Annotated in this window: 52 protein-coding genes and 5 tRNA genes (2 of these 57 cut by a window edge); 23 read left to right on the top strand and 34 right to left on the bottom strand. The window is 29.4% G+C overall.

Annotated features, from left to right (window positions below; translation table 11 throughout):
• From rdgB to MARPI_RS03905, 4 genes are all read left to right on the top strand, one after another.
• Positions 1 to 327 carry the 3' portion of an RdgB/HAM1 family non-canonical purine NTP pyrophosphatase gene (rdgB, locus tag MARPI_RS03920; RefSeq protein WP_014296293.1) on the top strand. 279 nt of this gene lie to the left of the window's left edge, so only the last 327 of its 606 coding nucleotides appear in the window; the start codon falls outside the window, past its left edge; its stop codon occupies positions 325 to 327.
• Positions 328 to 399: 72 nt separating this feature from the next.
• Positions 400 to 475, top strand: a tRNA-Glu gene (locus tag MARPI_RS03915).
• Positions 476 to 489: 14 nt separating this feature from the next.
• A tRNA-Val gene (locus tag MARPI_RS03910) sits at positions 490 to 565 on the top strand.
• A 12-nt stretch (positions 566 to 577) separates the two neighbouring features.
• A tRNA-Phe gene (locus MARPI_RS03905) sits at positions 578 to 653 on the top strand.
• Between the two features lie 31 nt (positions 654 to 684).
• Here the strand turns inward: MARPI_RS03905 and MARPI_RS03900 are convergent.
• The 5 genes from MARPI_RS03900 to MARPI_RS03880 form a co-directional block, all read right to left on the bottom strand.
• On the bottom strand, positions 685 to 2,382 hold the full coding sequence (locus MARPI_RS03900) for an HD-GYP domain-containing protein (RefSeq protein ID WP_014296292.1): 1,698 nt from the start codon (positions 2,380 to 2,382) through the stop codon (positions 685 to 687).
• A gap of 25 nt (positions 2,383 to 2,407) precedes the next feature.
• Positions 2,408 to 3,238: a carbohydrate ABC transporter permease gene (locus MARPI_RS03895; RefSeq protein ID WP_014296291.1), complete on the bottom strand. Its 831-nt coding sequence runs from the start codon at positions 3,236 to 3,238 to the stop codon at positions 2,408 to 2,410.
• Entirely contained in the window at positions 3,235 to 4,116 is an 882-nt protein-coding gene (locus MARPI_RS03890) for a carbohydrate ABC transporter permease (RefSeq protein ID WP_014296290.1), read from the bottom strand. The genes MARPI_RS03895 and MARPI_RS03890 overlap by 4 nt, the downstream gene beginning before the upstream one ends.
• A 21-nt stretch (positions 4,117 to 4,137) precedes the next feature.
• Entirely contained in the window at positions 4,138 to 5,400 is a 1,263-nt protein-coding gene (locus MARPI_RS03885) for an ABC transporter substrate-binding protein (RefSeq protein ID WP_014296289.1), read from the bottom strand.
• A gap of 79 nt (positions 5,401 to 5,479) precedes the next feature.
• The gene (locus tag MARPI_RS03880; RefSeq protein WP_014296288.1) at positions 5,480 to 6,757 is read right to left on the bottom strand and encodes an ArsB/NhaD family transporter; all 1,278 of its coding nucleotides are present in this window, start codon (positions 6,755 to 6,757) and stop codon (positions 5,480 to 5,482) included.
• Positions 6,758 to 6,957: 200 nt separating this feature from the next.
• On the opposite strand from MARPI_RS03880, the gene MARPI_RS10680 reads away from it, so the two are divergent.
• Positions 6,958 to 8,916: a methyl-accepting chemotaxis protein gene (locus MARPI_RS10680; protein ID WP_014296287.1), complete on the top strand. Its 1,959-nt coding sequence runs from the start codon at positions 6,958 to 6,960 to the stop codon at positions 8,914 to 8,916.
• A 32-nt stretch (positions 8,917 to 8,948) separates the two neighbouring features.
• Here the strand turns inward: MARPI_RS10680 and MARPI_RS03870 are convergent, their stop codons facing one another.
• Positions 8,949 to 9,734, bottom strand: a complete 786-nt coding sequence (locus MARPI_RS03870; RefSeq protein WP_014296286.1) for a lipoate--protein ligase family protein — start codon at positions 9,732 to 9,734, stop codon at positions 8,949 to 8,951.
• Positions 9,731 to 10,438: a 16S rRNA (guanine(527)-N(7))-methyltransferase RsmG gene (gene rsmG, locus MARPI_RS03865; RefSeq protein WP_014296285.1), complete on the bottom strand. Its 708-nt coding sequence runs from the start codon at positions 10,436 to 10,438 to the stop codon at positions 9,731 to 9,733. The genes MARPI_RS03870 and rsmG overlap by 4 nt, the downstream gene beginning before the upstream one ends.
• Positions 10,439 to 10,473: 35 nt before the next feature.
• Between rsmG and MARPI_RS03860 the strand changes: the two genes are divergently transcribed.
• Positions 10,474 to 10,562: transfer RNA gene (locus MARPI_RS03860), tRNA-Ser, on the top strand.
• Between the two features lie 33 nt (positions 10,563 to 10,595).
• Here the strand turns inward: MARPI_RS03860 and lepB are convergent.
• From lepB to MARPI_RS03815, 9 genes are all read right to left on the bottom strand, one after another.
• The gene (gene lepB, locus MARPI_RS03855) at positions 10,596 to 11,531 is read right to left on the bottom strand and encodes a signal peptidase I (protein WP_014296284.1); all 936 of its coding nucleotides are present in this window, start codon (positions 11,529 to 11,531) and stop codon (positions 10,596 to 10,598) included.
• A 2-nt stretch (positions 11,532 to 11,533) separates the two neighbouring features.
• Positions 11,534 to 11,881 carry a 50S ribosomal protein L19 gene (gene rplS, locus MARPI_RS03850; protein ID WP_014296283.1) on the bottom strand — a complete coding sequence of 116 codons (348 nt, stop codon included), beginning with the start codon at positions 11,879 to 11,881 and terminating at the stop codon, positions 11,534 to 11,536.
• 30 nt (positions 11,882 to 11,911) lie between these two features.
• The gene (locus MARPI_RS03845; protein WP_014296282.1) at positions 11,912 to 12,475 is read right to left on the bottom strand and encodes an RNA methyltransferase; all 564 of its coding nucleotides are present in this window, start codon (positions 12,473 to 12,475) and stop codon (positions 11,912 to 11,914) included.
• Positions 12,465 to 13,229, bottom strand: a complete 765-nt coding sequence (trmD, locus tag MARPI_RS03840) for a tRNA (guanosine(37)-N1)-methyltransferase TrmD (RefSeq protein WP_014296281.1) — start codon at positions 13,227 to 13,229, stop codon at positions 12,465 to 12,467. Before trmD ends, MARPI_RS03845 begins: the two co-directional genes overlap by 11 nt.
• The gene (rimM, locus tag MARPI_RS03835) at positions 13,201 to 13,767 is read right to left on the bottom strand and encodes a ribosome maturation factor RimM (protein WP_014296280.1); all 567 of its coding nucleotides are present in this window, start codon (positions 13,765 to 13,767) and stop codon (positions 13,201 to 13,203) included. The genes trmD and rimM overlap by 29 nt, the downstream gene beginning before the upstream one ends.
• Positions 13,768 to 13,771: 4 nt before the next feature.
• Complete coding sequence (locus tag MARPI_RS03830) at positions 13,772 to 14,002, bottom strand: KH domain-containing protein (protein ID WP_014296279.1); 231 nt, start codon at positions 14,000 to 14,002, stop codon at positions 13,772 to 13,774.
• A gap of 19 nt (positions 14,003 to 14,021) precedes the next feature.
• Positions 14,022 to 14,297: a 30S ribosomal protein S16 gene (gene rpsP, locus MARPI_RS03825; protein WP_014296278.1), complete on the bottom strand. Its 276-nt coding sequence runs from the start codon at positions 14,295 to 14,297 to the stop codon at positions 14,022 to 14,024.
• Positions 14,298 to 14,347: 50 nt separating this feature from the next.
• The gene (gene ffh / locus MARPI_RS03820; RefSeq protein WP_014296277.1) at positions 14,348 to 15,676 is read right to left on the bottom strand and encodes a signal recognition particle protein; all 1,329 of its coding nucleotides are present in this window, start codon (positions 15,674 to 15,676) and stop codon (positions 14,348 to 14,350) included.
• Positions 15,677 to 16,125: 449 nt separating this feature from the next.
• Positions 16,126 to 17,274: a CD0519/CD1768 family membrane protein gene (locus tag MARPI_RS03815; protein ID WP_014296276.1), complete on the bottom strand. Its 1,149-nt coding sequence runs from the start codon at positions 17,272 to 17,274 to the stop codon at positions 16,126 to 16,128.
• 191 nt (positions 17,275 to 17,465) lie between these two features.
• Between MARPI_RS03815 and MARPI_RS03810 the strand changes: the two genes are divergently transcribed.
• The 4 genes from MARPI_RS03810 to MARPI_RS03795 all read left to right on the top strand — a co-directional run bounded on the left by MARPI_RS03810 (position 17,466) and on the right by MARPI_RS03795 (position 20,290).
• Positions 17,466 to 17,556 (top strand) — tRNA-Ser (locus tag MARPI_RS03810).
• 39 nt (positions 17,557 to 17,595) lie between these two features.
• A complete protein-coding gene (locus MARPI_RS03805) occupies positions 17,596 to 19,626 on the top strand; it encodes an alpha-amylase family glycosyl hydrolase (RefSeq protein ID WP_014296275.1) in 2,031 nt (676 codons plus the stop codon).
• Between the two features lie 129 nt (positions 19,627 to 19,755).
• Positions 19,756 to 20,028, top strand: a complete 273-nt coding sequence (locus MARPI_RS03800) for a ribbon-helix-helix domain-containing protein (protein WP_014296274.1) — start codon at positions 19,756 to 19,758, stop codon at positions 20,026 to 20,028.
• A complete protein-coding gene (locus MARPI_RS03795) occupies positions 20,012 to 20,290 on the top strand; it encodes a type II toxin-antitoxin system RelE family toxin (protein WP_014296273.1) in 279 nt (92 codons plus the stop codon). Before MARPI_RS03800 ends, MARPI_RS03795 begins: the two co-directional genes overlap by 17 nt.
• A 37-nt stretch (positions 20,291 to 20,327) precedes the next feature.
• On the opposite strand, the gene MARPI_RS03790 is transcribed toward MARPI_RS03795, so the two are convergent.
• From MARPI_RS03790 to MARPI_RS10675, 3 genes are read right to left on the bottom strand one after another with little or no spacing between them, the layout of a single operon-like run.
• On the bottom strand, positions 20,328 to 21,047 hold the full coding sequence (locus MARPI_RS03790) for a hypothetical protein (protein WP_014296272.1): 720 nt from the start codon (positions 21,045 to 21,047) through the stop codon (positions 20,328 to 20,330).
• A gap of 54 nt (positions 21,048 to 21,101) precedes the next feature.
• Positions 21,102 to 22,568, bottom strand: coding sequence for a C1 family peptidase (locus tag MARPI_RS03785; protein WP_014296271.1), 1,467 nt, complete (start codon positions 22,566 to 22,568; stop codon positions 21,102 to 21,104).
• Positions 22,565 to 23,941, bottom strand: a complete 1,377-nt coding sequence (locus MARPI_RS10675; protein ID WP_014296270.1) for a cohesin domain-containing protein — start codon at positions 23,939 to 23,941, stop codon at positions 22,565 to 22,567. The genes MARPI_RS03785 and MARPI_RS10675 overlap by 4 nt, the downstream gene beginning before the upstream one ends.
• Positions 23,942 to 24,239: 298 nt before the next feature.
• Between MARPI_RS10675 and MARPI_RS03775 the strand changes: the two genes are divergently transcribed.
• Together MARPI_RS03775 and MARPI_RS03770 are read left to right on the top strand one after the other, a co-directional pair.
• A complete protein-coding gene (locus MARPI_RS03775; protein WP_014296269.1) occupies positions 24,240 to 29,399 on the top strand; it encodes a fibronectin type III domain-containing protein in 5,160 nt (1,719 codons plus the stop codon).
• 23 nt (positions 29,400 to 29,422) lie between these two features.
• Positions 29,423 to 30,703 carry a hypothetical protein gene (locus tag MARPI_RS03770; RefSeq protein ID WP_014296268.1) on the top strand — a complete coding sequence of 427 codons (1,281 nt, stop codon included), beginning with the start codon at positions 29,423 to 29,425 and terminating at the stop codon, positions 30,701 to 30,703.
• Positions 30,704 to 30,721: 18 nt separating this feature from the next.
• Here the strand turns inward: MARPI_RS03770 and tsaB are convergent, their stop codons facing one another.
• Complete coding sequence (gene tsaB, locus MARPI_RS10670; protein WP_014296267.1) at positions 30,722 to 31,396, bottom strand: tRNA (adenosine(37)-N6)-threonylcarbamoyltransferase complex dimerization subunit type 1 TsaB; 675 nt, start codon at positions 31,394 to 31,396, stop codon at positions 30,722 to 30,724.
• 32 nt (positions 31,397 to 31,428) lie between these two features.
• Here tsaB and MARPI_RS03760 point away from each other — a divergent pair, with 32 nt between their 5' ends.
• Positions 31,429 to 31,971, top strand: a complete 543-nt coding sequence (locus tag MARPI_RS03760) for a metal-dependent hydrolase (RefSeq protein ID WP_014296266.1) — start codon at positions 31,429 to 31,431, stop codon at positions 31,969 to 31,971.
• On the opposite strand, the gene MARPI_RS03755 is transcribed toward MARPI_RS03760, so the two are convergent.
• From MARPI_RS03755 to miaB, 6 genes are all read right to left on the bottom strand, one after another.
• Complete coding sequence (locus tag MARPI_RS03755; RefSeq protein ID WP_014296265.1) at positions 31,953 to 33,377, bottom strand: tetratricopeptide repeat protein; 1,425 nt, start codon at positions 33,375 to 33,377, stop codon at positions 31,953 to 31,955. The genes MARPI_RS03760 and MARPI_RS03755 overlap by 19 nt on opposite strands.
• Position 33,378: 1 nt before the next feature.
• The gene (locus MARPI_RS03750) at positions 33,379 to 34,392 is read right to left on the bottom strand and encodes an AI-2E family transporter (RefSeq protein ID WP_014296264.1); all 1,014 of its coding nucleotides are present in this window, start codon (positions 34,390 to 34,392) and stop codon (positions 33,379 to 33,381) included.
• Between the two features lies 1 nt (position 34,393).
• Positions 34,394 to 35,380, bottom strand: a complete 987-nt coding sequence (locus tag MARPI_RS03745; RefSeq protein WP_014296263.1) for an asparaginase — start codon at positions 35,378 to 35,380, stop codon at positions 34,394 to 34,396.
• A 76-nt stretch (positions 35,381 to 35,456) separates the two neighbouring features.
• Entirely contained in the window at positions 35,457 to 36,740 is a 1,284-nt protein-coding gene (rsmB, locus tag MARPI_RS03740; protein WP_014296262.1) for a 16S rRNA (cytosine(967)-C(5))-methyltransferase RsmB, read from the bottom strand.
• A 31-nt stretch (positions 36,741 to 36,771) separates the two neighbouring features.
• Positions 36,772 to 37,911 carry a type III PLP-dependent enzyme gene (locus MARPI_RS03735; RefSeq protein WP_014296261.1) on the bottom strand — a complete coding sequence of 380 codons (1,140 nt, stop codon included), beginning with the start codon at positions 37,909 to 37,911 and terminating at the stop codon, positions 36,772 to 36,774.
• A gap of 121 nt (positions 37,912 to 38,032) precedes the next feature.
• Positions 38,033 to 39,385, bottom strand: a complete 1,353-nt coding sequence (gene miaB / locus MARPI_RS03730) for a tRNA (N6-isopentenyl adenosine(37)-C2)-methylthiotransferase MiaB (protein WP_014296260.1) — start codon at positions 39,383 to 39,385, stop codon at positions 38,033 to 38,035.
• Positions 39,386 to 39,531: 146 nt separating this feature from the next.
• On the opposite strand from miaB, the gene MARPI_RS03725 reads away from it, so the two are divergent.
• The 4 genes from MARPI_RS03725 to MARPI_RS03710 are packed head-to-tail and all read left to right on the top strand — an operon-like array spanning position 39,532 to position 41,518.
• Positions 39,532 to 39,840, top strand: a complete 309-nt coding sequence (locus MARPI_RS03725) for an STAS domain-containing protein (RefSeq protein WP_014296259.1) — start codon at positions 39,532 to 39,534, stop codon at positions 39,838 to 39,840.
• An 11-nt stretch (positions 39,841 to 39,851) separates the two neighbouring features.
• On the top strand, positions 39,852 to 40,079 hold the full coding sequence (locus MARPI_RS03720; protein ID WP_014296258.1) for a hypothetical protein: 228 nt from the start codon (positions 39,852 to 39,854) through the stop codon (positions 40,077 to 40,079).
• A gap of 10 nt (positions 40,080 to 40,089) precedes the next feature.
• Entirely contained in the window at positions 40,090 to 40,716 is a 627-nt protein-coding gene (locus MARPI_RS03715) for a hypothetical protein (RefSeq protein WP_014296257.1), read from the top strand.
• Between the two features lie 13 nt (positions 40,717 to 40,729).
• Positions 40,730 to 41,518, top strand: coding sequence for an ATP-binding cassette domain-containing protein (locus MARPI_RS03710; RefSeq protein ID WP_014296256.1), 789 nt, complete (start codon positions 40,730 to 40,732; stop codon positions 41,516 to 41,518).
• 55 nt (positions 41,519 to 41,573) lie between these two features.
• Here the strand turns inward: MARPI_RS03710 and MARPI_RS03705 are convergent, their stop codons facing one another.
• The 3 genes from MARPI_RS03705 to MARPI_RS03695 are packed head-to-tail and all read right to left on the bottom strand — an operon-like array spanning position 41,574 to position 43,585.
• Positions 41,574 to 41,816, bottom strand: a complete 243-nt coding sequence (locus MARPI_RS03705) for an acyl carrier protein (protein ID WP_014296255.1) — start codon at positions 41,814 to 41,816, stop codon at positions 41,574 to 41,576.
• Between the two features lie 19 nt (positions 41,817 to 41,835).
• Entirely contained in the window at positions 41,836 to 42,924 is a 1,089-nt protein-coding gene (locus MARPI_RS03700; RefSeq protein ID WP_014296254.1) for an NAD(P)H-dependent flavin oxidoreductase, read from the bottom strand.
• A gap of 19 nt (positions 42,925 to 42,943) precedes the next feature.
• On the bottom strand, positions 42,944 to 43,585 hold the full coding sequence (locus MARPI_RS03695) for a TetR/AcrR family transcriptional regulator (RefSeq protein WP_014296253.1): 642 nt from the start codon (positions 43,583 to 43,585) through the stop codon (positions 42,944 to 42,946).
• A 147-nt stretch (positions 43,586 to 43,732) separates the two neighbouring features.
• On the opposite strand from MARPI_RS03695, the gene MARPI_RS03690 reads away from it, so the two are divergent.
• Together MARPI_RS03690 and MARPI_RS03685 are read left to right on the top strand one after the other, a co-directional pair.
• Positions 43,733 to 44,170, top strand: coding sequence for a GatB/YqeY domain-containing protein (locus tag MARPI_RS03690; RefSeq protein ID WP_014296252.1), 438 nt, complete (start codon positions 43,733 to 43,735; stop codon positions 44,168 to 44,170).
• Between the two features lie 3 nt (positions 44,171 to 44,173).
• Positions 44,174 to 45,355, top strand: a complete 1,182-nt coding sequence (locus MARPI_RS03685; protein ID WP_014296251.1) for a TolB-like translocation protein — start codon at positions 44,174 to 44,176, stop codon at positions 45,353 to 45,355.
• Here the strand turns inward: MARPI_RS03685 and MARPI_RS03680 are convergent, their stop codons facing one another.
• On the bottom strand, positions 45,356 to 45,811 hold the full coding sequence (locus MARPI_RS03680) for a chemotaxis protein CheW (RefSeq protein ID WP_014296250.1): 456 nt from the start codon (positions 45,809 to 45,811) through the stop codon (positions 45,356 to 45,358). It lies immediately after the preceding gene.
• A 266-nt stretch (positions 45,812 to 46,077) separates the two neighbouring features.
• Here MARPI_RS03680 and MARPI_RS03675 point away from each other — a divergent pair, with 266 nt between their 5' ends.
• The gene (locus MARPI_RS03675) at positions 46,078 to 48,246 is read left to right on the top strand and encodes a methyl-accepting chemotaxis protein (protein WP_041638481.1); all 2,169 of its coding nucleotides are present in this window, start codon (positions 46,078 to 46,080) and stop codon (positions 48,244 to 48,246) included.
• Between the two features lie 139 nt (positions 48,247 to 48,385).
• Positions 48,386 to 49,198, top strand: coding sequence for a flagellin (locus MARPI_RS03670; protein ID WP_014296248.1), 813 nt, complete (start codon positions 48,386 to 48,388; stop codon positions 49,196 to 49,198).
• A gap of 47 nt (positions 49,199 to 49,245) precedes the next feature.
• Here MARPI_RS03670 and priA read toward each other — a convergent pair whose 3' ends face one another.
• Genes priA through panD form a run of 4 tightly spaced genes read right to left on the bottom strand, consistent with a single transcriptional unit; the run spans position 49,246 to position 55,222 of the window.
• Positions 49,246 to 51,534, bottom strand: a complete 2,289-nt coding sequence (priA, locus tag MARPI_RS03665) for a replication restart helicase PriA (RefSeq protein ID WP_014296247.1) — start codon at positions 51,532 to 51,534, stop codon at positions 49,246 to 49,248.
• Positions 51,535 to 51,538: 4 nt separating this feature from the next.
• Positions 51,539 to 53,530, bottom strand: coding sequence for an alpha-amylase family glycosyl hydrolase (locus MARPI_RS03660; RefSeq protein WP_014296246.1), 1,992 nt, complete (start codon positions 53,528 to 53,530; stop codon positions 51,539 to 51,541).
• A complete protein-coding gene (locus tag MARPI_RS03655) occupies positions 53,527 to 54,837 on the bottom strand; it encodes a nucleotidyltransferase (protein ID WP_014296245.1) in 1,311 nt (436 codons plus the stop codon). The genes MARPI_RS03660 and MARPI_RS03655 overlap by 4 nt, the downstream gene beginning before the upstream one ends.
• Before the next feature lie 7 nt (positions 54,838 to 54,844).
• Complete coding sequence (gene panD, locus MARPI_RS03650; RefSeq protein WP_014296244.1) at positions 54,845 to 55,222, bottom strand: aspartate 1-decarboxylase; 378 nt, start codon at positions 55,220 to 55,222, stop codon at positions 54,845 to 54,847.
• 134 nt (positions 55,223 to 55,356) lie between these two features.
• Here panD and MARPI_RS03645 point away from each other — a divergent pair, with 134 nt between their 5' ends.
• Both MARPI_RS03645 and MARPI_RS03640 read left to right on the top strand, forming a co-directional pair.
• Complete coding sequence (locus MARPI_RS03645) at positions 55,357 to 57,123, top strand: phosphoenolpyruvate carboxykinase (ATP) (RefSeq protein WP_014296243.1); 1,767 nt, start codon at positions 55,357 to 55,359, stop codon at positions 57,121 to 57,123.
• Positions 57,124 to 57,161: 38 nt separating this feature from the next.
• Positions 57,162 to 57,671, top strand: partial view of an NUDIX domain-containing protein gene (locus MARPI_RS03640; protein ID WP_014296242.1) — the 5' portion only. The gene runs 27 nt beyond the window's last position; only the first 510 of its 537 coding nucleotides appear in the window; the start codon lies at positions 57,162 to 57,164; its stop codon lies off the right edge, out of view.

Raw genomic sequence — 57,671 nt, 5'->3', positions numbered from 1 at the left:
AATGAAAAAATGAAATATATACTAAAAAAATTAAATAACGTTCCATACGAAAGAAGAACAGCACGATTTGTTTGTGTTGCTACATATTATGATCCAAAAAAGAACCTGTTATTCTCTGTTGAAGGAGAGGTAAAAGGTAAGATTGGTTATTCTATTTCAGGAAAGGAAGGATTTGGATACGATCCAATATTTATTCCAGATGGTTATACAATATCCTTTGGAGAATTGGGACAGGAAGTAAAGAATAAAATAAGTCATAGAAAAAGAGCATTTGAAAAGTTATTTAGGATATTGAATAATATTACAACAATAGAAAAGAACTCTTAAACTTTTTAACTTATTGTTTTCTTGACTTTTTTTGATATTTCTGGTATTATATACTCGGTTGTGAAAGAGATTGCCCCCATCGTCTAGCGGCCTAGGACATTGGCCTTTCACGCCAAAGACACGGGTTCAAATCCCGTTGGGGGCGCCAGATAAAACATGAGTGGGTGCTTAGCTCAGCTGGGAGAGCGTCTGCCTTACAAGCAGAAGGTCGTAGGTTCGATCCCTGCAGCACCCACCATTTTTAAATAGTGGCCAGGTAGCTCAGTTGGTAGAGCACTGGACTGAAAATCCAGGTGTCGACAGTTCGATTCTGTCCCTGGCCACCAAAAAATCCCCGAACTTAGTTCGGGGATTTTTTTATTCTTCATGAAACCCGCCAATTGAACGTATAGAAGCTTGTCTCCTGAATATAAGTCTATAAATTGCAGCCTGCATTCTTTCAGGTAATTCAAAAAATTTCGAAGTATATTCATTGCAATGTAACCCGGTCTTTTTTTCTATTAAAGTTGCCGGAATATATAAACTTTCGCCAAATTCTGTTATGTGAAATATCACAACATCTCCAACCTTGAATACATCATTTTCACTATTAATAGTGAAAATAATCCCTTCTGCTCCAAAAATCTTGCATTTTGCTCTTTTAAATTTTGATTTTAAAATATTTTTCATAACAGGAGTTAACTTTTCCTTTAAAAGAGGAGTTATATCGTTTTTAAATCCTATATAAAAATCAAATCCCCAGAAAACCTTTAATTTTGATTTTTTACTTATTTTTGTTTCTATAATTTTTAAAACATAACCATATGGAGTTTTTAAAATTACTCGTGCTTTTGCATATTCCGGGAAATCCTTTGTGGTAATCTTTAATTTTAATATACTATCTTTTGATATTTCGTCAAATGTTTTTGAATTAATATGAATAATATCTCCAAATTTTTTTTCTATTATTCCGGAAAATTCTATAACTTCTCCACCGGGTGCCTCATAAAAGAGGTTAAGAGTTTTTGATTTTAAGATTAGATCACTAAATGATTCAGTATGAAATTCCGTATAATAAATCTTTATTGCTTCTGCAGCAACATTTACAACATCTTTATTAAAAATTTTTCCAGCTTTTTTCTCTATATCTTTAATAACAAAAGTTATGTCTTCATTTTCTGTTAAAACAATCTGTTCGTCTATATAATTTGAAATAATAAGAATGTTATCTTCTATTGAAAGGTTACTCTTTCCAAAATATCCTTTTCCATCAAGTCTCTCATGATGATTTATAGCAATATTTACATATGGTGTCATTAATACATTGCCTAAAAACATTTCTTCTAATCTATTTAAATGTATTCCAATTAAATTGTTATCAAATTCAGGATTTTTAATGTATTCAGAAATAGCTTTTTGTGAAACCCAGATATATCCAATGTCGTGAATTAATGATGCAATTTGAAGTTTAAAAATACTTTCTTCATCAAGATTAAGTAATGAAGCTATTATACTTGAAAGATCAGAAACTCTTAAAGAATGTTCATAAATTATTCTGGAATGGTTTCTTAAAATTGTGAGATAATTCTTTACAAAAGCATTTATAGAATATTTGCTGTATTTATCAAAATAAATTGTATCCACATTATTTTCAAAAACAGAAATAAACTTTCTAAAAATATTCTTTTTTTCTTCATCGAAAGAAAATTTTTCTTTTGAAATAATATATAAAAATCCATAATTTTTTTCTTTTGAAGGTAATCCATATAATTTCAAATAGAATTCATTAAGCTGATCATTTATTAAAAATGAAAATTCATTTGAATAAGAAATCCTGAAATTTGACTCTTTCTTCTCAAAAAAAGAGTCAAATATTTTTTCCGGTATTTTAAACACAATATCTTCTGATTGTTTAAAGTAGAATTTTTTTAAATTATTGTATGTAAATATATTTAAATAATTATGATTTTCAAGTCTTAAAGCAAAACCAATATATATTTCATTATTAGAAAATAATGATCTTGAATATATGTTTAAAGCGTTTTTTAAAACGTCTAATTGTAAAATAACTATCACCTTCTTTATTTAAGGTGTAAATATTTCAATCTTTTAATCCTCCCTGAGTTAATCCGGCTATAATATATTTTTGAGCAACAGCAAAAACGATAATAGTTGGCAAAAGCGCAATAACTATCCCTGCTGCCAATACATTCCATTGAACGCCTGCTTTTGAAACAATAGAATATAAACCAACTGGAACAGTATATTTATCCGATGTATTTAAAAACATAACAGCAGTAAATAATTCATTCCAGTTATTTACAAAAGAAAAGCTTAAAATAGCAGATAATCCTGGCAACATCAAAGGAATTGTTATTTTAAATAAAGCTTCTATTTCATTGCATCCATCAATTAAAGCAGCTTCTTCGAGGCTTTTTGGAATTCTGTCAAAAAAACCTTTTGCCATAATTGTACTAAAAGCTGCGCCAAAACCACTATATACAATTGTTATACTAATTAATTTATTAATCAAATGAAGATTGGAAAACATAACATATTGAGGAACCATAATCAGATATGTTGGTATCATTTGCGAAAAGAATAAAAATAAGGTTATTGCATTTCTAAATTTAAATTCCTTTCTTGAAAGTATATATCCGCTCAGCATGGCAAAAACAGTTGAAATGGAAGATGCAGCCAATGCAACAATAATGCTATTTGAAAAATACTGTTTGAAATTAACAAATTGAAATAACTTTTTATATCCATACAATGATGGATTATTTGTCCAGTATTTTATTGGAAATGTATATAATTCACTAACAGGTTTAAAAGAGGTTAAAATAATCCAGTATAGTGGAAATAATGCAAAAATAGCAAACAGTAATAACAATATAAATCGTAAAATCTTAACCTGCTTTTTCTTTTTCATAGGCTAAACTCCTTTTTAGAGGTTAATTTTAGGTACATCATTGTATATATAAATAATACGAGAACAATAATTACTCCATGTGCAGCAGCTTTGCTGTAATTTGATTCATAAAATACTACATTAATCATTTTTACAGAAAGGATTTCCGTACTTCCAGCAGGTCCTCCTCTTGTCATACCGTAAATAATATCAGGAAAATTCATAACCCATATTATTCTCAATAACACGGTATTTACAATAGTTGGTTTTATATATGGAATTGTAATATGAAAAAGTTTTGAAAAATAACCAGCTCCATCAATTTCAGCAGCTTCATATAAAGATTGTGGGATTGATTGTAAAGCTGCAAGTAGCATAATTGCAAAAAAGGGTATTCCATACCATACATTTACTAATATAACAGAAAACATTGCAAGTGACGGATCAGAAAGAAAATTAAGCCCTTCTTCAAGAATGCCGGTTCTAATTAAAATATCGTTTATTACACCAAACTGTCCATTAAGAAGCCATGACCATATTAAACCTATTGCAAATCCAGAGATAGCCCATGGGTAAAATACAAGTCCGGCGTATATTCCTCTACCTTTAAATGGTTCTTTCATTAAAAGTGCCAGTATAAAGCCAAAGATCAATTGAAAGAATACAGAAAAGAAAATCCATTTTATGGTATTTATCACTATGTCCATATAAAAGAAATCGGAAAATATTTCCCGATAATTTTCAAATCCAACCCATTGAATATTTCCAAAATTAAAAAGAGAATAATTTTTAAAAGAAAGCAAAACCCCACTTATAGTGGGGTAAAGAATTATAAATGAAATTAAAGTAATTGTTGGCAACAACATAAGAATAATAAATCTTTTACTATGTCTTTTCATATAATCACCGTCATATTTAAATTATTTTAAACCAGCCTTTTTCCAGAAATCTGTCCACATTTTTAAACATCTAACAACTGATAATTTTCCAAGTAATACCTGTTGCATAGTTTTTTCCTGATATTCGTTCCATTTTCCCCAGCTTTCGTTATCAAGTGGGTATTGTGTAAATTGATAATGTTCAGAATCTTTAAACATTTCTGTCCAGCCTTCAAATACATCTGAACTGAAGTAAGAATCATATTTATATACTGATTTTAATATTGGTAATGCACCATAACTTTTACTCCAATATCCGTTCATCTCTGCGGAACTTACAAATTTTATAAATTTCCAAGCTAAATCCTTATGTTTGGAATATGTTGGAATTCCCCAACCAACAAAACCAAATGTAGGATAAGCTTTTCCATATTTTCCAACAGGTAGTGGAGCTGTTTTATATTGTCCAGGTTTTAACATTTCGTTGAGCATACCTGTTGTATCTGGATCCTGGAACAATAATGGAGTGATACCTGAAACAAATGAATTAACTTGTTCATCCCAACCCCAGTTAATAGCATCTTTAGGAGCTGTATCCTTATATAAACTTACATAGAAATTCAAACCTTCAATAGCTCTTGGATCTTCAAAAATAATTTTTCCACTTTTTGTCAGATACATATTATCTGGATCAATATCATCAAAGAATGATGTAACCACAAGATCTATAAATGATGTTGGGTATCCTTTACCCCTAAAATCAAAACCATATTGATTCTTTGAAGCTTCTGTCAATTTTTTTGCCATATCATACATTTCTTGCATAGTTTTTGGATAAGTGTTAAAACCGTATTTTTTAAGTATATCTGGTCTATAGAATAAAGTTTTTACATAAATACCATGAGGTAATAGATAAGGGGTATTTTTATATATGCTTGCTGCTTTTAAAACACCATCTATTAAATCATCTTTTTCAGGCCATTCGTTGATATATGGTGTCAAATCTTCCAATTTGCCCATTGCTGCAAGGGTACTTAAATTCCAATCGCCTATTTCAACAATATCAAGTGGTTGTTCTGTGCTTACCATTAAATTAATTTTCTGATAAGCAGTTTCATATGGTGGGGATATTACGTTAATTTTTACACCGGGATTTAATGTTTCAAACATTTCTATGATTTTATTTAGAGTAGGAGTTCTCCATGGACTTGAAAATGCCTCAATTAAGTTTAAAACAACAGTATCTTCAGCAATTAAAAAAACGGAAGTAATTAATAATACCAATACCAAAAACAACTTTTTCATCAAAACTCCCCCTTTATGTAAAATTAGTTTCACTAATATTATACCATAACTTTACAAAAATTATAATAAAATCTAAAAACTATAAATTCATTAAAATGTATAGATATAATGAGGAAATTAAAAGTCCAAAGACAGCAACCTTCATTCCAATTTTCATAAAATCGAAAAACTTAATCTTTCTATCAAAGTTACTTTCAATCATTCCAACAATAACCATATTTGAAGCTGCACCACTAATAGTTCCATTCCCTCCAAAACTTGCTCCTAATGCCAATGCCCACCATAACAATTCACTATGTGGAAATGTACCAATTAAAGAACGGATTATAGGAATAAATATTGTCACAATAGGAACTGCCCCCATAAATGCTGCCAAAAATCCGGAACTCCATAATACTATTAAGAGCAATAAATATGGATGTGAAATAAAGTTATATATTAGATTCGTTATATCCTCTATAACATGAACATCTTCTAAGGCCTTTACAATGGCAAATAATCCAACAAAGAAAAACAACGTATCCCATTCTATTTCATGCGATATTTCGTCAAAATCCATTTTTGATATTAATAACATAATTGCACCGCCGGTTAAAGCAATTAAGGCTGCTTCGTAATCGAGATATTCATGTATAAAGAATCCAACAATTACCAGAGCAAAAACGATTAAACCTTTCTTTAAAAGAGGATAATTTACAATAGCCTTATTAGGATCTGCTTTCATAAGATTATCCAGTTTGCTTTTTTCAACATCTTTAAGTTCTTTATGAATATTCAAAAAGTATATTATAGATAAAAAGAGAACAATAAAAGAAGGAATGGACATTACAATTAAAAATTCCAGAAAGCTTTTTCCTGAAGCGCTTCCTACGAGGATATTTGGTGGGTCACCTATCATTGTGGCTGTACCGCCAATATTTGCAGAAAATATCATAGGAAAGAGAAAGGTTTCTGGTTTAACTTCAATTTCCTGACAGATATAAATAATTACAGGAGAAAAAAGAATTAAAGTCGTTACGTTATCAAGAAAACTTGAAAGTATAGCAACTGCAAGCATTGTAAAAATAAAGATAGAAATAACATTTCCGTTGGATTTTTTGACGATGTATATAGCGATAGCCTGAAACAAACCTGTTGTTTTTAAAATTCCCACAATAATCATCATTCCAAGCAAAATTCCCAGAGTGTTAAAATCGATAAAATCACCGGCATTTGAAACCCTGAGAGTATCAGAAACCTTTACAAGTGAAATTAATAATCCCATACTAAATGCAACAACAGCTTTATTTCCCTTTCCAAAGATAATTAGATAGTAAGTAAAAAAGAAAATAATCAAAGCAATAACTTTTGGTAGCATAAAATTCCCCCTAATTTTGTGAGTTGGATTAATTTTTCCATAATTAAATTATAGGAAAATATTAACACTAAGTCAAGGGGAGGTGAATTTAAAAATTAAAATAGTTAGATATACGAATATTTGTAAAATAGAGAAAAAAATAGTATAATTTATATGTATTTCATATTTATATTCTATATAAATAAAAGGAGGATGTTGCCATGAAGATGTTTCATAGATATCTACTTTATTTTTTGATTATTGGTCTTTTACCTATTCTTGCGCTTTTTCTTGTTGTATTAAATGGAAATAAGAAAGTAATGCATTTTAATTCCCAATCACGTTATGAACTCATTGAAAGTTCAGTTTCAAGGTTTTTTCAAAATGAATTTGAACAATTATCGGATATTGCAAAGAAATATGCACTGGATATTGAATTAAAAGAAGCACTAAAAAATGAAGATAGAGAAAAGGCAAAAGAAATTCTAGTAACAGCATTTGAAACTCTGAAACCTATTGGAATAAAGGTTCTTGAAGTTGAGGATAAAAATGGAGTGGTATTTTATAGAGGACATCATCCTGGAAAATTTGGAGATAACAAAAGTGAAGTTGTAGGTGTAAAACTGGCATTACAGGGAAAAGCAAACTATGGATTTGATTTTGGAAAAAGTGGATTTGGATTAAGAACTTTTGTACCAATAATGGATAATGGAAATGTTATAGGTGTTGTTCAAACTGGAATTCCATTTTCAAAAGAATCATTGGATTTATTTAAAAAGATGCTAACAACAGATATGGCAGTTTATACAAAAGATGGGTTATATGCAACAACAAGTGATGAATTTACGCTTAATAAGGATAAAATTCTACCGATATTCAATGAAATTGGTGATAAAAAATATGAATTAATACATAGCGATAAAAAAGGAATTTCATATTTAGTATTACCTTTAAGGGAACCAAATGGTAATTTAATAGGTGTTTTAAGTGTATTAGTAGATACAAGAAAAATAGATACATTAAATTCTAAAATAAGAGGAACAATTCTATTAACCATTTTTATAACTCTAATTCTTGTAGTAATTTTTGCTTATATAGTTACAAAGGTATTGCTTAAACGAATACATCATCTCATTGAAGGCCTTGAAAGAATGTCTGAAGGCGATTTAACAGTAGAATTAATTGATCATGGTAAAGATGAAATGAGCCATGTATTTAAAAGATTGGAACAGATGATGGATAAATTTAAAAGTATGCTAAAAACAGTAATTGAAACAGGATATGAGCTTGATAGCTCTTCAGGGAAATTAATAGAAGTTGCACAAAAAACAGAGAAAAATGCTGTATTTTTCCATGATGAATCAGCAGAAATAGAAAAAAATACAAATGATGTAGCTTCAGCAATGGAAGAAATAACCTCTGGTGTTGAAGAGATAGCATCTTCTGCACAAATGGTATCAGAAAATGCTCAGGAGTTATCAGCAATTGCCAGTGAGACAATACAAAATGCAGAAGAAGGCACAAAGAGCTTAAAAGAAATAGCAGAAATTATAGAAGAAGCTGTAAATCAGTCAAAAGTTACAGAAAATAAGGTTGAAGAACTGTTGAAATTAGCGGAGAATATAGGTGAAATTGTAGAAACAATTAATACAATAACAGAGCAAACAAACCTGTTGGCATTAAATGCAGCAATTGAAGCTGCAAGGGCAGGAGAAGCAGGAAAAGGTTTTGCTGTTGTTGCTGATGAAATTAGAAAATTAGCTGAAGAAAGTAAAAAAGCAACTGAAGAGATAGCCCAGATATTATCTCATGTACAAAATGGGGTAAAGGATGTTAATGGAGCCACATTAAAAACAGTAGATATAATAAATCAAATAGAATCTGGAACTCAAAAAGTTAATGAAAACTTTGATGTAATACTTGAAAAGATCGAAATAATTAATCAAAGAGTTGAAAGCTTAACAGCAAGTTCTGAAGAGCAAAGTGCATCAACAGAAGAAATGGCTGCAGCAATGGATAAAAGTATGAAAACAATACTTGAAATATCCAATAAAATAAGTGAAATAACAAGATTCTCACTTGAACAAAAAGATGATGCAAAGGTATTAAATTCAGTCTCTCAGGAATTAAAACAGCATTCAGAAGCATTAAAAGAAAACATAAAGAAATTTAAAATATAAAAATTAAAGGCGCGGTGAATTTCACCGCGCCTTTAATCATCTAAATTAATTTCGAACTTATCAACGAGTTTTTTGGTTAATTCAATCTCAGAAGGAGATAACTCTCCAAGTACAACTTCTTCTTCAAAAACATCTTCAAACCCTTTTTTGAATGCATTTGCCATTTCTTCGCAATCTACAGTTCTTCCAATAAGCGTATTAATATCAATAACCCTTTTTTCAAGATGTTTATAAAGTTTTTCCTTTTTATCTTCAGGCATTTTAAATAGATTAACATAATCCCTTAAAGGAAAGATTTGTGGAATTGAACCATGTTGCAATACATAACTTTCATTTCTATATTGAGCACTTCCAATGAATTTCTTTTTATCTACGGTAATTTCATAAATAGATGGTGCATCATAACATGCAGGCGTGTTGTTATGATTATTCTTATTCTTTTCCATATCGCATTTTATTCCTAATTCTTCCATACTTTTAATTAATGCCTCGGCTATTACTTTATAACTACCCACAACGCTTTTTGGCAATTTGGGATGATCTATATTTGCCGCAAAGAGATAGGTTATTTCTTTGTGATGCAAAACAGCACGTCCTCCGGTGGGTCTTCTAACAAGATCGATATATTTTTTCTTTAAATAGTCAATGTCAATATCTTCTATTTTTTGAAACCTTCCAATTGAAAGCGTTGCTAAATTCCAGCTGTATAGTCTAATAGTTGTTGGCTGTACTTTTTTGCCAACGTGTTTTGCAATAGCTAAATCACAAGCCATATTCCAGGAACCCATATGATAAGTATCAATAATAAGCCTGATCATAAAATACCTCCCAAAGGTTTTCTTACAGCCATACCAACTTTTCGTGGATATTTTTTAGGCGTCTCTATTTCTTTTTTCAATATGATAAAGTATCTTTCCTTATCAAACAATTGATAATTAATTTCTTTTTCTATTTTAAATCCTATTTTTTCTGCTGCAATTTCAAGATATTTTTTTTCTTCAGTAATATATGTTGGACCTTTATATAGGAATAACATTCCACCTATCTTTAAAAGAGGCGCTGCATACTCAAGAAGTATATCGCTTCTTGAAACAGCCTTGGCAGTTGCATAATCATATTCTTCTCTATGTTCTTTGGAAAATAACTCTACACGAGAATTAACAGAATTTGCATTATTGATATTGAGAGTTTTTATAAAATATTTCACGGCATTTATTTTCTTTTCAATGCTATCGAGCAAAGTAAAATCAACATTGTTATATATAATGCTTAAAGGAATTCCAGGGATGCCACCACCTGTGCCAATATCAATCATTTTCATATTATCTTTTAATTGATAATATTTTTCAAAAGGAAAAATACTATCAATTATCAAATGTTTTGAAGCCTCTTCTTTATCTTTTATTGCTGTAAGATTAACGGGGTAATTTATTATTAACTCAATAAAGGATTCCAGCTTTTTATATGAATTTTCATTCAAGAAAATTTCATATTTTTCAAGAACTCTCAACATAAAATTCATTGACTAATACCTCCTGATGTGGTATAATAATTCTCGGAGACGTAGCCTAATTGGCTAAGGCGTCGGTCTTGAAAACCGATGGGGTTGACGCCCCGTGTGGGTTCGAGTCCCACCGTCTCCGCCAATAATAAACCGCCCTTAATGGGCGGTTTTTGGTTTATTTTACGGAGCCAAATCTGCTTAATGGCCATATTCTTAAAAAAGGTCTTCCAATGATATTTTTTCCTGGTACTATACCAAAATATCTGCTATCAAAACTTTCTGTTGTATTATCTCCCATAAAGAAATAGAATCCTTCTGGAAGTATAATCTTAACATGGCCGTTTTCTTCAATGAAATATTTATTATAGTCTATTTTTGCAAGATATTTTTCATAATATGCAGTGTAATCTAACGTTTTATTGTAATATCTAAAAGCACCAAGATCAAACATAGGCTTTCTTAATTCAGTGAACTCACGATATATATCGCTGCTATATCTTTCAGGATATGCCATATATTTATAATAATTCTTTGAGGCAAAAATACCGTCTATATAATAATATCTGTTTTCAAATCCTTCTGGAATCTTTCCATTAACATATAATCTTGCCACTGAATCTTTTACACTTTTTGGAACTTTGTCGGCACCGCCATAATAATTTATAATCTTTTCCAGCCAATATGGGAGTTGAAAATCTTTATCATTTTTTATTTTTTCCCATATTTCAGTATCAGGAATTAATTCTAATGTATCTCCTGGAGTACCTACAAGCCTTTTTACATATTTTACATGACCATTAAATTCCTTTGGAGCAAATGAATCCATAAATTTATCAAATGGACCAAGTTTTTTTTCTGCACTTTTATCAACAAAAGGTGTCCAGAAAACTATTATATCTCCTTTTTGAGGTTCTTTATAATCATATGTAATTTTTTCAATGAATAAACGGTCCAACTCCTTTATGGTAGGCACCATAGAAGGAGTTGGAACCATCATTGTTTCAAATACAAATAAACGTATAATTGTTCCGAATATTACCGCATATATGAGTGCATTAATCCACTCATAGGTTTCCTTTTTTATTTTTTTCTTTAAATCGTCGTTAGGCAAGATCAGTCCCTTCTCTCCTTGATCTTAATCTTACCTCTGATATTTCTTAAGTAGTAAAGTTTTGCTCTTCTTACTTTACCTTTTCTTACAACCTGAATCTTTTCAATTGCTGGTGAGTGCATTGGGAATATTCTTTCAACACCTATACCGTTAGCTCCTATTCTTCTAACAGTGAATGTTTTTCCCATTCCGCCACCTTTGATTTTTATAACAATGCCTTCATAAGCCTGTACTCTTTCTCTTCCGCCTTCAACAACTTTAACATAAACTCTTACTGTATCTCCTGGTCTGAATTCTGGAATGTCTTCTCTTATATATTCTTTTTCAATGGCTCTGATATACTGATCCATGTTAAACCCTCCTTGAGTATATTTTTATTCTTATTTTTCACCAAATAATCTATCAAGGGTTATAGCTACAGCTGCTCTAACAGATAAATGATTAAATTCTGCATTTCCCCTGATAGGTTCAAGTTCGTAGTCACAAATTAACCTGATTTCCTCTGGCATGCCCCAACCAGTTCCAAATAGTATTAAATGCGGTTCATCATTATTAAATATTATCTCACTAATTTCTTTAAAACTCTTTGTTCTTTCTCTGATCTTTGCTGAAGTAAATATAAGCTTTGGCTTTTTACCTTCTATTTTTTCTATATCTTCTATTACATCTTCGAGATATCCTTTTAGCTTTACAATAGATAAAGCGTCATGTCTGTTAGGATTATATTGTTTTCCAAAACCCTCTGTCCAATATTTTAGAACATTTTTTACTATTTGTTGTTGAGCTGGTAGGTTTGAAACTACATAATAATTTTTAATATTATATGTTCTTGAAGACCTTGCTATATCGTGGATATCAAGGTTTGTAATAGCTGTTGAGATGATCTGGCCTTCACGTCCTAATATAGGATAATGAATTAAAGCTACATAAACATTATTTCTCATTAGAAATCAGCTCCCTGATTATATTAACAAGAACCCTTTTTTCAAATTCATCAAGGTCATGTTTTATAAATAAATCCGGTCTTTTTAAAATTGTTCTTAATAGACTTTCCTTTTTTCTATATTCGTCAATCTTTTTGTGATTTCCGCTTAATAAAACTTCGGGAACTTCCATGCCTCTATAATTACGGGGTTTTGTATAATGGGGATGATCGAGCAAAGTATTGTAGAAAGAATCATTCTTAACGCTTTCTATATCCCCAACAACACCCGGTACAAAACGCAATAATGCATCAATCATCAACATTGCTGGAAGCTCTCCACCAGTTACGACGAAATCGCCTATTGAAAGTTCTTCATCAACTATATTCATAACTCTTTCATCAATACCTTCATATCTTCCACAAAAAAACACTAAATTCTTTTTTTGTGCTAATCTTTCTGCATCACCAGTATCAAAATGTTTTCCTTGCGGTGAAGTTAAAATGATATATGGTTTTGTTCCTTTTTCTTCGATGTATTTATCGTAAAATTCAAAGAATGGTTCTGGTTTCATTACCATTCCAGGACCGCCACCATATGCATATAAATCAGTTACTTTATGTTTATCTTTTGTATAGTCCCTTAAATTATGTGCCTTGAAATGTACTATCTCATCCCTTATAGCCCTTGAAATAACTCCAAAGTCAGTTAGTGCTTTAAACATATCAGGGAAGATAGTAACAACATCAATCTCTATCTTCGGTATCATCTTCATACCATTCCAATCTCTTTACTGTAATATCATCTTTTTCTTTATTAAAAGAAATGAGATTTTCTTTTAATAAAGGATATAAGGTTTCGTCTTTTTCATATTTGTTTATTTGATTTTCAATGATCAAAACCTCATTGGCACCTGTTTCGAGAATATCCTTTATTTTTCCAATATATTCTCCATCTTCATAATAAACATTCTTGCCAAGAAGTTCAAAATAATAGAATTCATCATCATTTAATTCCGGTAATTCGTTTTTATTTATATATATTACAAAATCCTTATATCTTTGTGCGCTGGCTATATTTTCCACACCAGCAATCCTGATAATATACAGTTTATTTGCTTTTTTTATTTCGGTTATCTTTGCATACAGAAATTTTCTTGTTTTAGGATTGTATAATAATACATCTGTTAAATTTTCAAACAAACTTTCCTCATTTGATAGAGGAAATAATTTCATTCTTCCATCTAATCCATGAGTATTGGATATTTCACCAATAGCTATTCTATCCTTCAAGAGGTCTTCTAACCTCTTCATCTTATCACCTGATTACCTTTAAAAGGAATTTAGTGTTTTCGTCCTTTTTAGCAGCTGTTAATAATGTATTTATTGATTTAATAGTTCTTCCGTCTTTACCTATAATTTGTCCAACATCTGCTGGATCTGTATGTATTTCAAATATTATTTCATCACCGTTTTTTGATTCAGTAATCTTAACAGCGTCAGGATTTTTTACTATTCCTTTAATTATGGTTTCTAATAATTCTTTCATTTATATGCCTCCTGTGGCATTAAGCTTTCTTTTCAAATTTTATTTCGTGTACCTTTTTCATTACTCCAGCTTTTGATAATATTGATCTTGCTGTTTCTGTTGGTTGTGCACCTTTTAAAATCCATTCTACAGCTTTATCAACATCAACTTTGAAAGTGTCGTTTTCTCTTAGTGGATCATAAAATCCTAATGATTCAATATACTTTCCACTTCTTTTTTCCCTTGAATCAACTACTACAATTCTGTAAAAAGGTCTATGTCTTCTTCCCATCCTGTTCAATCTTATCTTTACCATGCTAAAAATACACCTCCTGAGTTTTTTAGTTTTTTATTTTAATTTTCTAATTAAAATCCAAATGGCATTTTTCCAAATAAAGACTTTTTATTTTTCATCTTTTTTACCTGCTTCATCATCTTTTTCATCTGTTCATAAGATTTAAGAAGCTTATTTATATCCTGTAAAGTAGTTCCGCTACCTTTTGCAATTCTCTGTTTTCTTGAATAATTTATAATTCTTGGCTTTCTTCTTTCCTCTTTTGTCATAGAATTTATTATAGCTTCAATCTTTTTCAATTCTTCTTCACCTTTGTTAAAATCTATACCTTCTTTTGGAATTCCTGGTATCATTTCAAGAATTTTTGAAAGAGGACCTAATTTTCTTATTTGTTGAATCTGTTCAAGAAAATCATTTAAATCAAATTTTCCTTCAAGAAACTTATTAGCAGCCTCTTCAGCCTTTTCTTTATCAATTTCAGTTTCAACCTTTTCAATTAATGAAAGAACATCACCCATTCCAAGAATTCTACTTGCATATCTATCTGGATAGAAGAGTTCAAGGTCATCAACCTTTTCACCAACACCAACAAATTTAATAGGTTTGTTAGTTATCTGTCTAATGGAAATGATAACCCCGCCTCTTGCGTCACCGTCAAGTTTAGTGACAATAAATCCATCTAATTCAAGCCTATCATTGAATTCTTTTGCGGAATTAACAGCATCCTGACCAATCATTGCATCTACAACCATTAAGATTTCATCAGGTTCAACGAGTTTTTTTATTTCAACTAATTCATTCATCATTTCCTCGTCTATATGTAATCGACCGGCAGTATCGAGTATTACAATATCATGCAACAATTTTTCTGCATAGTCCATAGCTTCTTTAACTATATTTACAGCATTCTTTCTATCGCCGGTAAATACAGGAACACCAATGCTTTCGCCTAACTGTACTAATTGATCAATAGCTGCGGGTCTGTAAGTATCAGCAGCAACAAGTAAAGGGGACTTTCCCTGTTTTTTAAAATATTTAGCAAGTTTTGCTGCATGTGTAGTTTTACCGCTTCCCTGAAGCCCTACAAGCATTATATAACCAGGTCTTTTTGAAATATTTAACTTTGGTTTTTCATTTCCACCCATTAATTCGATTAATTCATCTCTAACAATTCTTATAAATTCCTGGTCAGGGGTTAAACTTTCAAGAACTTCTTTACCAAGAGCTTTTTCTTTTACTCTTTCAACAAAGTCCTTTACAACCTTATAATTAACATCCGCCTCAAGAAGAGACATTTTTACTTCTCTAACAGCATCTTTTATATTTTTTTCTGATAATTTTCCCTGTCCTTTTAAGTTTTTAAAAGCTTTTGATAATTTTTTTTGTATGCTATCAAACAAAACAGACACCTCCGGCGGATTACTTATAAATCTATAAAAAATAAAAAAATATCGTAGATTATAGCTCCATCCCCTTTTTGCTATAATCTTTTATTAGTTTAGATATAATCCTTGTTTAATGAATTAACATAAAAAATACATGTCTAGTATACTATAAAAATTCTTTTTTTTCATGAATTCTATTGAACAAAATGTGAGAACCTGGAAAATTTAATGTTACAATTTGATTTCTATAATAGAAAGAAAAATTTAATTCATTCTCAATGAAGTATTTACATTTAAAAGAGGTATAATTAAAAAAATCCATCTCCCTAACCTCTGAGAGATGGATACTTGAAATTTTAAGAACTATTATTGACTCTCTGGAAGGAATTTCCATAACATTATTGATATTTTTTATTTTTGCTTTAATAGCTTTTGTAATTACGAAAGCTTTTGAAAATAAAAAATCAGAAAATTAGCACATATAAAAGATGAGTAATAAACCCGGCAAGTATACCGGCGATTGTATGAGAAAGAATAGCTTTACTTGCAAGTTTTCTTGCTTTTAAAGAATCCATCATTGCAATATGTGTTGAAAGATAGCCGCTCCATGTCATTCCTATTGAGGTTAAAACCGCAATATCATTTGCGGTTATGGAGTTTGATTCAATAAATCTTGGCACTAAAGCCAATGCGGCACCTGTTGAACCAAGAGATGTCAAAGGAAATGCGATTAACTTTGGTGATTTAAATCCAAAAAGGAAATTTAGTATAAATTCCAATCTTTCGCCAATCCACTGTAAAACAGGAACACCTTCATAAGGCAAACCTTGATATCCAATTGAAGGATCTTTTGGACCGTTTGTGAACATCATAACCATTGTACTTATAATTAAAACGCCAGGTATTATAGAAAGTCCAAGATCAACCCCAACTTTTCCACCTTCAAGCAAAGCATCTATTAAACGTGAAACATAACCACCTTTTGTTGCATTCCAGTAATTTACATTTTCCGTTCCGCTAAAACTTTCACTATTTTTATAATATTTTTTAGTATAAATTGAAAAAATTCTTACACTTATAATACTTCCAATTACAGCGCCCAAATTCCCTAATAATACAGGACCTACAAGATTTGTTCCCATATTAGAAGATTGAGCAATCATAAATGTAGTAACTATTAAACCCATTCCAAAAGAAGTCCCTAAATTACATAATAAGGGAATCTGCCATTTTTCAAAATACTTTACAAATTGCTTATCCTGGGCAAGGGATAAAATAGCTGGATTGTCAGATAGATATGTTGTTAAAATTCCAAGTGAAGCTGCACCTGGAAGGTTGTAAAGAGGGCGCATTAATTTTGATAATAATTTATTCAATAGATATACAACGCCAAATTCTGAAAGGATGTTACCAAAAGCGCTTGTTAAAACAGCAACTGCCATAATAAAGAAAACAGTATTCAACAATAGATCATGTGCTGTAGACATTAGAGTTTTAAAAAAGTTGCTAACCCCCATAATATTCATTACAGGAATAAAAATGATAAGGGAAATAATAACAAAAAGTGTGGGTTCTAAAAGATTGGTTTTTTGAACAATTTCTTTTTCTTCCATTTTATTCCTCCATATCTATTGAATTATTAAACAAATTATATTATAATAAATATGAAGTTTTTTTCAAACATTAAAAAAGGCAATTTTAAGTTTTCGATGCTAATTATTTATGATATAAGGCAATTAACATTTTAAATTTAATTATACCTTCAAATATAAATAACTTATTTCTGATATAATATAAATGTAACGGAGGCGTGTTCCGAATTGGCTAAGGAGCCGGTCTCGAAAACCGGTGAGGATAATATCCTCGTGTGGGTTCGAGTCCCACCGCCTCCGCCATTTTTTTATATATTCAAATTTTTATTGGGAGGGTTTATGATGAAAAATTTAAAGAATCTTTATCTTTTTTTAAAGGAAAAAATAGATTCGGGAAAGACAAATTATGCCATACCAAAAAGATGGATGCCTGATGATTATGAAGGAATTGTGAAAATCAGGGGGAGAAAGTTTGTAGTAAATCCTTATGAATATTTTTCAAGAGTAATTGAAAAAATTATGAAAAATGCAGATGAGAATATTGATTATTCAAAACCATTATCTTTAGTAACAGGAGAAAAATCCAGCGAATGGATAAAAAAAGCCATAGTATATAGTGCTCATGTAAGAATGACAACAGCATATCAACATAATGCAGATGCCCCATTTTTTATGCCTGTTGATGATTTAGGATTTAAAGAAAGTGGAACATTTTTAAAGATGATAGCGCTGCTGCCATATTTAAAACAATACAATGTAGATGCCATATATTTATTGCCAATTACACAATCAAGCAATAAATTTAAAAAAGGTGAAGTAGGTTCTCCATATGCAGTAAAGAGTTTTCATCACGTTGAAAAGGATTATCATGATCCTATTCTTGAAAAATTCAATGCAGATGAGGAATTTGCAGCCTTTGTTGAAGCAGCGCATATGTATGGCATGAGAGTTATACTTGACTTTATTCCAAGAACAGCTGCGAGGGATAATGATTTAATACTTGAACATCCAGATTGGTTCTATTGGATTGATATAAAGGAATTATCCTCATACGGACCACCAAAAATCGAAGGATTGGATTTTGAACAACCGTCAGCTGAAAATTTGCCTGTATTATATTCAAATGAAGAAGTAAAAAGGCATTTAAAGAAATTTAGATGGGCACCGAATATTACAGACCCGCAAAAATGGGAAAATTTTGTAAAGAAAAACAAAAATAATCCAGATTTTCTTGAAGAAATAGTAAGAGAATTTAAGGTTATTACAGTTCCAGGTTTTTCTGACTGGATAAATGATCCACAACCAACATGGGATGATGTTACATTCTTAAGATTATTTATGAGTCATCCAGAAGAATCAGAAAAATATCTTGAAAATCCGCAGGAACAACCACCATATGTGTTATATGACGTTGTGAAATCCAGCAAATTTCCTGGAAAAGAAATAAATTCGGGATTATGGGAAATGATTTCCAATATAATGCCATATTTCCAGAAAAATTTTGGTATAGATGGCGCAAGACTTGATATGGGACATGCACTTCCAAAAGAATTAGAACATCAGATTATATCAAATGCGAAAAATTATGATCCTTCATTTGCAATAATAGCAGAAGAATTATCAATGGATAATCATATAAAGGCAAAAAATAGCGGATATGATGCGATTCTTGGGAATACATGGTGGGCAGAGCCAAGACATAAAGAAAGCTGGTTTATAAAAACAACAAGAGATATAATGCCAGCATTATCTGTTCCATCATTTGCAACAGCGGAAACACCTGATTCTCCAAGGGCAGTAACAAGAGATGGCGGAGAATTATTCTCAAAACTTTCTGCAGTTGTTAATACATTTATGCCAAATGGAATAACATTTATAAATTCAGGAAGCGAAATTTTTGAAAAACAGCCAATGAATTTAGGGCTTGACTTTGAGAAACCAGAAGAAGAAAGATTTAAATACTTAGAACCTACAGATCAATTCTATGGAAAACTTGCGTTCTTTGATTATTATGCACTTCACTGGGATACAGACAGGCATATGGTAAGATTGCTTGTGGCATTGGGAAAAATAAAGAAAGAACATGCAGATTTAATTGCAAATATATCCAACTTCAGATATACCGATCATATGGATAAAGTATTTTCAATATTCTATTGGGATGGAAATAAAGGATTATTAATACCTGTAAACCTTAATTTTGATAAGTCTGTAAATTTTGCATATGATTTAGGGTATCATACATGGCGAGGACATCATAAAATAAGCCTTTTACTGGAAAATTATAGGCGCTGTGAATTCAAATGGGATGAAGGGGCATGGTTGAATATAACATTAAATCCAGGAGAAGCTAAAATATATCTTGTTGAATAACAATAAAAACGGACCAGCAACGGTCCGTTTTTATTACAATTTCAGAATCTATATTTATCTTGACTTTTTTATTTGTATGTGATATACTTTATGTGTAATTACACATCATACACAATAGAGGTGATTTATATGAGTTTAGAACGTCACAATATAATGATCGATCCGGAAACATGGAAGATTCTTCAAGAATTGAAACGTATACAAAACAAAAGTATAAGTGCTATTTTACGTGAAGCTGTTAACAGTTTTCTCGAAACTAATAAGTACAATAAAGTATATTTTAAAATGATGGCTAATGTGCCAGCATGTGATGATCAAGAAAATAAAGAGCTAACTGAAATGTTAGAAACATTGACCGAAGATGATCTAAAGGTTGTTGAAAGTTATGAAATACACCGTTAAATTAACAAAACGAGCTCAAAAAGTATTCAAAAAACTTGATACCAGAATGAAAAATCGTATATTTGATGCCATAGGAGATATGATAGATTATTATGATGGAAAAAGAAATGTAGCTATGCCCGATGTGAAAACTCTCCGTGGAAAATTTGAAGGATTATTGAGATTAAGAGTTGGAGATTATCGTGTGATTTTTAGTATGCATAACGATGAATTGATTATACTGGTTGTTGATATTGCGCCACGTGGTGGAGAATATAAGTAAAGTTGAATCACAATAAAAACGGACCGTTGCTGGTCCGTTATTTTATTGTTATTTCATAGCTATATGATCTTTTGTCGTATTTGAGAGTAATTATATACTTTGATTCTGTTAATTTTCCAATTTTTTGAAAAACATAGCTTTTTCCACTTAAAATCTTAAATTCTGGATATGTCAATATATTCATTTTTCCATTGTTTATATTAATAATAGCCTTATTTGTGAATTTTGGATTACCGGCAAAAAGTAAATATACTTCCTCATTTTTTTCAAAGTTTTTAACAGGTATGTATTTATCTTCGGAAACCTTTTTATAAAAATAAAAAGTGTGGATTTTTATATCTTTTAATATCTCTGATAAGCTTTTTGCATCTGGAAATGCATAATATTTTTCTAAAGGAATATCATTTAAATAGATTTTAGCTTTTGATGGCATTATAATCAATTGTGGAGACAATTTTAATGATTTTTTATCTGTTCTGTCAGGATATAAGTTTTTTTCATAAGTTTCATTCTCTGTTATTATCTTCAATTTAAATACAAATTTATAATCTGGATCAAAATAGATTTTATCAGCTCTTATTAAAAAAGCTTTGGAATTATTATCTTCGTATAATTTAATTATTTCAATATGAAAATTGTCATTATTTATAACATTAAAACCATTCTCTGGAAAGAAAGAGCTTTCATGAATGAGTATATTGGCAAATAAATTAATACTTAAAAGAGTAAATAATAATCCAATAATAATTTTTTTCATTTAAATCCCTCCAATAGAATATTCCGGGGCGAAAGGCCCCGGAATTAATGATTATTATTCTTTAGATTTGTTATAAAGATAAATCCATGTTGAAACATCGTCGCCTGTTATTTTACCATCTTTTGGATATCCAATATCACATTTTGAAATATCCTCAGCATCTGTTGAGCCGACTTTGTTAACTAAAGCCTTAAAGTCGTCAAAATTAACCGTTCCGTCACCATTGATATCGAGGTTAACTCCTTCATGCTTTGCTTCTGAATCAAATACTAAAGCGTACATATTTCTTGAATTGATATTCCATTTTTGTACAACGCCATTATCGTATGCATCTTTTGTTATAGCTGGAATTACAAAGTATCCTCCGTCACCCCAGTCATATCCCCATGAATTCTTTACAATCCAGAATAAATTTGCTGTATATGTTGCATCAACTGTTGGGTCATAATATGTAATACTTGAAACTTCTGTGTCAAGAATTGGTGTTGCATTGGCGCTAATTTTACCTGCGAGAACTACATCATCAAGATCTTCAGCAGCAACCCAACCAACTAAAGTTACAGCATGTCCTCCAGATGGTGAAACAGTTGGTGTATAAATTCCTTTTGTGTAATAATAGAAATCGCCAGGGACAAGGTATGCAACTGACAATGAACCGTAATTTTTTAAGGCTGTTTTTATCATATTTATATAATCATCATAAGTATATCCTAATTCTTTTGAAGAAGCTGCGTCAGGAATTAGTATAGTTTTATTTGCTTTATATCTTGGAGCACCATATGCCTGTGGCGGAAGCGGGATTTGTTCTTCATCGGTTAAGAATATATCTGAATATGGTGCATTTTCTTCTTTTATCATACCGTATCTAATCATGTTATATGATGAAAAATAAACATTTCCACCTTCCAAAGAATTTCTATCCTGGATAACGTCACCACCTGAATATATTAAAACCTCCCAATCAATGTTATGATATGCTGCCCATCTTTCTGAAAAATCTATCAAATTATCCTTGTTTCCGTCTATTGTTTCTCCTAAAACCTGAACTGCATAATCACTTTCCATCATAGCTGCTGTAGAAAATGCCCAACAACTGCCATGATATTTTTGATCTCTTATTGGTTCTAATCTATAAAATGTTTTATCTATAATATTTTCTGGTTTAATCATTATAAAAGAAGACATTATTAAATCATCTGTTGTAACCATTTCATCTGGTGAGACTTTTCCACCGGGGAAATTGTTTAAGGATTTGAAATGGTTTAAAAGTTTTTCTTTAATGGCGTCTGGTAATTCCTTATAAGCGGCTAATTTTTTATTTACATCTTCTAATGTAACTCCGTCAAATCTTTCAAAGAATGAATAAAAGTCTTCATTTGTTCCTGGAGTCCATTTGAGATTTAATTTTTCTACATTGTTTTTAATTTCTGGAACTTTGCTTTTCATTTCATCTACAATATTTCCTGCAAAAAGATTTATTATCATTAATAATGAGATTGTGAGAATAATTAATTTTTTCATTCTTCATCACCTCCGCTTACAGCAACGGAAAGATCTGTATGATCTACAATAAATCCATCCACATTTGCATTATCCTTGTCTTTGAATATAGGATTTGGAACATCAATATATGTATCATAATCATCAAGATAGCCTTCATAAGCAAGATTAATTTTCAGCGTTCCAGTTGCGTCATTGCTTACTTTAAAGGTTAATACAGCGAAGTTTTCGCTTGCTGGTTCTGTTTCATCTGTATCAAGTGTGAAGCCTTTATAAAGGATTACAGATGTTGCACCACTTGAAATCTTATAAGATGAAAAATCTGCATAACCATCCATAAATTCAGGGAATTCAACATTTTCTAAGGTTAAGTATTTGCTGTATTTTACAGCTAATTGCATATATCTAACATCGTATAATTTAGCAAAATCAGCAACATTTTTAGCGTTTATTGTTACTTTTAATTCTGAATCTGTAGCAACCTCGCTAATATCTGATTTTAATGAAAATACAGGTTTATCATCTGAATTGTATCTTTCTCTTAGAATAAATTGTTTATCGATTTTTGTTGGTGATTTATAAATGTCATCTCCTAAATAGAGGTAGTATCTATAATATGTATTTAGTTCAAATCCTTTATAAACTAATGTTTGGGTGAAATAATATCCTTTATAATCACCATCTATACCTAAATAATAAACTTTAACATTATCTTCGGATAAAAATAATTTATCTGCTCGCCAAGTAGTATTTGTCTCCGTATCCTCTATATAAGATACAAAACTTATTGTTGCAGGTGCAGTTTCTAATGGAATTTCATTCCAATTATCATATATTTTATCATTGTTGGTATCAATAGGATTTAATCTTACCTGTTTACTAATTACTTCATTTGTTCCTTCGAGTTTTTCTTCGACATATTTATAAAATCTTAAATGTATTGTAGTTGGTTCTATAGTAGAGTAATATAAAAATTCTGAAGAGAAAGTCTCAATATGCCATGTTCCGCCATCCTGATATACTTCTTTTTCAAGATTTGTGACCTTAAATTCAAAGGTTTTTGTAACTGCAGAATCAGATGAAATTAAATTAACAGAATAAAAACCTTCATCAACTACTGTGATAAAGTGTTCAAAAGCTTTTTCTTCTTTTATAATCTTACCGTCCTTGTACAGCTTCAATGTACTTTCAACTATTTGGTTGTTGTTGTCTGTTAATTTAAATACAACTACTGAATTTGGAATAACCGTTGATCCGTTTTCAATGTTTGAGTGAATAGTGTATAACGGCAAAACTTCTTCATCTAATTTTTCAGAGTCAGGCTTTGTTAAACAACCTGTGAAAATAAACAAACTTAAAATAAGGATCAAAAATAACCCTATGTACTTTTTCACCACAACCCCTCCTTGATATAATATTTCACAACAATAAATTATATACTAATTTTAAATTCTTTTCAAGTTAAAAAAATGTAAATTTAAATATGAATGAAAAATTTTTCATTCACAAATTTTGAAAAAATTAATATAATTAAATGTAATCGGTTACATAGATAAGGATATAAATGCGACTGGTTGTAATTTGATTTTAATATTATTTGTTGAGGAAGAAACTATTTTGGAAATTTAAGAAATTTGTTATGTAATGTAGAATGATATATTGACGAATATAATAATAAGGGGTGATTTATATATGGGTAAAATATTTAAGAAAAAAATTCTTTATATATTTTTAATAGTAGTAATTTTATTTTTGCTAAATGGCTGTTTTTTTGTTAAACCGCCTAAAGCCATTCTGGATTATCCTTCACAACGGGATAATTTGCCGACGAGTTTTTTGTTGTCGTGGCATCTTGAAGGTAATGCGTCATCAGATGAATTTACATTTGAAGTTTATTATGGTAAATCAAAAGATAATTTTACAGGGACTATTTCAACACAGAATACATCTATAAATATTGAAGGTCTTGAGGATAATTCAACCTATTATTTTAAGATTAGAACGGTAAAGAAAGGTCAATTTACAGATTCTGATATATATGAGCTTAAAACTTCTGATATTCCAAAAATTGAATTTTTAATGGAAGATAATGTTATTGAAACAACGGAGTATGAAGTGAAATGGAAGGTTAGTGATAATAACGGTATAAAAAAAATTATGTTGTATTTTTCAGAGGATCCAGATTTTCCAGAAGATAAAACACAGATTAATGAATTTAATGCATCTGTTAATAGTTTTTTATTAAAAAATCTCGATTATGGGAAAACATATTATTTAAAGCTTGTTGCCTATGATACCAATGATATTTGGTCATATAAAACATATGAATTTTCTGTAAAGTCATATGTTTTTCAAATTATTTCCCCAGCTCCAGGAAGTAAAAGCGTTAATATTAACAATATAAAGTTACAGTGGAAATATTCAAAGCCTTCAAAGTTTGAAGTTGTTTATTCTCCAAATAATTCTATTGATAATAATGATGTTGTAAGAGTTTCAACATCAAATTCGTACTATATAATAGATAATCTTCCGCCGGGGTTAGAATTTTCATGGTATGTTATTGATACAGTGAAAAATGTTGAGAGTCCAATAGCAACATTTACAACATCGTATAAACCTGAAATAGAAATTACATATCCAGAAAATAATGAAGTAGGTGTTCCAGAAGGATTTTCAATAACCTGGAAGGCTACAGATGTGGATAATGATTCTCTTTCGTTTAATATAAAAATAAAGAAGATAAATGAAAGCGATATTTTAAAATATGTTGATTTTGATAATGGATGTATATATGAGACAACAACAAATCAAAAATCATTGGATACATCTAACATTCCTCTGGAAAAAGGAATGTGGTATGGTATTTTGTTAAAAGCAAATGATGGTAAAGGAAATGAGGTTGAAGAGAGAATAAAATTTAGAATGAATGTTGATCCGCAGGAACCGTATGATTTAAAACCAGAATCTGGAACAATAGATTATCCAACTAAAAATGCAACGTTATCCTGGAAAACATATGATCCAGACGGTAATTTAACCTTTATTGTTCATCCGTTTGAGAAATCAGCATCTTCAAAGGATTATGATGAAAATAAAGGTGTGTATTATTATGTTTTGAATATTCTTGAATATAATAAGGAATATTCATGGTGGGTTGAAGCAGTTGATAATACAGGAGCATCTACTATAAGTTCTGTAGCAACATTTATGACAAATGCAAAACCTGTTTTTAAGGATGCAACTCCTGTAAATAATGAAAATAATATTTCTTTATTACCTGAGCTTGAATGGGAATTTGAAGATTCCAATCTTTCATATTACCAGGTATATCTGGCTAAAAGTTCGGAAGATTTTACATTAATAGCTACTGTTACAGATACAAAATATAAAATAGAAGATTTATTGGATTCTGATTCTAAATATAAATGGAAAGTAATAGCCTATGACACATGTGGTGATTTTACTGATTCAGGGGAATTGTATTTTGAAACAACTAAAAAGCCTGATATTTCCCAAATGTCTCCTGCCGATGGAGCTCATAACATTTCTTTAAAACCAATATTGTCATGGTCTGCAGAAGATCCTGATAATAATGATGAAGATATGAGTTATAAGGTTGTTGTAAAGGATTCAGAGGAAAATGTTGTATTAACCGAAGAAACTACAGATACAAATATATCTGTAAACTTGTTATTGCAACCTGATAGTGAATATAAATGGTATATTGAGGTGGAGGATAGCAAATTTGCAACAAATGTTTCTGATGAGTTTTCATTTACCACATCTCAAGAACCAACAGTATCAAATCTTGATCCATCTGGAGTTGAAGGTGTAGCCGCATCAGAAAATTTAAGCTGGAATGCTTCTGATCCTGATGGTGATTCTTTGTTATATTATGTGTATCTTAATGACACTCTGGAAGGTACCACAACTGAAAAAGAGTATAGTCTTGAAGAGGTTAAGGATCTTGAACCAGATACAGAATATTCCTGGTATGTTGTGGCTGAGGATAGTAAATTTGCTACAGCAGTTTCTGATGTAGCAACATTTATAACAGCTCAGGCTCCAGAAAACTCTCCTGATATTATAGATATTTATGATTATTATGAACCAGATAAAAAATATACATTTAATGAAAGTAAATATCCATCAAAATTAAAGTTGATATGGAATCCAAGTAGCGATCCATATAATGGTTCTATTAAATACAGAATAGTGGGTGAATATTTAGATGAAAAAGAAATATTAGCAGATAATTTAACATCAAATAGCGCAATTGTTGAGTTTAAAGATGGAAAAACATATACAGTTTATGTGGAAGCAATTAATGATAAAGGAATGGTATTAAAAGGTAAGAGTATTAATTTAAAAATAAATGCTAATCCTAAAGTTATGGATTATTCTCCGCGATCGGATGATAATAATGTTAAGTTGAATCCAACAATAATGTGGATAGCTGAAGATAATGATTCTTCGTATGTTGATGTTTATATTTATTATGGAAAAGATGAAAATAATCTCAATAATTCTGTGAAGATAGAGAGACAATCAATGAATGGAGAATATACAATAACAGAAGATTTAGATCCAGGTGAAAAATATTACTGGAAATTAAAACTTGAAGATGAAATGTATGGTGTAACAGAAACTGATATTAGAAGTTTTACCACCACACATGCTCCTGTATTTAAGAGTATAACAGGAATTACAGATGGTTCAACAAATGAGGCTGTTAATGATGTTGAAATAAGCTGGGATTTTGAGGATCCAGACGGGGATTTGCTTGAATATCAAATTGAGGTATATAAGAATGGCGAAGGAACGCCTTATTATACAAAAGATCTTGGAACGTTAAATTATATAAAACTGGATTTTGAAGTGAATACCGAATATAAATTTGTAATTACAGCAGAGGACAATAAATCAGCAAAAACCACTAAGGAGATTTCATTTAAAACTACAAGAAGTCCTGTTATTTATAATGATTCATTATATCCTGATAGCACAGTTAATCATTTTACAAATGGTAGCAAATTTACATGGACTGCTTTTGATCCAGATGATGATGATTTAACATATAAAATTTATCTCGGCGAAAGTTCAAATTCTTTAAAGTATTTTGGCGAAACGGAAAATAATGAGTTAGTTGTTAATAATCTTGATTCCAATAAAACATATTATTGGAAAGTTAAGGCAATAGATTCAAAAGGAGCAGAGGTTGAATCTAATGTTGTTTCATTTAAAACTAATGCATTGCCTCAATTTGATAAAACAGCATTTAGTCCTCAGAATAATGAGGTTGGAATTAATAAAAATGTAACATTAAAATGGAAATGTAGTGATAGTGATGCTGTTTCTGGAGAATTGACATATGAAATATGGTTTGGTGATGCAATAGATTCTCTATTAAAGTTAGCAGATCAAAGTTTAGCATATTATAATCATTCTAATCTTGAAAACGGAAAGACATATTACTGGAAGATAATTGCAAAGGATAAATATGGTGGAGAAACATCATCAGAAATTTTGAAATTTACGGTAAATCGTCCTCCAGTAACACCGGAAATCGAAAATATAGATGAAGATTTACTGGAATTTAATTTAAAATGGTCTTCAAGAGATCCTGAAAATCAAAGTATAACATATGATGTATTGAAAAAGGAAGAGGGAGCAAGTGATTATAGCACAGTTGCATATAATATTAGCGATACTGAATATTTTATGGAAAGATTAACTCCAGCTAAGACTTATAGTTTCAAAGTTAGAGCTATAGATGATAAAGGAGATATAAGTGAAAGTACATATGAGTATAATACACCAACTGTTGATACAAATATATACACAAAAGAATCTGGTGATTCAGATAAAGTAGAAGAAATACTTGATATGATTGAATTAAGCGATGGAAATTTCGTTTATTTAGAGAAAATAGATTCCTCGTATGAATTAAAGAAAGTAGATTCTAATGGTAATAGTATAGATACTTATAATGTGAATTTATCAGAGCCGTGTAAGTTATTTGAAAATACTTCAAATCATATAGTTGTTGTTGGTAAAGATAGTAATGATAAAATAAGTTTTGAAGAGGTTGCATCAGATCTTTCAGGAACTACAAATCCGCCAGCAACTAATCCATATTCCACAACTGTGGATATTTCAGAAGTTCAGAGTATTTATATTAATTCTGATAATAAAATAGATATCGTAGGAACATATAATTCTGACTCTATATTGGTGGAATTCAACGAAGATTATTCAATATCTATTGCTGCTACAACAATTAGCGATACAACATTATATGATGTTATTAAAATTACCGATGAAGATGGTAATGAAAGATATATAGTAGCTGGAAGTAAAAGCAGCAAAGGATATATAGCAAAGTTAGATAATGCGTTTAGTGAGATAATATTTGAAAAAGAATTTGATGATATGGATAAAATAGTATCTATTGTGGATACAGATCCAGATTTCTGGATTTTTGGGTATAAGGATACGAATATTGTTCTTAAACAGATAAGTTATAGGGGAAATGAGTTGTACAGTCCAATTATAGAAAATAGTTATGGTTCTGAGAATGGAAATCTTTTAAAGAGTAATAATGGTTTTGTTATATTGTTAAATACAACAGATGGTGATATAGAAGTACTAAAAACAGACGATTCAATGAATATAGAAAAACAGGTTATTTTTGGAAGAACAGGAGAAGATGTGGCTAATGGAATTATAGAATCTTCTGATGACGGATATATTATATTTGGAAAAACGAAGTCTTTTGATGATAAGACTAACGGAAATTCATATATTATAAAGACAGATTCCAATTTGTTAGGTTGGAGCACTCCCGAATAAAAAGTTAAAATAAGGAGGATAAAATGAAAAGAATAGCAATTGCGGCATTTTTGATATTAGGAATAGTAATTTTTGGAAGATTGAGTAATATTTATACAGAATATGATTACACTTTTTATTCAAAAGATATTGTTAATCCCAATATGCATTTATTGCATATTGGGTTTGATGGTGGTAATATTCCTTTAAATATTGGAGGAGGATTTTTGTACGATAATAATTTTTATCCTCAAATTACTGTTGGGAGTATGATGGTATTAAAAAGCGTATATCTTGAACCTTATTTTAGATATATTTTTAATAAAGGGGTATATACAGGGATTAATTTAAGATATAAGAATTTATTGTTTTTTTCGGATATTTATAAAGAAGATAAAATTAATGTTTCCTTTGGTTTTGGATTGAAATTTTCCTTGATAAAGTTTGGAAATGAGAATTTCACATATATTGATACTCCGGATAATATAAGTGTAATTGCTGGAAGAAAGATATCTTTTTATGTAAAAGCGTATAATAAAACGGTTCCAGCTGAAGGGATTCATGTATTTTATAGTATTAATAATAATGAGAAGGTGTATTCAGGTAAGACAGATGAGAATGGAATGTTAAAAATATGGATACCTCCGGTATTTAAATCAGGAGAATATACTATTAATATATTTGCTGAAGATAAAGAAGTTAGAATGAAGGAAATAATTTTAAGAGTTTTTCCAGATAGAGTATATAGTTTAAAAATAGAATTTGATAAGGATATAATATATACAGAAATTCCTGAAATTTTGCACATAAAGTCTTTAAAAATGTATGATAAATATGGTAATTTAATTGAAATGCCAGAGTTAGATTTTTTAAGTTTTAAGGTACTGGGAGATTATAGGGAAATAAAATATTCTTATCTTGATAATACAGTATTTTTAAATGAATTTAAAAATTCCGGTGAATATACAATTGTGTATAGCGCTGAGATTGAAGGAAAAGAGATTGCCGGAAGTTCAAAAATTAAAGTAATTGATAATCCAAAAAATATATCAAATACATCTGTAGAAATAGAGTTTCTTGGTTATAATAACGATTATGCAGAGTTTTTATTGAAAAATCCAAGGATATATTTCTGGAATTCTGAAAGTGTTCAACCTGAGAGTGTATCAGTTTTTTATAATGGAAAAAAGGTTTATATTAAAAATAACAGATTTAGGGTTTTTTTAAAGGATAATTTAAAGAAGAAAGTTCAGTTTGATGTGGAATTTTTTTACTGTAATTTTTATAATACAATTTCAATTGATGTAGATCTTGAAAAAAATTAGGTTGTTCGTATGAACAACCTAATTATATATTTCATTATCTATGGAAATATTATGTTTCTTTTCAAAGTTTTCAACAGCTAAGGGTTTTTGTAAGTATAAAACCTTTAGTTCTGAAGGGGAAACAGATTTTTCATTGTTTTCAATTATTTGTTCAATAAGGCTTTCAGGATTATATTTAGCATATTCTAAGATATTTGGCAATTTTAATTTTTCTTTGAAATATTCAGCTTCTTCACCTAAAAGAATTGCACCATCGGTTATTTCAGGGATTTTTGAAATTTCAACTAATTCAGGACCAAATTCTGAGATACCGTTATTAAAAATATGTATATAAGCAGCGTCAACACGAGCTCTTTTTAATATGGCGATTTTTTGGTGAGTTAAATGAGAAGAGCTTTTGAATAAAATTTCAGTTGAAATAATTGGCACCACTTTTTTGTTTCTATTAAATAATAATCCCTGGATAGCGGCAATTGCGATTCGTATTCCGGTAAATGAACCCGGTCCTATTGTGCATCCGTAAAGATTTATATCATCTATTGTCAAATTATTTTCTTTTAAAATTTCATTTATCAGGGTTATAATATATGTACCGGAATTTTTTTCATATGATTCTTTCACAAAAATTTTGTTGTCTTTTTTTAATGCTATAATTATTCCTTTGTTTGAAGCATCTATTCCTAAAATATTCATTTTAATCACCACCATAGAAAGGAGTTTTTATATTGCCAAATTTTAGAACGCATGTTATTACAGGAATAATATTATATCCTCTATATTTCTTGCTTTTTTCTTTAATTGCTGATTTTTTTAGTATTGATTTTATTTCTTCATTAAAGGTTATTTTATCAGGATTTTTTATTTTTGTTTTAGGGAGCGATCTTCCTGATGTGGATCATAATTTTTCTTTGATAAATAAATTTTTTAGAATTTTACTCGTAGGCATAGGAATACAAATTGTTTTTAAGATCTCATATTATTATGATTTTCTCTCTTTTTTACATATGAGATTATATGTTCTGAAGACAATATATATTATTCTGGGAATTTTAGCAGGCGGAATTATGGGTATTTTGTTTAATAAAATAACAAAGCATCGTGGGAAATGGCATAGCCCCATAACCGGAATATTTTTGGGAATAATACTTTATGCATTAATAACCAAAAATTATTATAGCATAGATATTGAAAGTGTATATATTTCTACAGCTTTAGTATTTGGATTTTTTGTTCATTTATTTTTAGATGCTCATTTTAAGGAATCTTGAGATTGTCTTTTTTTATGAGCCATTTTATATGCCATCATTGCCTGATCAACTTCATTTAATTCTTCCAATATGCGTGCCATTAATATATAAGCTTTATAATCATCAGGATTTTTTATGACGAGCTTTTCAGCAAGTTTTAGAGCTGTTTTAAACATTTTTAATTTCATATAGAATTCTATACTTTTATGAGATACGAAGAAATATGGAATTGTTAATATTGATACTATAACGAGAATTGCAATTAAAATAATATAAGTTATTAAGCTATGCTTTTTTGTTGAGTTAGTATTATTATCGTTTTTGGATACGACGGTTGATTTGTTTTCATTTCCTTTTTGAGATGTAGTAGATTCTGTTGTGTTATTATTTTGACTTTTAGCCTTGCTACTTGCTGATGCTGCAACAATTACTTCTTTTAACTTTAATAATTCGCTTTTTAATGGATCAGAAGAACTGTCAATTAATTTATCGAGATTTTCTGGAACAGTATCGAAAATGATTTTATTTGAGCTTTCAATACGTATTCTAATAGTCTTTATAACACCATTTAATAGGGTGTATAAAGACTCTTTTTTTATATCGAGATTAATAACTTTATTGGTTAAATCAAGTACGTTTATTGTAAAATCTTTTAGTTTATCGATATCTACAAGATATATGTTTGAAGCTAATTGCCCTATTTCTTTTTTTAAATCGAAATATTGTTTTAGCAAAGAATAAGTTTTTAATTCTTTTGAATCGATTATACCTTCTCTTTTTAAGAAATCCAGAAGTTTAAAACCACCAAGATAATTGTTTTCATCGAGAAAATAAGTGGAATTATTTAATATATTGTTTATATCCTGTAATTTTGAATGAGGTACAAATTTTGATACAAATTTTTCCATATCTTTATCCAAAAATACCGGTGATGTAATGGATTTATCAACAAAAAGTTGTAAAAAACCAGTATAAGAAAATGGCATTACATATTTTTCAAGGCCATTTAATTTGTAGAGGTATTTATATGCGTTTGATTCCATAATTCCTGTTTCCAGTGTTCTTTTGACAACCAATGGAATTTGTGGAAATATTTTTAGTATCAAATTTGTTTCATCTTCCGAGAATGTTGAGTTATAAAGTCCAAGAGAACTGCAAAATTTGTTAAACCTCTCTTCAATTAAAGGTTCTATAAAAGGAGCATTTTTATATTTGTTATAAAAATACTGTTTTGCAGATATTACTTCTCCAATAATTCCAATAGAAGGATCACCTGGATTTTCTGCCAGGTATTTTACAAATTCAGCCCATGCATCATCTAATGTAGAAGGCATTTTTGATAGATTTTTTATATCCTCAATCGATGTTGAAAAGGATAAGATAATAAATAATAATAAATAAATAATAATAAATAATTTCCCCCGCATTTTAGCTCCTTTCGAGTTCAGGTTTTATATAAACATCCCAGAATACACGGATTATCATTGCAGTTGGAACTGCAATTAAAGCTCCAGTTAAACTGATTATAGAACCTAAAATTAATAATGAAAATATTGTAATAACAGGATTAACCCTCCCATAATCTTTCATTATGCTAATAAATATAATAAATGCAATTCCGTGTATTATGGACATTGTTAGTAAAAATATTAGCATTGTAGTAAGTCCGCTGGATACCCCAACAATAATCATAGGGATAAATTCAAGAATAACCCCAATAACAGGAATAAAATTTGTTACTGCTGCCCAGAAACTTAAAAGTAATTGATATTTTATTCCAAGTATAGACATTGCAAAAAATGCAGATATTCCAACAAAAGCCGATGCTAATAAAGTAGCAACAACGTAGTGTTCAATTTGATTAAAGGTTTCATTGTAAAATTTACTGGCTGTGTCTCTTAATGATTTTGGATAAAGATATTGCAATTTTGCTTTAAATGATTCAAAGTAGAAAGTGAAATAAATGGTTCCAATGGTTAAAAAGAACAGGAATGTAAACGCTTTTTGACCGTATGTTGGAATAACTTCTATAAATCTCGATAGCATTTCTATAGCTTTGGGTTGAAGTGAATTCATAAATTCTTCTACATTATTCACAATGGATTCCGGTTGATTTTGTAAAAGTATTTTCCATTGAGCATTCTGGAAAAAGTCATTTAGAAATACGATAAAATTGCTTATTTCTCTTGTTACCGTTGGTATTAATAATACCAACAATAAATATAAAAAGAATAATGAAGCGATTAAGGAAATTATATTTGCCAATTTCATGGGGACTTTGATCCTGTGCAAAGCTTTTGCCATAAGGTTTATGGCAAGAACAAATCCTATGGTGAATATAATAATTGTAAAGACATCTTTTGAAATAAAGGCTATGCTTATAAACAGAGAAAAGTAAAATGCTGAAAATAAAGCCCCTTTTAAATTGGCACTTAGTTTCATGTTAATCATCTCCATTGAATTCAAAGTATTTTCTTAATTCCTCTATGTTATCTGTAATTCCAAGAGCAACTGTTAATTTTATTCGCGCTTTTTGACCGGATACTTCATTTCCAAAAATTGCACCCTTGTTTTTCAAATCTGCTCCACCGCCGTGATAGCCATAAACTCCTAAAACCCTTCCTTTAAAACATCTTGATACAACAATAACAGGGATGTTCTTTTCCTTTATTATCCATTCTATATTATCAGCCACCTTTGGTGGGACATTTCCTCTTCCAAAGCCTTCAATTACCACGCCTTTATATCCCAATTCAGGTAATACCCTTAATATTGAACCGTCATCACCTGTATATGTTTTTATAAGTGCAACCTTTTCTTCAACCCTTTCTGTGTCAAGATGCATTCTTAATAAAGATGTCCTATAAAAAATTACAGCATCTTCATCTACAATTCCTAAAGGACCATATCCAGGTGAATCAAATGTTGCAACATTGCTTGTATATGTTTTTGTTACTTCTCTTGCAGAATGTATTTCATCATTTAAACATACAAGAACACCTTTGTTTCTTGCATTTTTTGATTTTGCAACTCTTACAGAAGAGATTAAATTTGCAGGTCCGTCTGTACTTGGTTCATTCCAGTTTCTCATAGCTGCTGTTAGAACTATAGGTTTTTCTTCATTCATTACAAGGTCTAAGAAATATGCAGTTTCTTCAAGTGTATCTGTTCCATGTGTAATAACAACACCTGTAATATCATCACGTTTTATTATTTCTTTTATGAATTTTGACAATTCAAACATTACTGTTGGAGTCATGTGAGGACTTGGTATGTTGGTAAATTCAATTAGCTCTGTTTCTGCAATTTCTTTAAGTTGTGGGATTTCATTTAGGTGTTTATTTCTTTCATCTGAAGGAATCACGCCAAGTAATGGATCGTGAACCATTGCTATAGTACCGCCAGTTGTAATAATTGCCACTTTGCTCATAGTAATTCCCCTTTCTTTTATAATATCAAGTCCTCTCCCGTGTTTAATAATTAAGTTAAATGGAAATTGGTTATTTTTAATTAGTTTTTACAATTTTACACACATAGAATGGAATTAATGTTTCATCAGGATAAAAATAATATCCATAGCCATCATAATAGCCCTTTATATTATACAACGATAAATCTATTTTTTCAAAGGTTATATTATTATATTTTTCAAATAAGTATTTCATGTTTTGTGTATTTTCTTCATTTGAAATTGTACATGTTGAATATACCAATGTTCCTCCAGGTTTTAAAAGATTTTCAATGGCATTTTCCAGTAATTTTTTCTGTATATTGGAATAATTAACAAAATCATCAATATTTATCCTGTGCAAAACTTCAGGATGTATTGACGAAGTGCCAGCCGATGAACATGGCGCATCTAAAAGGATTTTATCATATTTTTCAGCAATATATTCATCACCTGAGATAAGTTTTGTATTAATTATTTTAATTCCCAATCTTTCTGCGTTTTTTTCGACAAGTTCAAGACGGTCAATATCTATATCCAATGCATCTATTATTCCTGAATTATTCATAATTTGAGCTAATTCTGTAGTTTTTCCGCCAGGTGCGGAACACATATCTAAAATTCTTTCATTAGATTTTGGATTAAGTATTAAAGGTATTATTTGAGAACTTTCATGTTGTATATAAAAATATCCATTTTTATATAAGTCAGTTTTTTCAATGGCCATTCCCGCTTTATCTATTGTTATTCCATATGGTGAATGTTTTGATTCTGTACTGTTTATATTAATCCCTTTTAATAATGAGATTAATTCTTCTCTGTTAGTTTTTAATGTGTTGGTTCGTAATGTAGTGGGATTTACAGAATAACTTTTTTTCATAAATTCCATAACATAATCTTCCGGGAAATATTTTTTTAGATAATTATAAAGCCATTCTGGAATAGAGTATTTTACCCATATTGGTTCTTTAAGAGCTAATTCAGCTTTTTTTCTTATGAGATTTTTCAGAGTGGCATTTACAAATCCCCTTATTCTCTTATTTTTTGCAATTTTTACCGTTTCATTTACAGCAACATATTCCTTGAAACCGTTTAAAATCTGATATGCGCCCAACCTTAACATCCATTTTGAAGCTGGGGGTGTTTTTTTAAGATTTTTTACTAAAAAGCTTAAATACCAATCAATTTTTATTAAATTTCTAATGGTTCCCCATACGAGATTTTTTAATAATGCCATATCTTCATTTGAATATATTTTATTGAAGTATTCAAATGATGTTTGAGGAATATAATGTTTTTTTTCAAATTCTCGCAAGAGTATGTAAGCGTCTTTTCTAACCATATATTTCACCTATTCATATTATTTTGTCTTATTATTTTATCAATTCTTTTAATTCATCAATTGTATAAACCTTTGGTGGTTCTATACCGTTGAATGAAGAACCATACTCAACGGTGTATGCACCAGCGTTTATAAAATAAACAATATCTTCATAATCTATATCAGCAGGTAATAAAATATCTTCGTAAATTGTATCTACACTGTCACAGGTTGGCCCTGCAAGAGTGAATACTCCAGTTTTGTCATAACTTTTTCCTTCAACTTGAATTTCGTATTGAAAGTTTTCTATTGTTTCCATTAATCCGTGGAAAACGCCAACATCAAGGTATACCCATTGTTTTGCACCTTTTCTGCTTTTTAAAATAACTTTTGAGACAAGTATACCTGCATCGCCAACCATTGAACGTCCCGGTTCTGTAATAATCATCAAATCTTTATGTTTCCATAGATACTCCTGTATTGATTCGTCCACAACCTCTCCTATTTCCTCAACTGTTGGAATTGGTTTTGTATGTTTTACAGGAATGCCTCCACCTAAATTAAGCATTTTTAATTCAATTCCATTTTTCATTAATTTATTAAATACAACACTTGCTTCAAGAATAGCTTCCTGCCATTTATATTTGTTATATGATTGAGAACCAACGTGAAAGCTTATTCCATATGGAACAAGTCCATTTCTATTTGCCCACTTTAATATTGATATTACATGATCGATATCTGTTCCAAATTTTCCAGATAAAGGCCAATCACTGTCGTTTGAACTTGTTGCTATTCGTGCATATACTTTAGCTCCTGGAGCTCTACGTGCAACCTTTTCAACTTCCATTTCGCTATCAACGGAGAAATATTCAATGCCTAATTTCCAGGCGTATTCAATGTCTTTTTCTTTTTTTATCGGATTACCAAAACTCATTCTTTTTGGACTAACTCCAATGGATAATAATTTATCTATCTCTCCCACAGAAGCTACATCAAATGATGAACCAAGATCCCTTAATGCCTTTAAGATTTCAATGTGTGAGTTTGCTTTAACGGCGTAAAAGATATCAACCTTTTTCATGGAATTTTTTAATCTAATATAATTCTTTTTTACCTGCTCAATATCAAGAACCAAAAATGGTGTTTCAAGTTTTTTAGCAGCCTCTCTTATCAATTCGTTAACTTCCATAATTTTCCCTCCCACAAAAAATAATGTACATAAATGATAAAATATAAATGTTACTATTACTAACGCTTTTGTTTAACAATATATTCGAGTTATGAAAAAGGTCCCGAACGGGACCTTTAAGTTATATATAACTTTCTATTTTATTAAATTCGGAGCTTCCTTCGATAGCCACAACTTCTCCATATAATGGACCAGCTGAAATTTTATTGATTTTAACCTTTACAAACTTTCCGGAAAGCTCAGGATTGCTTTCGAATATTACAACTTTATTATTTATCGTTCTTCCTAAGTATGCTCCCGATTTTGTTTTATTTTCCTGTATAACGGTTAAAACTTTATCGAGATATTTTTCATTTTCTTCGTGGTTAATTTGTTTTTGAATATTCATAAGATATTGAAATCTTTTATTTTTAATCCTTTTTGGAATATTGTCTTCATAGTATTTTGCTGAAATTGTACCTTCGCGTGGTGAATATTCAGCAAGGTTTAATCGTTCATAACGTGCTTTTTTTACAAGTTCTACAGTTTCTTCGAAATCTTCATCTGTTTCGCCAGGGAATCCAACTATTATATCACTTGAGATGGTAACCTTAGGAACTGTTTTTTTAATTTTTTCCAATAATTCAAGATAATATTCTCTTGTGTATTTTCTGTTCATTGCTCTTAAGATATTGTTGCTTCCAGCCTGTACAGGTAAATGGAAATTTTTTGCAGCTTTTGGATTATTTGCAACTTCTTCGATTAAATCGTCTGTAATGTCTGATGGATATGAAGTTAAAAACCATATTCTTTCTATGGAATCGTATTTTGCAGCTTCTTTTATTAATATATTTAATTTTGGTTTTCCGTCTCCAAAATCTTTTCCGTAAGAATCAACGTTTTGACCTAAAAAGGTAATTTCTCTGTATCCATTATCGTTATAGTATTTTACTTCTTTTATAATATCTTCAACGGGTCTACTTTTTTCAAGATGTCTTGTATATGGAACAATACAGTATGTACAGTATTTATTACAACCGTATATTATATTAATCCAGCCATGATGTTTGCTGTATGGATGTTTTGGTAAATCAGCTGATATTTTATCAATTTCATCGCTTAAATCAACAAAGCGTTTTTTTGAGCGTTTTGCTCTATCTATGAATTTTTTGATATTCATGTAATTTCTTGTTCCAAAGACGAAATTTACTTCATGAAATCTCTGAATAATGTTTTCCTTTTCTTTTTCAGCAACACAACCTCCTACAGCAATAATAAGGTCTTCTTTTTTCTTTTTTAACTTTCCGTAACTTCCAATAGCGCCATATAACTTATTTTCTGCTTTTTCACGTACAGCACAGCTGTTTAAGATAATAACATCGGCTTCTTGTGGATTTTCTGTCCATTCGAAGCCTTCTTTTTCCAGGATACCAGTCATAATTTCTGATTCATTTACATTCATCTGGCATCCAAATGTCTTAATATAGAATTTCACTGTTTCACCTCCGTTTGAATTTTCTATTAATAATACCTTATTATTATTACCACTAATATTATCTGATTTTAAATTTATATAAAGGTTATGAAGTTGTTTATGTGATATAATAAAAGTATAGAAAATAATATTTGTGGAGGGAGATTATGCAAATAGTTATAGTTAAGAGGAATAAATTGGTTACAGCAAAGCTTATTGGTGAATTTACCCTTTATGATATTCATGACTTTAATAATGAAATGAATGAATTTGTGAATAAGAAAGATATAAACAGGGTTATAATAGATTTTTCAAATCTTATGACTATTGATAGCACTGGAATAGGACAATTGATTTCCTATCAAAAACGTTTGGAAGAACATGGTAAGGAATTGCTATTGATAAATATGGATGATAAAATTCAAAAACTTTTTGGGTTATTAAAACTTCAGGAAGTTTTTAATATTCAAAAATAGGGGGAGATTTTATGAGGTTATTATGGGTTGTAATTGCTTTGGTAATATCGTTAATAGGTGTTTTTTTCGCTACAATTCCAATATTGCCAATTATCATAGAAGCTCTTGCTGTTATTGCTTTTTCTATGGTTTTTGAAAAAGGTAAATGGTTGTATCTTGCTTTGTTTTTTATTATGATTTTGCTAATAATTACCAATTTTATGCCACCATTTGAGTTTATGCTAATATTAAAAAAATGAGGTGATTTAAATGTATAGAACATTGCGTTTTGTTTTTGAAAAAGAATTAAGGCAAAAACCATATATAATAATAATTATTTCTGCATTGTTATTTCTACCGGGAGATCTTGGTAATTTGTTTGCTGTTATTTTCGCATCAACAATTTTAACCAGGGAATTAGAAACAAAAAATTATGCTCTCATTTCAACTTTGCCAGTATCAAAGTATGAGATATACCTTTCTTATTATATTTTTGGAGCCAGTATATTTTTATTATCTAAGGGAATATATTTTGGAATTACCAAAAATAACGATTTAAAAACACTGATGCTTTCTTTGCTTTTTTTTGCTTTTTTTTATGGGTTAAGCGTTTTATCTTCAATAAAAGGACTGGGAGGAATATATGTTCCAATTGTAATATGGGTTATAGATCTCTTCTTGAAATCAAATAGTGTTATAAGCGATTATAGTGTAGTTATGCAAAAAAATATTTTTATAAATATAATTTCAGTATTTTTGTTTTTTGCGTCTATGTTTATTTTTCATTTTACCGATTCTTCAAATTATACAAGAAGTAAGAATAAAATTTTTACACTGCTGGGTATAGGGATAATATTAATAATTGTAGCGTGGTTTTTATTTAATACCTTAAAATAATAGAGGTGAAATTATGATAGAGGTTATAAATTTAGAGAAATCATATGGACCAAAACCGGCATTAATAGATGTGAATTTAACAGTAAATTCAGGAGATATATATGTTTTAGTTGGTCCAAACGGTGCTGGAAAAACTACAACATTAAAATGTATATATGGTGATTTAAAACCTGATAATGGAAAGGTTTTAATTGATGGAAAGACATTAAATAAATTTAGAAAAAGAAATATTTCTGTTTTGTTAGAAGACAGAGTGGTGTTTAAGGGGTTATACCCCTATGATTATGCAGAATTGTGGAAAATCCTTTATCCTAAATGGAATGATAAAAGATATAAGGAATTGATGATGGAGTTTAATTTGCCTATTACAAAGCCGCTCAATGCCTATTCTTCTGGGATGAAAACATTATTTTATATAATTCTCATGCTTGCATCAAATACAAAAATAATGATATTGGACGAGCCAACACAGAATATAGACCCTGTAAAAAAAGACAAAATACTTAAATTGCTGAAAGAATTTGTTTCTAATGGCGAGAATATAGTAATAATGTCAACCCATCATATAGAAGAAGTGGAACTTATTTCAAGTAGATTTGCAATTATAAACTCCGGAAAAACTACATTTGAGGGTGATATACAGGAGGCATTAAATGCGCATAAAATAGTTAAGCAAAGCGAAATGACAGAAGAAATGGAAATAATTATGCCACTTGATGATGGTATTCTGGTAAAAACCAATGAAGATATTGGAAGAACTCCTGATTTTAGAGAAGTCGTTCTTGGATATTTAAAAAAATAAGGCCCACTTTTAAAAAGTGGGCTTTTTGTTTGAGGATTCCAGAATGGTTAATTTATTAAACAGCTTTTTTTGATAATATTTCTACAATATCTCCCACTGTTTTTATATTTTCTAATTCTGAATCATCAATTGATATCCCCAATTCAGATTCAAAGTCCATTGTTAAATCAACCAATTCCAATGAATCAAGTTCAAGATCATCTGTTAATACAGCATCTTCTGTGATTTTTTCTCTGTCAATACTTAAACTTTCTGATATAATTTCTGCTACTTTTTCAAATAATTCTTTTCTGTCCATTTTTTATACCTCCTTGAAGTTATTCAAATAATTCTTTAATAATATTTTCAACTTTTTCTATTTTTGTTATTTTTTCAACCGATGCGCCTGTGAATACAAAACCATTTTCAAGATCACCAATTGCTGCATTATATAAAGCTTTTGCTATACAATAAGGCGTTGTTTTGAAATCACAGGTTTTTATACAATGATATCTGCATTCAAAGGGTTTCTTTTCACCATTTTCAACAGCAACAATAAAATTATTTTTAATAGCTCTTCCAGGCATTCCTACAGGACTTTTTATTATTGTTATATCATCGGATTTTGCATTGATAATGGCCTTTTTGAAATTTTCATGTGCATCGCATTCTTCTGTTGCAATAAATCTTGTAGCCATTTGAACGCCATCTGCTCCAAGATCTAAAATTTTTTTTACATCGTCTTTTGAAAATAAACCTCCACCGGCAATTAATGGAATTTTTTTTCCGTATTTCTTTTCAATAGAAATCAAAAACTCTTTTAATTGTGGAACAAGATTTTCAAGCGAATTTTTTTCTGAAAAGATTTCCTCTTTGTTTTTAAAACCGAGATGTCCTCCTGCCTTTGGACCTTCAAGAACTATTGCATCGGGAATATAATTATACTTTGAAACCCATCTTTTTATAATTACCTGTGCAGCTTTTACAGAAGATACTATAGGAACCAATTTTGTTTTTGTTTTTTCTGTTAAATATGAAGGTAAAGATAATGGTAATCCTGCTCCAGAAAATATAATGTCGATTCCTTCATCTATAGCTGTTTTTACCATGTCAGAATAATTAGTTAGTGCCACCATAATATTAACCCCAACTACTCCACCATTAGCTTTTTCTTTAGCACTTCTAATAAATTTCTTTAAAGCAATTTTACTTGCTTCTTTATAATTTTTCATATTTTCAAATAATCCTATTCCTGCTGTACCTATTACACCTATTCCTCCAGCTTTAGCTACTGCTCCTGCAAGATTATCCAGTGAAATTCCTACAGCCATTCCTCCCTGTACAAGCGGATATTTTGTTGTTAATTCTCCTATTTTTAAACCTTTGAAAATATTCTCACCCCTTTTTGATGACCGGTGGTCATTTATTTTTTAAAGAAAAAAGGGATTAATCCCTTGGTTCTAATGTTTTTTTCATAAAATCAATATAAAAATCCAGTATTGATTCTGCTACAAATTCATTCCAGTTTTCATATAATTTTTTTCTTAATTCATATTGTTGGACTATACCTATTGTTTGTAGCCATAGTAATGCAGCTAATTTATCTTTATCTATATCTTTTCTAATAGAGCCATCTTCAAGGCCTTTTAAAATAAGTAGTTTTAATATGTCATATATTTTTTCGCTTTTTTCATAAGTGGATACAACTTTTGGTTCTTCAGGGTCGAGATCTGCTTTTTCAGATTCATATTTTATTACAAAGCTATAATAGTCTGGATATTCTCTATAAAATTGAATGTATGCTCTACCCATGGATAAAATTTTATTTAGTGCATTTTTTTCTTTTTGAATATATGAAATTATTAATTTTTCAAGTATTTCAAGGCCTTCATATACAAGAGAAAAGTATAAGTCCTTTTTATTTGAAAAATACAAATAAATAGTACCTTTTGCCATTTTGGAAGCTTTAGCAATTTCAGACATCGATGTATTTTCAAAACCTTTTTCAAAGAAAAGTTTCTTTGCTTCATGCATTATTATTCTTTTTTTTCTTTGTATTTCTTCTTCGCTTAAATTTCTTCTTGGCATATTTTCACCTGACCATCAGTCATTTTTCTCGAAAATTATATCATGTTTTTTTAAAAGTGTCAAGTTTAGTTAATGGAGATGAGGTTGATAAATTCAATAAATATGATATAATAACTATATAAATAATATTTGTGGAGGTTGGTATTGATGGAATTGAAAAAGTTATTAAATGAAGATTTAAAAAAATATATGAAAGAGAAAAATACAAAAGCATTAAACGCTATAAAAATTTTAAAAACAGAAATAAAAAAGGCAGAGGTTGATAAAGGAGAAGAATTAACAGATGAAGAAATTCTTGCATTAATCAGAAAACAAATAAAAATGAGGCAGGATTCTATTGAACAGTATAAAAATGCTGGTAGAGAAGATTTAGTTGATGATGAAGTATATGAAATAGAGATACTGAAAAAATATTTACCACCAGAAATGTCAGATGAAGAAATTGAAAAGGTTGTTAAAAAGGTTATAGAAGAACTTGGCGAAGGAGCAAAGTTTGGTCAGGTAATGGGAAAGGCTATGGCAGAATTAAAAGGAAAAGCTGATGGTAAAAAGGTTAATCAAATTGTTAAAAAATTATTGGGATAATATATGAAGAAATTTTTATTAATTGTATTTTTTAGTCTGGTAGTTTTAGGATTTTCACAGATTTCATTTAAAAAAGAAATAGCAATTTTAGAGAGCAATTCAGATTCCTGGATTGCTTCTCGTGTTTTTGATTTGTTGAAGGATAAGTTATCGTATACATATAGGGTTTATACAAAGTCTATTGAAAAAGATACAAATAATATGACTTTGGATAATGTGGCATTAAAAATAGGTATTTCAGATGATGCATCTCAAAATATTATAAGAATAGTTGCGAATTTTGAAGATGAAGAAATTGATTTATCTGAAAGAATAAAGGATAACGATAAATGGTTGAATAATTTTGTTGTAAGGGTTTTAGAGAAAATTTCATTTGCACGTTATAAGAAAGATAAACGATGGCATATTTTACAATTAACTTATTGGGACGGGATAGACGAATATCCTAAGATGTCAAAAGATGGAAATAAACTGATTTTTATTTCAGATAGATATATTGGAAATAGAAATATCTGGGGATATGATTTTGAAAAAGAGAAATATTTTAATGTTTCACTTGATTTTTCTTCAGAGTATTTTCCGAATATTACTGAAGATGGAACTTTTATTTTTCAAACTTCTCTTTATGGAAAATGGGATGTTGTTATGTATAATCCGGATACAGAAGAAATTAAAAGAATTTCAAATGAATCTTTTAATGCATATAGTCCATATTACGAAAATGGAAATGTGTATTTTTCAATTGAAGAATTAAATGGTAAAATCTGGACGGAAATATATAAATATTCTATAAAAAGCAATGAGTTAGAAAAAATTACAAACCTGGAAGGTACAACAAAATATATTCCAGGAATATTGAATAATAAACTTATTTTTCAAATGGAAGATCCAAAAAGCGGGCAATTTGGAATATATGAAAAGAGAAAAGAAGGTATTTATCCATTAATTGATACAGATTTAAATGAAGTTGACCCTTTTGGAAATAAAGATAATCTGGTTTTTTCAAGATTGTATAAAGGTTACTATACTATAATTTTATATAACAATAAAACCAAAAAAGAGATTCCAATAACTCTTGGAATCTCTGATGACGCATTTTATCCGTCAATTTATAATGATATAGTTTTATTTTCTCTGTATTATAAAAATGGAGAACCGGATATCTTTGCAGTTAGAATAAAATAATTATTTTATTGCTTTTTCTATTTCGATTTTTTCTTCTTCTGTAAGTATTTTTTCAACATCGATTAAGAAAATCATACTGTCTTTTGTTTTTATAATACCTGTTATATAATTTGCTTTTGTTCCTCCAACTTCTGGTGCTTCTTCAATTTGTTCCTGAGTTATTGTCATAACTTCTTTTACTTCATCGACCATTAAACCATATTTTTTATCTTCAATTTTAACTACCAGAACTTTGGCTTTCAATTTATCTTCAAATTGTGGATAATTAAATTTAACCCTTAAGTTAATTATAGGAATTACTCCATCCCTGAAATTAACAATTCCTTCAATAAAATCTGAGGATTCAGGAATTTTTGTTGTTTTTTGATATTCGATAACTGTGTCGATGTGATTAATATCAATAGCAAATTTTTCATCATCAACACTAAAACTTACAGCTTTTAATTCAACAGACATAATTCTCCCTCCTTATATCCATGTTAGTTTCTATATTCATATTATATCATAATTTTACTGTATTTCATATATACCAATATAATTTTTATATCGTTTTATTTTTGTTGCATTTATATAACTTTTTTATAAATTAGTTTGGTAATCGAATTGTTTGAAAAAATATATTTTCTCTTAAAAAATAGTTATCATTAGGTTAACTTAGAAAGGCGGTTTTTTTTGTATAATGCGTAATGTAGAATAAAAAATTCAGGAAGGGTGTGATGTAATTGAATTTAAAGTATAAATTACTTTTGATTTTTCTTCTGGGAATATTGGTTCCTTTATTTATTCTGGGATACTTTTCCATAAAAAATTCTCAGGATATGATGACACAACAGATAGAAACAAATTTTGTTAATATTTTGGAATCGAGAAATTTTGAAATTTCCATGCTTATTGATAAATATAAAAATGCAATTAAGAGCATCGAAAATTTCCAGTATCTTCCAATTATGATTAAAAGTATGAATTCATATTTTAAAGGGTTTGAAGATATAAAAAATTTAAAAGATGTTTATGCAACATCCAATCCATATAAAATTGAAGAAAGATATAAATTGACTTCTGTTGATGAAGATAATCTTGAAAAATATGGCGATGATGAATTTTCAATTTCTGATTATAATCTTTTGCATAGAAAATATCATCCAAATTTAGTTCAATTTGCTTTTTCACAGTATATCACAGATATTTATTTAATAAACAAAGAAGGAGATATAATTTATTCCTTAAAAAAAGGTGAAGAATTTACAGAGAATCTCGAAAAGAATAACGAACTTTCAAATACTGCTCTTGGAAAGTTATATAAAGAATTAAAAAAGCAAAATGATGAAAAGACTTATATAGATTTTTCCAATATAGAAATTTATAAGTATAAACAAAATAAGCCTATTTTATTTATTGGTAAGCCATTTATTTATAGATATGCAAGGTATGGTTATATTGTTATAGCTGTGAATTTTGAAAAAGTTGTAAAGGATATTTTTGCACAATTAAATAATTCTCAGGACTTAAATATCTATATTGTAAATGCAAACAATATGCTTATAACTTCAATTGATGGATTGAAAACAGGAAGTATTATAGATAATAAATTGCTTCCAGGCCAGGAAAAGAAATTGGTTACATATAAGAATTTTGAGAATAAATCTGTGGTTGGTGTAAAAGGTGAGATTAAACTTAAAAATGAAAAATTGTATTTAATTATTGAAGAAAGCGAATCTGAGGCATTTCATATTGTAAATAAATTAAAGAGTATCTTAATTTCAATTATTTTAGTTACTATAGTATTTGCGGTTATTATTTCAATTGTTGTTTCAAATTCATTGACTAAACCAATAAAGAAAATAGAAACTAATGTTAAAAAGGTTACTACGGGCGATTTAAGAGATGAGTTGCATATTAAGCGTAAGGATGAAATAGGTCTTATAGCTAACTTATTTAATCAGTTAAAAGCTACAATAAAAAATATACTTGAATCATTTAATAAATATGCAAAAACATTAAGAGGCGTAGAGGATAATCTTGATGCTTCAGCAGGTGAGTTAAGCAAGATTTCAGAAGAAACATTTACATCGTTTAATAGAATTAAAGAAAATCTCGAAGTTGTTGCATCATCTGCAGAAGAAACAACTGCAAATATTGAAGAGATTACATCTGGAGCAGATATGGTTTCAAATGCTGCTCAGGATTTAAATAATAAAACACTTGAAATATCAAATAATGCGTTAAACAGTAAAAAAGATATACAGGTTATGATAAATGATATTGTAAGTATTGAAAAATTAATTGAAAAAAGTAATTCTATGATTATAAAGCTATTTGACAAGAGTAAAGAAATTGAAGATATTGTTGGTAAGATTACAGAGATATCAAAGCAAACTAATTTATTAGCATTAAATGCTGCAATAGAAGCTGCAAGAGCAGGAGAAGCCGGAAAAGGTTTTGCTGTTGTTGCTGATGAAATAAGAAAATTGGCAGATGAATCAAACCTTTCGGCAAATAGTATAACAGAAAATTTAAAAGAGTTAGTTGATGATGCAAGTGAAGCACTTGAAGAAAGTTCAAATATAACTAAAACAGTAAATACCATAGTTGAATCTGTAAAGAATATAGGTATGCAAATGGAAAATATTTTGACAGAGATTAATTCTATTTCTGAAATGGTTGAACACACTGCAAATATTTCAAATCAACAGAAAGTTTCTACTTCTGAAATAACAAAAGCAATAGAGGCAATTTCAGTTTCAATACAGAATATAACTGAAGAGGTTGAAGAAGTTTCTGGAATGATGGAAAAACAGAAGGTTAAAATAAAAGATTTTGATGCTTTAATTGATAATCTCGAAGATATGATAGATGAAATGAATTCTTTTGTTCAAAGATTTAAATACTAAAAAGTGCGCATTTATGCGCACTTTTTTATAATACCTAACATAATATATAAAGTTTTAAGTAAAATTTATGTTAATATTGAACTTTTTTTGGTATAATTAGTCTAAGGGTATAGGAAGAAATTAAAGGGAGGGATCCCATATGAGAATTGGTAATAATTATTTAAATCAAACAAATCAATTATCGACACTATCTAATTTGTTATTAAAAAAGTCACAACAATTAGCAAGCGGTAATAGATTGATTAATGCTGGAGTGGATCCAGCAGGTATGGCTATTGCTCAGAAAATGGATAATCAGATTAGATCAGGTTATCAAGCAGCAAGAAATATTTATGATGGTATTGGTGCAATGAATGTTGCAGATCAGGGAATTGGTTCGATTCAGGAAACTGTTGGAAGAATGAGAGAATTGGCTGTGAGAGCAGGAAATGGGACGTTAACTGCTGAAGAAAAGGATGCCATTCAGCAGGAATTTGAGCAGTTAAAAATGCAAATTAGAGATACCGTAAGAAATACACAATTTAATAATAAACAACTGCTAAATGGTGAGTTTAATGTTAATATTACTCTTGATCAGAATGGAAGTAATAATTTAAATGCACAGATTGCAGATTTAAGGCCTGAAGCACTTAATTTAAATGATTTGAAATTGGATACAACAGATGATATCAATACTACAATTAAAACGTTGGATCAGGCTCTGGAACAGTTGAATGGAACCAGAACTCAGGTTGGAACATATACAAGAAGATTAGAAGCAGCTGCAAATAATGTTTTAAGAAATGTAGAAGATACAACAGCTGCTAATAGCAGAATAGCTGATACGGAAATGGCAAGAAGTATGGCAGAATACATGAAAACTCAAAATTTACAACAGATGAGTACAATGTTGTTAGGTCAAACAGGTCAGATGAATGCAGCATCAGTATTAAACATATTGCAATCTCCTTAAATATAATGTAAAGCAAAAAGGGCAGATTTTCTGCCCTTTTTTGTTATTTATAATAAAGTTGTAGGAGGATTTACGTATATATAGCATTTCTTACCATATTCTTTTATTATTTCCATTAATTTTTCTTGATCATTAATATTATCTTTAATAATAACCTGATATCTATATAATCCTCTCAATTTAGGAATTAACGGTTCTGTTGGTTCAAGAATTTCAATTGAGTTGTCAAATAAGTCATTTATTTCTTCATAAAAATCAAAGGCCTCTTTATAAGCTTTATTTTTATCTTCATTTGAAAAGAGAAAGATAATTAATTGAGAAAAAGGTGGATAATTGAATTTTTTTCTATTGCTTAGTTCTAAATCTATGATTTTATCATAATCATGATTTTTGACAGCATCAAAAAAATCTTCTCCAGATTTAAAGGTTTGAATTATAACCTTTCCTTTTTCTCTTCTTCCAGAACGACCGGCAACCTGAATTAATAATGATGCGGTATGTTCAAATGATGTATATTCTGGAAAGCTCAAGTATCTGTCGCTGTCTAAAACTATTACCAATTTTATGTCACTAATATCCAATCCTTTTGTTATCATTTTTGTTCCAACTATAATCATAGGTTCTTCTTTTTTTATTTCGTTAAAAGCGTTTTCTAAGTCTTCGTGAGTTTTTATAATTTCTCTATCAATTCTAACTACTTTTCTTGAAGGGAAAAATCTCAATATTTCATTTACCACGCGTTCTGTTCCATATCCTCGTGATTGAAGAGTTGGAGAACCACATTTTGGACATACTGGTGGTACATTTGTTTCATATCCACAATAATGACATTTAAGCTTTTTGGTATGTTTATGATAGGTTAGTGAAATATCACAATGTTTACATTTAATTATTTCACCACAATTTGTGCAGATCAAATAGTTTGCATATCCCTTGGTGGGAGAAAAGATAAGCACTTTTTTGTTATTGCTTAGCGTTTTACTAATTTCTTTTATAACCTTTTTTGTAAAAATCCAGCTAACCTTTTCTTCTTTTTTTATGTCAATAATTTCTATGTCCGGCATTTGCGTAAATACACGTTCTTGAAGTTTGTGTAGATTTATCTTACCTTCAAAAGCGTTTTTCATTTCACGTATTGTTGGAGTTGCTGAAGATAATATAACCTTTATATCTTCTATTTTTGATCTTAAATATATTACTTCTATGGCGTCATAGGATAATTGATCAAATTGATAAAATGATTGATCATGTTCTTCATCGGCAATAACAAGTCCCAGATTTTTCAGGGGAATCCATACAGCACTTCTTGCTCCAACAAGTATATCAATTTCACCATTTACAGCTTCATACCATGTTTTGATTTTTTCTGCAGGAGAAATACCAGAATGATAAACTCCTATTTTTTTATCAGGGAATCTATTATTTATTCTTGAGATTAATTGTGGGGTTAAAGAAATTTCTGGTAATAATATCATGACTTTTTTTTCGTTTTTAAAGTATGATTCCATAGCTTCAAAGAATATTTCTGTTTTACCACTTCCGGTAACTCCATATAATAACTCTATATTTTTATTTGAATATAGTATTTTTTCAAGTATTTCCTTTTGTTTTTCAGTAAGTGAAACCTTAAAAGGTGTTTCCTTTTTATAATCTGTATAAGAAATAATTCCTTTTTTTATTAATGTTTTTAATGCGGTAGACCCAGGTTTTATTATATTATTTTGATATAATTCTTTTTCTATTACACAACCGTTGTTTTCCTGAAGAAAATTTATTATATTCATTCCAGCCTGAGAAACTTTTTGTTCAAGTAATTGATTTAAGTCTAAGTTTAAGGATATATACCTATCTTTTTTTTCGATTTTTCTTTTATAGTACAATTCAAGAGAAACTATATGATTTTCAAGCAATTGTTTTAATTTTTTGTTTGCTTCCTTTTTTGTTTTGAATTTTTTATAAAATTCGTTTATAAAAATAGTTTTTTCAATAGGAGCTAAAGGCGATTTTGGTATTATTTTAATGCGAGTTCTATCAGAAGAAATTGGCGGAAAAACAATTTTTGCAATCTCGCTTATTGGCATTAAAAATTTTATAGAAGCTTCTTTTATTAATTCAATATGTTTTTGCGAGATTAAAGGTTTTTCATCGAGTAATAATTCTATTTCTTTTACATTATAAGGTTTTTCAGAGGTTTCTGAAAGTATAATGCCTATTTTTTGCTGATTTCTAAAATCAACTAACACCCGTTGGCCGGGTGTTAGTTGATTTGTTGATTTATATGTATATGTGTTATATGTATATGTTCCAAATACGGCTATTTCATAATAGTGATACATATTTTCACTGCCTTATTAAGATTTTTATTTCCAATCCATTTACTTTATTGATTTTGGTAATTTTTTCTTTTGTAAAGTAATCTATATATTCATTATTAAGTTCTAGATTTATTTTTGCAGGTGTTTTTCTCGAATTGGTAATAACGATTACCTCGTTATTATTATAAACTCGTTTATAAATTAAAGTGCCTAATTTTTTCTTTAATATAATATAATCACCGTATCGCAAAGCAGGATTTTCTTTTCTTAATTTTATTAATGATTTATAGTAGTTTAAAATATCTTTGTTCCATTTGCTTTTATCCCATGGGAAAGGCTTTCTACACCAGGGGTCTCCACCACCATCAAGTCCAATTTCATCTCCATAATATATTAAAGGTGCTCCAATAAATGTCATTTGTAAGGCTACAGCTATTTTAAAGCGTTGCACATCGCCGTTTAATTCATGCAAAATTCTTGGTGTATCATGGCTATCAAGAAGATTCCATAATATATGCCATACCTGAGGTGGATATTTTTTTAAATAGTCATTGGTATTTTTTATAAAATATGATGCGCTTCCACCTTTTGCATATAATATAGCAGCATCTCTAAACAGATAATTCATTACTGTATCAAATGCGGGTTTTTCAAAATAATGTGTGGAATCTTTCCAGTATTCACCGCTTATAAGTGCATTATCATTAATTCCTTTTACTAAAGGCCTAAAAAAATCTTCCCAGAATGAGTCTTTAATTTGTTCTACAGCATCAAGTCTCCAACCGTCAATATCAAATTCCATCCATTTGCCAATTATTCTTGAAAAATAAGCTTTTACTTCTGGATTGTCTATGTTTAATTTTGGTAAATCTGGATATCCCCACCAGCATTCATAACTTTCAGGTGATTTTATTACAGGAAATTTCTTTATATAATACCAATTGAGATATTTTGAATTATCCTGTTTTTTGAAAATATCTTCCATGGCAAAGAATTCATCACCCGAATGATTGAAAACACCGTCAAGAATAATTTTAATATCTTTTTCGTGAAGTTTGTTTACAAGTTTTGCAAATAAATTATCATCGCCAAAATGCGGATCAATTTTTAAATAATCTTTTGTATCATATTTATGACTTGAAACTGACTCAAAAATAGGATTGAAATATATTCCTTCGATACCAAGTTCTGTAAGATAATCAATAGAATCTATAACTCCCTGTAAATCCCCGCCATAAAAACTATGTGAACCAAGTGATTCCTGAGTATATGGTCCATTCCAGTTATTTGTATATATCGGGTCATTATCTTTGTTGCCGTTTCTAAATCTTTCAGGAAATATTTGATAGAATATTCTTCCTTTTGCCCATTCTGGCACGTCAAAATATTTAATAGCAGGATTTTCAAAATCAAAGAAAAAATTATTTTCGGGAATTTGGATGGTTGTTTTTCCGTCTTTTATGAGAAAATGGTATTTTAATATATCTGAAGGGGTTTTTATGTGAAATCTATATAATAATGTATCTGAAAAATCTATTATTTCTTTATTTAAAATCTCTCCGTTGCCAACGAATATTACATCTTCAACATCATTTTTTTTAACTTCAACAGCTAAATATATTTCGCCTTTTTTTACAGGATTAATATATTTCCTTTTTAATTCATGTTTTGCCAGATTTATTATTCCATCACCAACTGCCACTATTTTTTCACCCTCTCTTTTTATAATCAATAATGAATAAATTTTTCCATTAAAATATTTTGTATTGATATTCTTATAATCCAGAGTTTCTTTTCCGTCTATTATATAAAGATATTTATAAATGCCTTCTGATAAATTAAATGTAGTTTTCCATAAGCCTGTTTGGGTTTTATTTAAAGGAACAGGTGAAAAATTCGTAAAATCACCTGTTATATACACATTTGATGCATCTTGAGTATAATAAAAAGAAATTTTTATAGGAAAGACTATTAATGAAAGTAATAAAACTAAAATTATAAGAATATATTTTTTCACGTATTATCTCCTTTCAAATATAGTGCTCCAAATTTCATATCATTTTCAAAAGTAGAATATTCCTTATTTTTATAGTATAAAGAATAAACGTTAGTAGCCTTAAAATCGTATTTTATCATCTCAAAATATAATTTTTTGTCTATATTCCACATTCTTTTATTATTCGATGTATCTCTTTCGATTTTTTTTATTATAGAAATATAATTTGAAGGTGTTGTAATAATAGGGTATTTTACCTTTTTTTTCATAATTGAAAGTAATTTTCTTCCTTTTTCAGTAAATCCAAGAACTCTTAGATATTGTGGCCCTTTTTTATTTGCTTCTGTAATTAATTTCTCTTCTATTCCAAAATAAATATTTAATATGCTTCTTTTGATTCTTGTATAGGTGAATCTTTTTGCTTTTACATCTTCAAATAATCCTTTAATAGTATAATTATGTTTTGCTGCTTCGATGATTCTTTGCTCTAACCCTTCTTTTATACCATAGTATTTTTTTAATTTGTCCCTATCAAGTGTTCTAAGATGCGAAATAAAAGAGATTTCCATATCTTCAAGAAAAATAGGTGCCCTTCCATTTTTCTCTTCTTCCAATATTTTTTGAAAAGTAATATCTGGAACTGCATCTTTTATAAGATCATATTTTTTTTCATTCCATAATTTTCTTATAGCTGTAGCACTTGAAAACTTTCCTTTGAATTTATCTTCATTGTAATCTGCACCCTGTCTTTTTATTGTATGGGGAATGATTTTTGAATTATATTCTTTTAAAGCTCTTAAATATTCAACACCTAAAATATCATTGGATTTTTCTATTATAAGTATTTTTTCTTCTGATAATAAACTGTTTTTTATACAATAATCAATAAGTGCGTATTTTCTTGCATTTGGAAATGAATATCCTTCTTTTAATTTTATTTTTAAAAGTTTTTGATACTCTTCAGGTTGATTATGTAGTATATCAGCTATAACATTTAAAGTTTCTACATCAGAGGATTCACTTCCAAAAACAATATCTGTTACAACCTCTGTTCTATTAAGAGTTCCAATGGAGCCAAGAGCAAATCCGCCAGCATCCTGAATTGAATATAAAAATGGAAGTTCAAATACAATATCTATTCCCATTTTTAAGGCTATTTCTGCTCTTGAAAATTTATTCAAAATAGCAGGTTCCCCCCGTTGCACAAAATTTCCACTCATTACAGCAACGGTAAAATCGGGATTTATTAATTTTTTTGCCTGTTCCAGATGATAAAAATGCCCATTATGGAATGGGTTATATTCTACAATTATGCCAAGTACTTTCATTTATTTATTAACACTCCGTTTTTGGTTCTTCGTGATCCTTTAAAATTTTTGGATTATTATTATCATCAACAACAACGATTTTTGGTTTTGAATTCTCTCCTTTTTCATATAAACCATAAGCCATTATAATTACTTTATCCCCTAACTCAACCATTCTTGCAGCTGCCCCATTTAAACCAATGATTCTTGAACCTCTTTCTCCTTTAATAACATATGTTTCAAATCGAGCGCCGTTGTTTATATCAACTATTTGAACCAATTCGTTTTCTTCAATATCTGCTAATTCCATTAATTCTTCATCGATTGTTACACTGCCTTCGTAATGAATATTTTTTTCTGTAACTGTAGCTCTGTGAATCTTACCCTTTAAAAGAATTCTAAACATTCACAAGACCTCCTATCAATAATTTCTATTATATATTCTACCACTATTTCTTGTATTTAAAATTAAAATTACTATTGCAGAATAATTAATTGTGGTATAATATAAATAATAATCCAGAAAAAGGGGGAGATTTTATGCCAAGAACAGTTTTAATTGACGGTAGTGTATCATATTCGTCTAATGCTCAGATTGTTCATAGTAAAATTTTGAAAGAACTGCTTATTGAATATCTCGAAGATCTTGAAGAAAGAAACGAAAGTTTATTGACCTTTTTTATGTCTTTTTTGAAAAATGAAGATGCTGTAGATATTGAAGAAAGATATGATTTAGACCAAATTATAAAAATGCTATTTGCTCTTTCCGCTGAAAAAATTGATGAAATTGATTCATCGCCATTTTATAGCTTTCCAAAACTAAGCGATAAAAAGGATCAGATTATAAAATTTGTAGAAAGTATTTATAATCTCTGGAGAAATAAACACAGGTTTATGATTCAAAAAACTGCCTATGTATCAAATGGAATTCAAAAAATATATAAAGAAATGATACTTGTGAAGAATAATACAGATTTCAAAAGCCTTGTTACTAACTTTTATAGACAGATTTTGATAAACGTATCTGATGAAAGGTTAAAAGTTTTAAGACAATTGCCAAGTGGTGCTCAGGTAGCCTTTTCTGTTGATTATCCGCAATTTAAATCTGAAGTATTAAACGGTTCTAAATCATTATATAAAACACCATTTGTCTGGGGAGTTGTCTTTGAACCGCCTGTGATTTTTTATACTAAGTCAAATAAGCGTAAAGGATTATTTAAAGTCTTTGATAAACCAATTTTGAAAAATATAGAATTTGATAATCCTGAGGATTGGTTTGCATTTCCAATTCATGTGGGTAAGAAATATATTCTTGTATATGTATATAAAGAATTTCTTGCTATGGCTGCAGGATTAACAAATCTTTTTGAATTAGCTGGATATGGAATAGTTCAAAGAAGAAAACCCGATGGAATTTATTTTTATGGACTTGAAGATAAATATTTTGAAAAAGATGAATATAGAAATGGCATTATTTTTAAAGAAGAAGATGGAACATATGTTGGAATGGTTGGCCGAGATGATTATATAGATTATTTTGGATATATGAAAAAGATGATACTTACAATTCATAATTTAATAGTAATAGATTCAGGAAATCTTCCTATTCACGGAGCACTTGCAGAAATTGTATTGAGAAACGGTAAAAAAGCAAATGTAATGTTAATGGGAGATAGCGGTGCTGGAAAATCTGAAACGCTTGATGCGTTAAATAGATTATCTAAATATGTTTCAGAGGTTAATATATTAATTGATGATATGGGATCACTGGAAATAGATGATAACGGAAATGTGGTCGCATATGGAACTGAAACAGGGGCTTTTGTAAGATTGGATGATTTACAGCCCGGATATGCATATTCTGCAATTGATAGAAGTATATTTATGAATCCAAATGAAACAAATGCAAGAGTTATAGTGCCATATTCAAATTATAAGGAAATTATTATGCCAACAAAGATAGACTATTTCTTATATGCAAATAATTATACTAAAGTTGAAAATGATGAATACATTTCATTCTTTGAGGATTGCGATTCAGCGTATGAGGTACTTTCAAAAGGTGCAAGAATGGCAAAAGGAACAACAGCAGAAGTAGGATTAACCTATAGTTATTTTGCCAATCCATTTGGAGCAATACAAAGAAAAGAAGTACATGAAAAAATAGCCCAAAAATTCATAGAACAAATGATAAAAACAGGAGTTAAGGTTGGGGAAATAAAAACACAGTTAGGTGTTTCAGGTTTTGAGGATGATGGGCCAGTATATGCAGCAAAGGCTCTTTTGAAACTTATTGAAGAACAATAATGATTTTATCTTGCTATAATAAATAGGAGGGCAATAAAATGGATTTAACTGAAATACCAATAAATGAAGAAAAAGTATTTACAGGAAGATTACTCGATGTTAGAAAATATACAGTAAAGCTTCCAAACGGTAAAGAATCAACAAGAGAAATAGTTGTACATCCAGGGGCAGTGGCAATGCTTCCTGTGGAAGATGATTATGTATATCTTGTGGAACAATATAGATTTCCAATAAGTCAGACATTGCTTGAAGTACCAGCTGGAAAGTTTGATGAACCTGGGGAAGAACCTCTTGAATGCGGAAAAAGAGAACTCGAAGAAGAAATAGGAAAAACAGCAGAAAAATGGATATATCTTGGATATATTCATACAACTCCGGGTTTTTCAAATGAAGTGATACACTTATATCTTGTAAAAGATTTAAAAACGACACAAACAAATCCTGATGAAGATGAATTCCTTGAAATAAAAAAGATAAAGATAAAAGAGTTTGAAAAAATGATACTTGAAAATAAAATTACCGATGCAAAAACTATAGCCTGTTATAGT

Source organism: Marinitoga piezophila KA3, from assembly GCF_000255135.1.
Classification (GTDB): domain Bacteria; phylum Thermotogota; class Thermotogae; order Petrotogales; family Petrotogaceae; genus Marinitoga; species Marinitoga piezophila.
This window is presented reverse-complemented; position numbering and strand designations above follow the sequence as displayed.

Excerpts from the sequence above, each read along its gene's own strand:
- MARPI_RS03670 (WP_014296248.1), top strand. The coding sequence starts at position 48,386 with ATGAGAATTGGTAATAATTATTTAAATCAAACAAATCAATTATCGACA.
- MARPI_RS03680 (WP_014296250.1), bottom strand. The coding sequence starts at position 45,811 with ATGTCTGTTGAATTAAAAGCTGTAAGTTTTAGTGTTGATGATGAAAAA.
- rpsP (WP_014296278.1), bottom strand. The coding sequence starts at position 14,297 with ATGGTAAAGATAAGATTGAACAGGATGGGAAGAAGACATAGACCTTTT.
- MARPI_RS03885 (WP_014296289.1), bottom strand. The coding sequence starts at position 5,400 with ATGAAAAAGTTGTTTTTGGTATTGGTATTATTAATTACTTCCGTTTTT.
- MARPI_RS03690 (WP_014296252.1), top strand. The coding sequence starts at position 43,733 with ATGGAATTGAAAAAGTTATTAAATGAAGATTTAAAAAAATATATGAAA.
- rimM (WP_014296280.1), bottom strand. The coding sequence starts at position 13,767 with ATGAAGAGGTTAGAAGACCTCTTGAAGGATAGAATAGCTATTGGTGAA.
- MARPI_RS03800 (WP_014296274.1), top strand. The coding sequence starts at position 19,756 with ATGAGTTTAGAACGTCACAATATAATGATCGATCCGGAAACATGGAAG.
- MARPI_RS03755 (WP_014296265.1), bottom strand. The coding sequence starts at position 33,377 with ATGCGGGGGAAATTATTTATTATTATTTATTTATTATTATTTATTATC.
- panD (WP_014296244.1), bottom strand. The coding sequence starts at position 55,222 with ATGTTTAGAATTCTTTTAAAGGGTAAGATTCACAGAGCTACAGTTACA.
- MARPI_RS03735 (WP_014296261.1), bottom strand. The coding sequence starts at position 37,911 with ATGGAAGTTAACGAATTGATAAGAGAGGCTGCTAAAAAACTTGAAACA.
- rsmG (WP_014296285.1), bottom strand. The coding sequence starts at position 10,438 with ATGAATTTTATGTTGAGAGTTCTTGAAAAATATGAAATTTTCTTGAAT.
- MARPI_RS03705 (WP_014296255.1), bottom strand. The coding sequence starts at position 41,816 with ATGGACAGAAAAGAATTATTTGAAAAAGTAGCAGAAATTATATCAGAA.
- MARPI_RS03830 (WP_014296279.1), bottom strand. The coding sequence starts at position 14,002 with ATGAAAGAATTATTAGAAACCATAATTAAAGGAATAGTAAAAAATCCT.
- MARPI_RS03785 (WP_014296271.1), bottom strand. The coding sequence starts at position 22,568 with ATGAAAAAATTAATTATTCTCACAATCTCATTATTAATGATAATAAAT.
- MARPI_RS03790 (WP_014296272.1), bottom strand. The coding sequence starts at position 21,047 with ATGAAAAAAATTATTATTGGATTATTATTTACTCTTTTAAGTATTAAT.
- MARPI_RS03775 (WP_014296269.1), top strand. The coding sequence starts at position 24,240 with ATGGGTAAAATATTTAAGAAAAAAATTCTTTATATATTTTTAATAGTA.
- MARPI_RS03750 (WP_014296264.1), bottom strand. The coding sequence starts at position 34,392 with ATGAAACTAAGTGCCAATTTAAAAGGGGCTTTATTTTCAGCATTTTAC.
- trmD (WP_014296281.1), bottom strand. The coding sequence starts at position 13,229 with ATGAAGATGATACCGAAGATAGAGATTGATGTTGTTACTATCTTCCCT.
- MARPI_RS03745 (WP_014296263.1), bottom strand. The coding sequence starts at position 35,380 with ATGAGCAAAGTGGCAATTATTACAACTGGCGGTACTATAGCAATGGTT.
- MARPI_RS03715 (WP_014296257.1), top strand. The coding sequence starts at position 40,090 with ATGTATAGAACATTGCGTTTTGTTTTTGAAAAAGAATTAAGGCAAAAA.
- MARPI_RS03795 (WP_014296273.1), top strand. The coding sequence starts at position 20,012 with ATGAAATACACCGTTAAATTAACAAAACGAGCTCAAAAAGTATTCAAA.
- MARPI_RS03695 (WP_014296253.1), bottom strand. The coding sequence starts at position 43,585 with ATGCCAAGAAGAAATTTAAGCGAAGAAGAAATACAAAGAAAAAAAAGA.
- MARPI_RS03655 (WP_014296245.1), bottom strand. The coding sequence starts at position 54,837 with ATGAAAGTACTTGGCATAATTGTAGAATATAACCCATTCCATAATGGG.
- MARPI_RS03845 (WP_014296282.1), bottom strand. The coding sequence starts at position 12,475 with ATGAGAAATAATGTTTATGTAGCTTTAATTCATTATCCTATATTAGGA.
- MARPI_RS03645 (WP_014296243.1), top strand. The coding sequence starts at position 55,357 with ATGCCAAGAACAGTTTTAATTGACGGTAGTGTATCATATTCGTCTAAT.
- MARPI_RS03880 (WP_014296288.1), bottom strand. The coding sequence starts at position 6,757 with ATGCTACCAAAAGTTATTGCTTTGATTATTTTCTTTTTTACTTACTAT.
- MARPI_RS03720 (WP_014296258.1), top strand. The coding sequence starts at position 39,852 with ATGAGGTTATTATGGGTTGTAATTGCTTTGGTAATATCGTTAATAGGT.
- MARPI_RS03895 (WP_014296291.1), bottom strand. The coding sequence starts at position 3,238 with ATGAAAAAGAAAAAGCAGGTTAAGATTTTACGATTTATATTGTTATTA.
- MARPI_RS03890 (WP_014296290.1), bottom strand. The coding sequence starts at position 4,116 with ATGAAAAGACATAGTAAAAGATTTATTATTCTTATGTTGTTGCCAACA.
- MARPI_RS03770 (WP_014296268.1), top strand. The coding sequence starts at position 29,423 with ATGAAAAGAATAGCAATTGCGGCATTTTTGATATTAGGAATAGTAATT.
- MARPI_RS03725 (WP_014296259.1), top strand. The coding sequence starts at position 39,532 with ATGCAAATAGTTATAGTTAAGAGGAATAAATTGGTTACAGCAAAGCTT.
- MARPI_RS03870 (WP_014296286.1), bottom strand. The coding sequence starts at position 9,734 with ATGATCAGGCTTATTATTGATACTTATCATATGGGTTCCTGGAATATG.
- MARPI_RS10680 (WP_014296287.1), top strand. The coding sequence starts at position 6,958 with ATGAAGATGTTTCATAGATATCTACTTTATTTTTTGATTATTGGTCTT.
- MARPI_RS03805 (WP_014296275.1), top strand. The coding sequence starts at position 17,596 with ATGAAAAATTTAAAGAATCTTTATCTTTTTTTAAAGGAAAAAATAGAT.
- MARPI_RS03685 (WP_014296251.1), top strand. The coding sequence starts at position 44,174 with ATGAAGAAATTTTTATTAATTGTATTTTTTAGTCTGGTAGTTTTAGGA.
- priA (WP_014296247.1), bottom strand. The coding sequence starts at position 51,534 with ATGTATCACTATTATGAAATAGCCGTATTTGGAACATATACATATAAC.
- MARPI_RS03710 (WP_014296256.1), top strand. The coding sequence starts at position 40,730 with ATGATAGAGGTTATAAATTTAGAGAAATCATATGGACCAAAACCGGCA.
- rplS (WP_014296283.1), bottom strand. The coding sequence starts at position 11,881 with ATGGATCAGTATATCAGAGCCATTGAAAAAGAATATATAAGAGAAGAC.
- rsmB (WP_014296262.1), bottom strand. The coding sequence starts at position 36,740 with ATGGTTAGAAAAGACGCTTACATACTCTTGCGAGAATTTGAAAAAAAA.
- tsaB (WP_014296267.1), bottom strand. The coding sequence starts at position 31,396 with ATGAATATTTTAGGAATAGATGCTTCAAACAAAGGAATAATTATAGCA.
- MARPI_RS03815 (WP_014296276.1), bottom strand. The coding sequence starts at position 17,274 with ATGGAAGAAAAAGAAATTGTTCAAAAAACCAATCTTTTAGAACCCACA.